Source organism: Microcoleus sp. CAWBG27 (genome assembly GCF_020883145.1).
In the GTDB taxonomy this organism is placed as follows: domain Bacteria; phylum Cyanobacteriota; class Cyanobacteriia; order Cyanobacteriales; family Microcoleaceae; genus Microcoleus.
The window spans coordinates 1-57,671 of sequence record NZ_JAHREU010000008.1; the positions used below are offsets into that span (position 1 = coordinate 1).

The following is a 57,671-nucleotide window of genomic DNA, read 5'->3' on the forward strand; positions in this document are numbered from 1 at the left end:
AACAATCTCGTAAACCCGCCCCCACCTCGTAAACCCGCCCCCACCTAACCATAAATTCAAATGTACCTATTTCTTTAAACCCTTTAAAATCAGTTATAAAGTCACCGTTCGCCAATAGAATATCCCCTAAAAAACATCAATCTTGTAGGGGCGGTTTCACCGAAACAACCGCCAAAAAGAAACAATCTCGTAAACCCGCCCCCACCCAACCATAAATTCAAATGTACTAAAATTGTATCCCCGCATCAACAAACATCAATATTGTAAGGGCGGGTTCACCGAAATAACCGCCCCTAACAAACAATCTCAAAAACCCGCCCACCCAACCATAAATTCAAATGTACCTATTTCCCAATAAAAACAACCGATAAATGTATTAAAAAACACAAATCAAATCTGTATAAAACCTTAAAAATTCCCAACCCTACAAAATGTCACGAATTTTTACATTACATTGTAGTTAATGTCAATTCTAAAAATTGTGCAAACTAATCTCTGTTGAACTGACCAAAGGACACAAACATGGATATCTTATCTAACACCGTGGCCCTATCGCGGATGCAATTTGCGCTAACCGCCATATTCCATATGCTGTGGCCGGTTCTCACTACAGGAATGGGAATTTATCTGGTAATTGTTGAGGGAATGTGGCTGAAAACTCGCAACCCAGATTATTACCGTCACGCTCGTTTTTGGTCGCAACTTTATGTCCTAAACTTCGGGATTGGTGTCGCTTCCGGGATTCCGATGGAGTTTCAATTCGGGACAAACTGGGCGCCGTTTTCCGAAGCAGTTGGCGACTTTTTTGGCAGCATTTTAGGGTTTGAAGCTTCCATGGCATTTATGCTGGAAGCAGGCTTTTTAGGGATTATGCTGTTTGGTTGGGGGCGCGTTCACCCGATCGTCCATTATTTCGCTACCATCATGGTAGCCTTCGGCGCAAACCTATCCACAGTCTGGATTTTAGTCGCTAACTCCTGGCTGCAAACTCCCGCCGGCGGAGAAATGATCGACGGCAAGTTTGTTGTCACCGATTACTTCCAAGCAATTATGAACCCCTTCGCATTAAACAGCATTCTACATATGTTTTTTGCGACGTTAGAAACTTCCCTGTTTGTAATTGGTGGAATTAGCGCTTGGTACATTCTAAATAAGCGCAACGAAGCCTTCTTTTCCAAATCTTTAAAGATTGCCATAGCAACGGCGATCGCAGTTGCACCTTTACAGATATTCATCGGACATTTGAGCGCCGAACAAGTCTATCACTATCAGCCGACCAAATTAGCAGCGATCGAAGCTAAATGGGAAACCTCAGCAGCCGGAGAATCAGCCGATTGGACTTTGCTAGCTTTGCCTAATGAAAAAGCCCAAAAAAATGACTGGGAAATTAAAATTCCCAATGGCTTAGGATACGTTCTAGAATTCAAACAAAAACTTTCCGAACCAGTCCTCGGTTTAAAGGAATGGAAACCAGAAGATCGACCCCGGATGGTAGGTTTAATCTACTATTGTTTCCGCATCATGTCCGGGATTGGATTCTTCTTTGTAGGATTGATGCTGTTCAGTACAATTCAGTGGATGCGAGGCAAACTTTCCGCTGAAAATATTAGCAGTCAACCTTGGTTGATGCGCGCTTGGATCTTAGCAGCACCCCTGGGATATATCGCTGTAGAATCGGGTTGGATTGTGCGCTGTGTAGGCAGACAACCCTGGGTTTTATACGGGCAAATTCGCACGGCTGACGGGGTATCAAATATCCCCGCTAGCAATGTTTTAACTTCTCTGAGTTTCTTTGCTGTTATTTACAGCTTTTTGTTTGTTTGCGCCTTGTATTTTGGCAGCCGCATTATCCGCAAAGGCCCGAATTTGAATCTGTCAGTACCTGGTTTAGACAATCAACCTGCGATCGAAACTGAACCCGCAGAACACATTCCCGATCAACGCCCTGTAGAAGCACAACAATAGGAGATTTTATGCAAGCTTTGGAGCATTTTCTCCCGCAAGTCTGGTTCATCATTTTGGGTTTATTTCTTTTGCTCTATGTCATGCTAGACGGCTTTGACTTAGGGGTGGGAATATTATCTTTGACTGCTTCTGATGACGAGCGCCGAGGCATTTTAATGACCAGTCTGGGCAATGTTTGGGATGCTAACGAAACATGGCTGGTTTTAATGGGAGGCGCTTTATTTGGTGCATTTCCTTTGGCTTACGGCACAATTTTAACTGCCTTGTACATACCGATTTGCATGATGCTTTTCGGTTTAATATTTCGGGCTGTAGCCTTTGAATTTCGCGAGCATTCTAACCGCAAGTTGTTTTGGAATTATGCTTTCGGTGCGGGCAGTTTTTTGGCTGCTTTAGCTCAAGGATTTGCCCTCGGCGCGGTGCTTGAAGGCATTGCGGTGGATGAAGCCGGTCATTTTGTGGGGACTACTTGGGATTGGCTGGATTGGCGATCGATCTTGGTGGCTTTGACGCTGGTTCAAGGCTATGTTTTGATTGGTTCCACCTATCTAATTATGAAGACTGAGGGGGAACTGCAAACACATCACTATCGCACGGCTAAAATTGCGGCGGTGACGACGTTAATCGGAGCGATTTTGATTACCGTCGCCACTCCGGTTTTTTATGAAAGTACCAGAGCAAGATTGTTTGAGAAACCGCTAGTTTATGTGTTTGTAGCGATTCCTTTGCTGGGATTGCTATTAGTTGGACTCTTGCTCAGAAGTCTCAATCGCAAAGAAGAACGGACGCCATTTGTCTGGACGATTATGATTTTCTTGCTCAGTTTCATCGGTTTGGGATTGATTGTTTTTCCCTACATTATTCCCACACAACTCACGATTTACCAAGCGGCGGCGGCACCCAGCGCCCTGGTATTTATGATTGTGTTCATCGGCTTTCTGATCCCGATCATGATTTTCTACAACATCTACAACTACGTAGTATTTCGGGGTAAGGTTGCTGGCGGCCATTACGGCGAATAAAGCAGCATAACACCGCAAATCCAAGTAAAGACACCCAAATCTCCCCAGATTTAAAATTAATCCGATCTGGGGATATTTGGGTGTCTTTGCTGTTGACAAGTATCGATTTCTGAGCGTCAGGGTTCTGATTTATTAATCAAAAAAATATAAAACTTTTTGTTTTCGCCCGCAAAATTAAGTGAATCTACTTATAAGAATGCTGCAAATTTCTGTATAATTAGTAGAGAAAATGATTTCTATGCTCTTTTTGTCTGGCAACAGTTACAAGTTTTGGCTGTGTTTGCCTAACTATTGTCTCAGGTGCGTCGAGGCGAGATTGTCGCTTTTTTTCAGGATTTAAGGGTGTCCCGGTACGAGGAACCTTACTGTTCTGTGAGTTTTGAGAATTAGTAGAAATAGAGTAACTCGTAAGTTGGCTAGTGATATTACGCAAATAATATGTATTATTTTACACCTGATTCAATAATTTATGTCTGAATTTTTAGACGGCGATCGAGAAATCAATCCCCCATCAGCAGCAGACGATCGCACTTTGATTTGTTTCAGAGAGAGGAAATTGCAGACTATTTGGGAAACTGCCCTAGATGCGATCGCGATCGCCGATGACAAAGGGCGATACCTCGATGTCAACCCCGCCGCCTGCGAATTGTTTGGACTAAAAAGAGAACAACTCCTCGGGCGCTGCATCTGGGAGTTTGCAAAACCAAGCTGGAATTTTCAACAAATGTGGGAAGAATGCCAGCAACCGGAAAAAGTGCAGGGTGAATTTGAGTTAGTGCGGGCTGATGCAGAGATTCGCACCGTCGAATATGCAATAACGCTCAACTTTTTGCCTCACCGCTACTTGTTAGTCATGCGAGATGTTACAGGCTGCAAACAAGCCGAAACACAAGTCGAAGAACTTACCCGCCAACTCGCCCAAACCCAAGCTCAACTTCGGGAAGCAGGTATCGCACCGGAGAGCCCAATCAGTCCCACAGATACTGGTATTTTAGAGCAAATTGCCCGCCACATCCCGGGCGTTATTTATCAGTTTCGCATGGATATTGATGGTGGTTTCCATTTTCCCTATGCCAGCGGCAGGCTGGAAGAGATTTATGGCGTTACCCGAGAACAAGTGCAACAAGATGCGAGTTGTATTTTCAATCACCTCCATCCTGAAGATTTCGATCGCGTTTATCAATCGATTCTCGATTCTGCCCAACATCAGACACCTTGGTGTTGCGAATACCGGCTGTGTTTTCCCGACGGGCGGTTGCGGTGGTTGCGCGGCGATTCTACACCGCAGCGACAACCCGATGGCAGCACTATTTGGCATGGCTATGTTCGGGACAATACCGAGAGCAAAGCCGCAGAAATTGCCATCAAAACCAGTGAAAACAGATTCCGCACGATCGTGGAAAATCTCAACGATATGGTTTATATCGTCAATCCCGATACCACCTTCAGCTATGTCAGTCCCCAATTAAAAGAAATCATAGGATATGAAGCAGCAGAAATGTTACATGAGAGTTTTGCTAAGTGGGTTTATACAGAAGATTTACCAATTTGTAAAAATACTCTCGATCGCTCTTTGCAAGGTGAGAAACTGCGGGGATCTGAGTACCGAGTTTTGCATCGAGATGGCAACTATTACTGGCACTCTGCCAATGTATCCGCGATCGTAAATGACGCTGGAGAATTCGTTGCCTGTTTGGGAATAGCGCGTTACATCCACCCTCAAAAACAAGCACAAATCGCTTTAGAAGAAAGTAACAGCCGCTGGCAGTTGGCTATAGAAGGAGCGGGAGATGGCACTTGGGATTGGAACCTCAAAACCAATGAAGTCATCTTTTCCAGGCAGTGGAAAGCGATGCTGGGCTATGCAGAACACGAAATTGTGAATAATTTAGCAGAGTGGGACGGTCGGGTACATCCAGAGGATAAAGCTCAATGCTATATAGATTTTGCCAAACATTTTCGCGGCGAAACTTCTACCTGTCGCAACGAACACCGCCTGCGCTGCAAAGACGGTTCTTACAAGTGGATTTTAGACCGGGGTCAGGTGGTGGAATGGGACGAGGAATGTGAACCGATGCGGTTTATCGGCACTCATTGCGATATCAGCGATCGCAAAACCGCAGAATTAGAGTTAGCTGCCTCTCAAGCAGAATTAATCGCACTATTTAACGCCATGCAGGATGTGATTATGGTGCTCGATGCAGAGGGACGCTATCTCAAAATATCTCCCAGCTCGGCTCCCTTGTTGTACAAACCTACCGCTCAAATTTTAGGCAAAACTCTTCACGAAGTTTTACCCAAAGAATCAGCAGATTTTTTCCTAGAGTCGATTCAAGAAGCGATCGCCAATCAATGCGTGACGCAGTTGGAATACTCGTTACCAATTGGCGATCGTTCAGTCTGGTTTGATGCCAGGATTTCTCCCATGTCTCAAGAGCAAGTGGTGTTTGTCGCCAGAGATATCACCGATCGCAAACGCCAACAGCTAGCTCTCCGCTTAGTAGTCGAAGGTACGGCGGCAAAAACCGGCGCAGCATTCTTCAAAAGCTGCGTTCAATATCTCGCCCAGGCACTAGAAGTTCGATATGCTTTGATTGCTGAATTTGGTGACTCTGAAAAAACGATCGCCACAACTCTAGCATTTTGGGCGGGAGATGAATTTGGGGATAATTTTACTTACCATCTATCCGAGACACCCTGTCAAAATGTCGAGCGGTGTACCGAGATATGTCGGTATCCCAATCTCTTGCAGTGCTGGTTCCCCAAAGATGATAATTTAGCAAGTTTCCCAGCCCAAAGTTATGCGGGTGTACCGATTGTAGATGCCGCTGGAAATTGTTGGGGATTGCTCGTAGTGATGGATACTGAGCCGATGGTGAAATATCTAGAAATGCAGTCAGCTATCTTGAGAATATTTGCCACCCGTGCGGCTGCGGAAATGGAACGGATGCAGGCGGAAGCAGCAGTGCGTAAATCAGAAATTCAACTGCGGCTGCAAACTGAAGAATTAGAAGCAACCCTGAAAAAGTTGCAGGATACCCAAACTCAGTTAATTCAAGCGGAAAAAATGTCTAGTTTGGGTCAATTAGTCGCCGGAATTGCCCATGAAATTAACAATCCAGTCAGTTTTATTTATGGCAATATTCAACCTGCTACCGATTGTGCGAGCGAGTTAATTCAACTAATTCATCTTTACCGAGAGCATTATCCGATTCCGCCCCAGGCGATTGCCGATTTTATCGAAGATATCGAGCTTGAGTATCTAGAAAATGATTTTTATAAGCTGTTGAAATCGATGAAAAATGGAGCCGCGCGCATCAGCGATATTGTTAAGTCGCTGCGGACTTTTTCGCGGTTGGACGAAGCGGATTTAAAAAGCACAGATATTCACGAGAATCTCGAAAGTACCTTAGTGATTTTACAAAATCGCTTGAACGGTAGGGCGGGAAAACCAGAAATTATTGTCGCCAAATATTATGGTGAAGTACCTCTGGTTGAATGTTATGGCGGTTTGTTAAATCAGGTATTTATGAATTTGCTGGTGAATGCGATCGATGCGATCGAACAAAGGCGAGAAAGCCTAGAACCCAGCGCCAAATTAAATTATATTGGTCGGATCGCGATCGCCACTTCGTTCGCTGCTGACAATCGCGTGTCGATCTCGATTCATGATAACGGTTGCGGGATAACTCCCGAAGTTCAAGAAAAAATATTTAATCCCTTTTTTACGACTAAACCGGTGGGTAAAGGTACGGGGATGGGGCTAGCAACTAGCTATCAAATTGTCACGGAAAATCATCGGGGGAAGTTGCGGTGTTTTTCGACACCCGGAGAGGGGACGGAGTTGGCGATCGAGTTGCCAACTTGCAAGTAAAATTATCTATAGCTAGTTTATAATGGAAGCTCGATCGCAAATTCCGTGCCTTCACCCAAAACCGAACGGCAGATCAAGGTGCCGCCGTGTTTTTCCACGACAATTCGGTAACTGATGGCTAACCCCAAACCGGTGCCTTTCCCCATCGGTTTTGTGGTGAAAAACGGGTCAAATAATTGGTGGCGCACGTCTTCTGTCATGCCGATCGCATTATCGGCAATCCGGATGCAAATAATATTTTCGTTAAGGGCTTCTGTGCGAATGCTAATAGTTGGTTTCCAGTCGCTACTACCGGATCGCCTTTTTTGCTTCCAAGCATCTTCCAAGGCGTCAATACTGTTGCTAACCAGATTCATGAATACCTGATTTAGCTGGCCTGGATAACATTCAATTAAGGGTACTTTTCCGTAATCTTTGATGACTTTAATTTCGGGATATTCGGATCTAGCTCGCAGTTTGTTGTGCAAAATTAGCAGTGTGTTGTCTATGCCTTCATGAAGATTGGCAGGCTGTTTTACCGACTCGTCTAAACGCGAGAAGTTTCGCAAACTCAGAACTATTTCGCGAATGCGATCTGCTCCCATTTTCATCGAAGAGAAGATTTTTAGCAAATCTTCTTTCAGGAATTCTAAATCTATGTTTTCAATATATTCTTGAACTTCTATTTGTGGTTGAGGATAGTGTGTTTGGTAAAGTTCCACAAGCTTCAATAAGTCTCTCATATATTCGGTGGCGTAGGAAATATTGCCGTAGATAAAACTGACGGGATTGTTGATTTCGTGGGCGACTCCTGCTACCATTTGACCGAGACTTGACATTTTTTCGGTATGAATTAGGTGAGCTTGAGTTTCTCGAAGTTCTTTGAGAGCTATTTCTAGCTGCTGGGCTCTGTTGTTGGCGATCGCCTCGGAGAGTCGCAAAGCATCCTCCGCTGCTTTGCGCTCTGTCACGTCAAAAATGGCGCCGTTGAGGGATAAAATTTGACCGTCTGGATTGAAAATAGCTTGACCTTTTTCGGAAACCCACCGCAGGTTTCCGTTGCTGTGAATCAGGCGATATTCGATCGCGTAGGGTTGTCTTGTCTTAATTGCCCGATCGACAATTTTATCGATCTGCCCCACGTCATCGCCATGAACTATGCTAGCAAAAGCTTGCACGGGTTTTTGCATAAAGTTATCTGCCGGATAGCCGGAAATAGCTTCTATGCCGCTGCTGATAAAAGTTAAGCTCGATCGCCCCGCAGCACTGCAACGGTAAACTGCGCCGGGAATATTGGAAACTAACGATCTAAATTCTTGTTCCCTTTCCCGCAAAGCTGCCTCAATCCGCTTGCGATCGCTAATGTCGCGAGCAAAGGCGCACTGATATTCTTTGCCGTTAAATTGCCAATGGTCGATCGTAATTTCTACTGGAAAAATGCGACCGTATTTAGTGCTGTGGTGAACTTCTATATTAACGGAACCGCACCTTTTTAAGACTTTCCAGTGCAAATTCCAAGCAGTTTCGGGAAAATCGGGATTGATGTCGTGCACAGTTAGATCGAGCAATTCTGTGGCAGAATATCCCAACGAACTGCAAGCGGCGTCGTTGACGTACAAAAATTTACCGTCCGCTCCGATCCAGAATACCGCATCTGCCGATCGGTCGAGCGCAAATTGAGCCAATTGCAACTTTTCCTCAATCCGGTGGCGATCGGCAATTTCTTTTTGTAATAGTTCGCTTAACGAACTGAGAGTTAAAGTGCGATCGACAATATCGTCTGTCGGTGGTTTTGCCAATTCTGCTGTCTGTGTATCATCTTGCTGCTGATTTTCTGCTAGCTGTTTTAACGGCTGTTGTGGAAGATTTTCTGTGAGATTTAAGTCAGATTCGGTAAATGCTTTCGGCATCAGGGCGATCGCGAATGCGGCTAAGAGCAAAGAAATCACACCACTTGCAGCTTTGAGATCTACCGACAGCCAATCAATGGAATGCCAAAGCGTCCAAACTTGCGTTAATTGAGCAGCGCCGCAGCCCAAAAAACCAACAGCAAATAGCCCTCCAATCTTGTTGTGAGAACTTTGGCGGGTAAAATAAACCAAAGATAGCGCCACAGAGCAATAAGCGAGTGCCGTCAGCGAGTCAAAAACAGCGTACAGTCGCAACTGGGCCAGCCCGTCGCAGCCAAGTGCGGAAGATGCAGGCAGTGTTGCATAAAAAAATGTTAATAATTCTTGCATAAATTTCAAGAAAAAAGTTATTTGCAGCAATCCAAATCCATCAAATATAATTATTTGATTTCGGTGGCTGAAAAATATTTACATAATTATATACTTTTTTCATTTTTTATGAAACAGCTATTTTTGCATGGAATGTCAAAACTGTGTAGCTTCGGCTGACAGTTGACAGTTGACAGTTGCCCTGTGATAGTTGACAGTTGACGGTTTAAACAATACCGATGCAACCGGAAACGATATCAAAGGGTGGTAATGGGGAAAAAGGCAATTGGTAGTTCCTGTAAGCTGACTGAAGTTTCTGGGAGTAAAAATAATCGCGCGCAGTGTTTCCGATCCCTGGTGCTTCTAGGAGAATTTTCGATATAGCGGTTTTCAGAAAGATAAGGTATGTTGTTGGGCTTTAGCCCTGTGAGTTTAGTAGTTATATGAGCTGTCAGTTATACCTCATCTTTTTGAGAAAGGCTATAAATTATGTACCGAAATGCTTCGCCCTTGCCTAAATGAGATGAACGCAAATACGTAGTTGCGAACTTAGCGCTTTTTGTTTAGATCATGAAGAGCGCTGAAGCGCAACTACGTACCTAGGATGATAATCAATAATAGCGCTTTTTGCTGGGATTGTTAAGAGCGCTGAAGCGCAACTACGTACCTAGGATGATAATAAATAATAGCACTTTTTGCTGGGATTGTTAAGAGCGCTGAAGCGCAACTACGTACCTAGGATGATAATCAATAATAGCGCTTTTTGCTGGGATTGTTAAGAGCGCTGAAGCGCAACTACGTACCTAGGATGATAATCAATAATAGCACTTTTTGCTGGGATTGTTAAGAGCGCTGAAGCGCAACTACGTACCTAGGATGATAATAAATAATAGCACTTTTTGCTGGGATTGTTAAGAGCGCTGAAGCGCAACTACGTACCTAAGATGATAATAAATAATAGCGCTTTTTGCTGAGATTATGAAGAGCGCTGAAGCGCAACTACGTACCTAAGACGACAACCAAACGGCCCTGACTTCCTCCCCGAAATTGCGGGGAGGGAGTTACAAATTCACAAATGATTTAGGATTGCTATAGCAGAGATTGCAAGCAGCAAAAATATCTATTTTTGCGCTGGCAAATCCACAGTTAATTAAGCACCACCAAGCACCAAATGCACCAGAGTCCGAACGCCAAAACCAGTTGCTCCAGCGCCGTTATAGCCGTTTTCCTTGTCGCTCCAAACTGGGCCAGCAATATCTAAATGCGCCCAAGGAGTGTCCTTAACAAACTGCTTCAAAAATAGCGCCGCCGTAATCGAACCGCCGTAACGAGGCCCTGTGTTTTTCATGTCAGCGTGCAAAGCCTTCAAGCCATCAAAATACTTTTCTTCCATCGGCATTCGCCAAAACTTTTCGCCTGCCAATTCTGAGGCAGCGACTATTTCGGCGGCGACGCTATCTTGAGGACTCCACAAGCCGGCGATATCTTCGCCCAAAGCAATGACGCAGGCGCCAGTTAGAGTGGCTAAATCGACAATTACGTCAACTCCCAACTTGTCAGCAAATACCAAAGCATCAGCGAGGGTTAAACGACCTTCGGCGTCGGTATTATTGACTTCAATTGTTTTGCCGTTGGAAGCTGTGAGGATGTCTCCAGGGCGCATGGCGTGGCCGCTGATCATGTTTTCGGTGACGGCGCTGATAAAGTGAACTTCGACATCTGGTTTGATGTGTCCGATCGCCTTTGCGGCTCCCAAGGTAGCAGCGGCACCGCCCATATCTATTTTCATCATTTCAATACCGCTGCCGGCTCCTTTGATGTTCAAACCGCCGGAATCAAAGGTTAATCCTTTGCCGACGATCGCAATTTTGCGCCGCGGTGTGCCTGCGGGTTTGTAAGTCAGGTGGATGAATTTCGGCGGCAAGTCGGATGCTTTGGCAACCCCGAGAAAGGCTCCCATGCCTAGTTTTTCGCACTCTTCTTGCTCTAATATTTCTAATTCTAAACCGCATTCTGCTGCTAGACTTTGAGCGGTTTCGGCCATGGTAATCGGGGTGACATAATTGGCCGGCGCTGCGACTAATTCCCGTGCTAAAATAACTCCGGCTGTGATTTGGCGAGCGCGGGCGATCGCACTTTCGGTACCGGCGAAACCGAGTAAATGAATTTGTTCTACTTGCGGGCTTTTGTCGTCGGGTTCCGATTTGAAGCGGTTGTCTTGATTCAGGGAGAGCTCTACACCTTCGGCGATCGCACTTGCTGTCACATCCGGCGCGCTTTGCCACACCGGAAGGCTAATTCCGAGGGTTTTGCATTTCTCCTTTTTGGCTAACTTGGCGCACGCGCCCGCAGCTTGCCGCACGGTTTCTAATTTTAAGTCTGGGGCTTTCCCCAAACCGACGATCGCAATTTTGCGAATCGGACTATTGCCGCCGACACGGGCGATCGCACTCTGGCCCGCTTTGCCCTTAAAATCTACTTCCTGAATCAGCTCTTTCAACGTGCCTGCAAGCTTTTCATCTAATTGCGCCAAGTCGCCGGCGATCGAGAGAGCGTCCTCAAATAGACCAATTGCCAGGGCATCTCCCGTCCAAGCAGAGGGGAGCGTATCGGTGACTAGAAATTCCATGTTTTGATTTACAGTTTAGATTTTAGATTTTTGATTGTACTTTGTCCTTGCTGGTTTGTCGTTTTTCTTCCTTCGATAAATAAATTTATCGCCTAAATTCTCCGCTACAGATCTAAATAAATTCTGGTACGATATCAGCCAAGTCCGCTGGCGATCGATTTTCTATTGTTATTTTATTAAATTTTCCCATGCTAAAGCGACGCAAAACCCGAGTTTCTGTTTTAATGGGCGTTTCAGTTTGCATAATGGCGATCGCCTCTGTGGTTGGTGCGGCGAAATGGATGGGTGTCGGCCCTTTCCAGAAGGCTCAGCGGGGCAGAGATGCAGCCAATTCCGCATCGTCCGTCAAAATGCTGGTATCCCTGTCACCGAATGAGCGATCGGCAAAATTGGTTGAACTCGCCGCAAGTCAGCCTGCAAGTACCAACCCACAGCAGGAAATCTCCCCTCAAAGCCGCGCCCGCTACTTGCTTGCCAGCGATTTGATCCAGCAAGGAAATGCCACCAAAGCATTAAAGTTACTAGAAAATTTAGAGCGAGAATATCCACTTTTAGCCGCTCACATTGCCCTCAAACGCGCGCAAGCTTACGAATCAAGCGGCGACAAAGGCAAAGCACAAAAAGCTTGGGAAGAACTGCTTAAAAACTATCCTAGCGATCCAGTATCTGCCGAAGCTTTGTATATTTTAGGCAAGTCAAAACCAGAATATTGGAAGCAAGCAATTACAGAATTTCCCGCACATCCGCGCAGTGTAGAAATTGCCCGGAAGAAGTTAAAAGAAAATCCCAATCAGCCCGAGTTAATGCTGATAGTAGCAAAGCACGGTCATTATGTCAAAGATTACGGTACATTATTAGAACAACTGGCGCAGCAAAACAGCGCCACTTTGAAACCGGAAGATTGGGAAGAAATTGCCTTTGGCTATTGGGAAAAACAGGATTACGGCAAAGGAGCGATTGCTTACGGAAAAGCTCCCCGCACGGGTCAAAATCTTTACCGCAAAGCTCGCGGTTTGTGGCTAGACGGCAAAATCCCGGAATCGAGAATTGCCTATCAAGAATTAGTGCGAGATTTCCCGGATGCCGAAGATACTGGTATGGGTTTAATCCGGCTAGCACGGCTGAGCGATCCCAAGGATGCGATCGCCTATCTCGATCGCGCGATCGGCAAATTCCCCGATCGTGCCCCCGAAGCTTTGCTAGATAAATCCAAACTTCTCGACAAAGCAGGCAGCGGTGAATCCGCCTCACAAACCCGCAAGTTGCTATTGACAAAATACAACAATTCTGATAAAGCAGCCGAATTGCGTTGGGCGATCGCGCAACAGTATGCCAAAGGCGGAGATTTAAAATCAGCTTGGCAGTGGGCGAGGGAATTAACCACCCACAATCCCGACAGCGAACAAGCACCAGAAGCAGCATTTTGGGTCGGGAAATGGGCAAAGCAACTCGGCCGCGAACAGGATGCCAAGACATCCTTCGAGTACACCATTGTACGCTATCCAGAATCATATTTCGCATGGCGATCGGCAGTATTTCTAGGCTGGCCAGTAGGCGACTTTACCACAGTCCGAGACTTATCTCCCAAGGTAGTGCAACAGCCTCAGCGCCCCGAACCAACCGCCGGATCTCCTGCATTAAAAGAACTGTATCAATTAGGTCAAGATAGAGATGCTTGGACGTTGTGGCAAATAGAATTTACCAACCGCGTCGAACCAAGTATAGCCGAACAGTTTACCGACGGTTTAATGCGAATTGGAGTCGGAGACAATTTAGACGGTTTGTGGATGGTGGGGAGTTTGCGACAGCGCGACAAACCAGATGATAGAACCCAATACCAAGCACTCAGACAGCAGCCAGCTTATTGGCAAGCACTTTATCCTTTTCCGTACTTAGAAACCATTGTCAAATGGTCGCAAGAACGCCAAATAAATCCAGTATTAGTAACAGCCTTGATCCGCCAAGAATCGCGGTTTATGCCCCAAATTAAATCAGCAGTGGGCGCGACAGGTTTAATGCAAGTAATGCCGGAAACTGGATCTTGGGTTGCTGAGAAAATCGGTCTCAAAAAGTATTCCTTGGAGGATGTAGACGACAACGTTAAACTCGGCACGTGGTATTTGGATCACACTCACGACGAGTACAAGAATAATTCGATGTTAGCTGTGGCGAGTTACAATGCAGGGCCGAATGCAGTAGCAGATTGGTTGAAGAGGTTTAGTTTTAGCGATCCGGATGCTTTTGCGGAAAAGATTCCGTTTCCTGAAACAAAAGGATACGTGAAATCGGTGTTTGAGAATTACTGGAATTATCTGCGGATTTACAATCCAGAAGTTAATCAGTTGATGAGCGAGCATTATGAGGCTGCTCAGAAAAAAGTCAAGCCTTAGTAATTCTTAGCTGTCAGAAACAGGCTTTCCGGCCTGTTCCACAATCAAATTAATTAGGTACGTAGTTGGGCTTCAGCCCTCTTTAGGCGTATATCTTAAAGAGGGCTAAAGCCCAACAACGTACCTTCTGTTCCAAAAATAGGTACGTAGTTGGGCTTCAGCCCTCTTTAGGCGTATATCTTAAAGAGGGCTAAAGCCCAACAACGTACCTTCTCTGGCCCAAATTTAAACAATGGGATTAAAACAAATCAGCGGCATCCCAAAGAATCGCGAGTGGAAATCCCAGTTTGAGAATTAATCCCGCTGGCTTTGCTGCACAATTCTTTAACTTGTGCGCCATCCATAATTGCATCAGTAAAATCAGCACCAGTGATATCAGCTTCATCAAAAGTAGAACGCAACAAAATTGTTTCGACTAAAATGGCATCGCTTAAATCAGCCTTAGTAAATTTAATTTGATCGATCATGGCATTAGTTAAATTTGCGCCGTGCAAATTCGCTTCAGTCATCACCGAAGCACTCATAATTGCTCCCCGCAAATCGGCATTAGAAAAATTAGTTAAATCCATATTAGCGTTAGAAAACTCAGCGGCGCGCAGCGTTTGGCCAGAAAAATCGCGTCTGGTTAGTTCGGCATTGCTAAAGGACAGCGGCGGTGGGTAATATTTAGATTGAGCTTGGGCTGCGCGGGGCAGGATGAAGATGGTGAGTGCCAATAGAAATGCTGCTAGTTGCCGGATTTTCATAAATCTGATGTCGTCGCAAGGTGGGTATTTGGTAGTGTATCCCGAACTTTGGTCGATCGCCCAAACAGCTACAATCTTAATTAAGAGTGATGGAGATGAAAAAAACGATATGGTAAGTTTTTTCTTAACTTGGATAGTAGCGGCCGTTTCGCTGGTGATTACCGCTAACATTGTACCGGGTATTGCGGTGACGAGCTTTCCAGCGGCGATGCTGGCTGCTGTGGTTATCGGATTTGTGAATGCGGTTGTCAGGCCGATTATTACATTGCTGACGCTGCCTTTCAGCATTCTGAGTTTAGGTTTGTTTTTGTTTGTGGTGAATGCGATTTCGCTTTCCTTGGCTTCGTGGTTGGCGGGTGCTTTCAGTATCGGCTTTGCGATTAACGGTTTTTGGCCTGCTTTGTTCGGTTCAATTGTGTTGTCGTTGGTTTCTGGGCTAATTGGCCGATTTGTGAATGTCGGTGTCGAGCAGTAAGATATTATCGTAGATAGTCGATCGGGCAAACTGCAACCGCCACTGTAACAGAGCCTAGCATTTTTTCCGATCGCAAGACTTTTTTCGGAACTAAGAGCGGATGTGAACCGCAGATAAACGCAGATAAACGCAGATGATTGATGGATATCTGCGTTTTTTGGTGTTGGTGCACGGTGACAATTTGGGCGATCGCGCAAAGTGCAGCGGCTTCTGCTACGCTGGGCGTTCCCACTGCTGTTGCTGCAATATCTGAAGGATTGGGGACTTCAACGGAACTTAAAACATCAGCCGCAAAGGTTTTTAACGGCCAATTTCGCGATCGACAAAGTTCCAGCAAGCCGATTTCCCCTGCTTTAGTGTCTATCGTAGCAATACCTGCGATCGCACTTTCCGCTAAATGATAACTGCGACAGACATTTTGAATCGCAGTTTCGATTAATTCTCGCGAAGTTCCAGCCTTGCAACCTATCCCTACCCACAACACTCTCGGATGCCACTGAACCTTTGGCAAAACCGATTCCGGCGCAAATCTTCTCTGAGTAAAACTAATCCAAATTCGCCCTTTGATAGGTGATAGATTTTCCCCATCCCAAGACAAACAATGTTTTTCCGGCAGACTGTTTCGCCACAAAGTCGAACCAACTTCTTGAATTACTTCTACAGTTTCCCCTCTCTCCATCGCAGCCGCCACTCCCGTCCAATCGCCTGTCCCGCGATTCCAACTCCTGGGAATGTCTAGCATCTCTAAAGTAAATTCATCGCTCATTATTCATTTATCTATTCCGTAGTTTCACTGAGACTGCAATCTTAAATTTTTTTTAACACTCTTTGTTGATTTTTTTTTGTATAATAACTTTAGCACAAACTGCAAAAAATTAAACATTTAATATGGTAGAACTGAACCAATTACTGTTAGAGTTTGAAAGCAACCTCACATGGGAATCTGTGACGCAAGAATGGAAAGAACGTCGCGACAGTTGGGTGAGTGACGTGCAAGCAGCAGTCGATCCGTCACAGTTAGCAGAATTTCTAGTTGAATTGGAATCAGACATCGAGTGGGAAGCGGTGCAAAATCAATGGAAACGGCGCCGGGAAAGTTGGGTAGAAGAATGTCAAGCAGCATCGACTCTTGAAGAAGTATCAAGTTTATTGCTGGAACTAGAAAGCAATACAACTTGGGAAGCATTTATTGATGAATGGCAGGAAAATCGGGATAATTGGGCACGGCAAATGTACGAGTTTAACGATGAGTAATAATTTACTCAATCAAAATCTATTTTCATAGTCAATGATGTCCCGGCTGTGCGGTTAATTATCTCGCTTCCCTCAATTACTTTAAATCCCGATCGCTCGTACAAATTCAGGGCCTGATTTGAGCTTCTGACACTCAAGGATACCGCTGGATAAGATGCTTTGGCTGCTGGCAACAAATGAGCCAGCAATTGAGTTCCTACACCCTGATTTGTGTATTCTGGAAGAACCGCGATCGCCAATTCCGGGATAGTATCGTCAATCCAGCCAAACCCCCTGTCATCCCCTGCAAACAAACGCAGCCACGCCGCTCCTACTGGCTGGCTGCTGTTCAATTCAATTGCTAGGAAGCCCATATCGCCTGCACGTCCCCAATGCTTGACATATTTCGCAATTAAAGGATGATTCACAACAGCTTCCACCGTTGATTCGCCTTCTTCTGCCATGTGCGCCGCTTCATAGAGCATTTGCCACAGAAAAGGCTCGTCTTCCTGCATTAAGGGCCGAATAGAATAGTCTAAGATTTTGTCCATAAGGTAGAAGAAAGTTCAGCAAAGGATGCGCTCCACGGATTTAACGAATGTGTGGAAGAATAAAGAAGGAAAAAAACGCGAACTATAGCCTTTCTCAAAAAGATGAGGTATGACTGGCATCAGTATAACCGCTTAGACTAAGAGGGCCCAAGCCCAACAACGTCCGCGAATCTTTCTGAGAACCGCTATACTAATGACTAATGATTAATGACGCTCGCGCTAATGACAACTAACAACTAACCACTGACAACTAAACACTGACAACTGACTAATCCTTAACCAAAACTCCATTCAGAAAAATATCTGCCAATCCTTCCGCCATTTCCTGCATTTCCTGCGGGGAAGCATTCGGCTCCATAATTGTATTCTGACTGAAACCGGCGACGGCAAACATTCCCAAAAATACCTGAGCGACAATCTTTGGATTCATCTTCCGATAAACTCCTTTTTCCATCGCCGTTTCAAAAAAAGCCTCAGCCACAATACTCATTTTTCCGATGACTTCCAACTGAATTTTGTCGCGCAAATCCGGGTGAAATTGCGCCTCCAAAAAACACACCCGCATCATATCGCTATTCTCGCGGATATTTAGCATCCGCCTCCGCATCACTTGAGCCACTGCTTTGTAACTTCCCATCTCGCTCAATTCTGTCAGCAAATCTGTCAGTATTTCCACCCATCCTTCCGTCGCCACCTCAACCAAAATCGCTTTTTTATTATCAAAATGCCGAAATAACGTACCCTCCGCCACCCCCGCCGCCGCTGCTAAATCCCGAGTTGTCGTACCGTCGTATCCGCTGCGGGCAAATAACCGCTGAGCTGCTTGTAAAATTCGCTTCTTGGTTTCTGTTTCTGAAGGAGGAGACTGATTAAAAATTCGCATGGCTTTGGAATCGGTAATTGGCGATTTAGAACTGGGGGTTTCGGACGGGCGGGCGAAATAATGTTAAGTTTTAAGTAGTGCGCGACTTTAATTCCAAACTCAAAACTCCTTGCCTGACCCTAGACCCTTTTTGAGATTTGCTGTATCAGCCTAACATCTGCGGCGCAACAGATCGCTTATGCGTCAAAAAATCTTTATCCTTAAACAAGAATCTCTTGTATTCGGCACAAACCTCTGGTTTGACAATCCAAAATCTAAAATCTAAAATCGAATGATCCCGCACTTCCAAAAACCACGCGCGGCGAAGCGATCCCTTAGGGAATCGCCCAAACCCAAAACTCGATTCATTGCCTCCCTACTCGCCGCTGTAGTGCTGTGGTGGGGAATTTCCCCCGAAATCGCCCTCGCTCGCGATAACCCTGCTAGCGGCTCGCAATTACTGTCTGTGCAACCGTCGCTCGATCGCGTAATCAAGCAAGTCACCGAATTTAAGCTCGACAATGGGATGACATTCGTGGTGCTCGAAAGGCCCAGATCCCCGGTAGCATCGTTTCTGATTCACGCCGACGTGGGAGGCGCCAACGAACCAGAGGGCCAAACCGGAGTCGCCCACTACCTGGAACATTTAGCTTTTAAAGGTACGCCAAAAATCGGCACTACCGACTACAAAGCCGAAAAGCCGCTGCTAGAAAAACAAGATAAACTCTTCGAGCAAATGCAAGCAGCGAAGGCGATCGGCAAAACTGAAGATATCGCCAAATTCAAAGCAGAATTTGACAAGGTTGAATCCGAAGCTTTGCAATTTGTCAAGCGCAATGAATTCGGTAAAATTGTCGAACAAGCAGGCGGAGTTGGACTAAATGCCGCTACTTCTATCGACTCGACTATGTATTTTTATAGTCTCCCCGCTAACAAGTTAGAACTGTGGATGTCGTTGGAATCCGAGCGTTTTTTAGAGCCTGTTTTTCGGGAATTTTACAAGGAAAAACAGGTAATTTTAGAAGAACGGAGGCTGCGAACCGAGAATTCGGCGATCGGGCAAATGGTAGAAGTTTTTGCTGACAAAGCTTTCTCTGTTCATCCTTACCGTCGTCCGGTGATTGGCTACACTGAAGACATTAAGAACCTCACGCGCAGCCAGGTGCAGAATTTTTTCGACAGCCACTACATCCCCAGCAAGCTGACTGTGGCGGTGGTAGGAGACGTGAAAGCTGCGGAGGTGAAGCGTCTCGCTCAAATTTATTTCGGCCGCTACAAGGCGAAACCAGCGCCTCCTGAATTGCAAATTGTGGAGCCTCCGCAAACACAAACGAAGGAAGTGACGCTGAAGTTAAAAACTCAACCTTGGTATTTGGAAGGATACCACAGGCCGGCGATGAATCATCCTGACAATGCGGTTTATGAAATCATTGGTTCTTTGCTCAGCAGCGGCCGCACTTCTCGGCTTTACAAATCCTTGGTTGAACAACAGCAATTGGCGCTAGCTGCTCAAGGTTTTAGCGGTTATCCGGGGGAAAAGTACCCGAATTTGATGTTGTTTTACGCTCAAACTGCTCCGGGCAAAACGGTTGATGAGGTGGCGGTGGCTTTGAGTAAGGAAATCGATCGCCTAAAAACTGATCCGGTGTCTGCTTTGGAGTTGGAACGGGTGAAAACTCAGGCGAGGGCGGGTTTGTTGCGATCGCTCAATTCTAATATGGGGATGGCATTTTCGCTGCTGGACTATCAAGTGAAAACTGGTTCGTGGAAAAATCTGTTTAAGCAATTGGATGCGATCGCTGCTGTTGCTCCTGCTGACATTCAGCGAGTAGCTAAGGCAACTTTCCGCCCGGAAAATCGCACGATTGGTAAGCTTTTGTCGCTGTAAGAAGAAGCCTCGATTTGGACTCGGCGGTTGAAACCGCGACTATACAAACTAAGTCTGCCTCCGCAGACTAAGACTCGGCGGTTGAAACCGCAGCTACAAAAACGAAGTCTGCCTCCGCAGACTGGGAAATAGACTCGCATCTAGGGCGGGCACAGAGCACCGCCCCTACGCTATTTCACGATATCAAACTTAGGAGCAAGAATGAAAAGGACTAAATTGAGACTGAAAAAATTAAAGTTATTTCTGCTGTCGCTTTGCTTTTTTACTGTTTCACTTGCCACGTTTAATTTGTTACCTTCCTTAGCGGCTGGGCCGAAGCACTACGATGAATTAAAATTCCCGGGGCTGGCAGAAATTAAACTGCCTAAATACACTCGCTTCGAGCTGAAAAATGGCATCCGAGTCTATCTGATGGAAGATAGAGAACTCCCGTTAGTTGGGGGAACGGCGCTATTTCGCACGGGCGATCGTTTTGAACCTGCTGATAAAATTGGATTGGGAGGTTTGACGGGAGAAGTGATGCGAACTGGTGGCACGAGCCGGCATACGGCTGATGAATTAAATCAGTTGCTAGAACAGCGGGCAGCTTCGGTTGAAACGGGGATTGATGTTGCTTCTGGTAGCGCTAATTTTAGTGCTTTAGCTGAAGATGTGGAACCTGTATTTGACTTGTTTGCGGAAGTGATTCGGGAGCCAATTTTTGCTAAGGAAAAGTTGGATTTAGCTAAGAATCAAGAGCAAGGTGGTATCGCCCGCCGCAACGACGATCCTAACGATATTACGGGCCGCGAGTTTCAAAAGTTGATTTATGGCGATCGCAGTCCCTACGCGCGCACGGCAGAATACAAGACTCTGGCCAATATTTCCCGCGACGATTTGGTGGGTTTCTACCAGAAGTATTTCCACCCGAAGAATATGATTTTGGGTATTTCTGGCGATTTTGATACGGCTAAAATGCGATCGCTCGTCGAGCAAAAATTCGGCAACTGGGTACCGACTCAGAGTGCAGAAGTGCCTGCGCTACCAGCGGTAACGCCGGCGAATCAAGGCGGCGTATTTTTGGTAAATCAACCGCAATTGAGTCAAAGTTACGTGCAGATGGGGCATTTGGGCGGGATGTTGAACAGCCCAGATTACGGTGCTTTGGACGTGATGAATGGGGTTATGAACGGTTTTGGCGGGCGTTTGTTCAATAATGTGCGATCGCGCCAAGGCTTAGCCTACACGGTTTACGCGGCTTGGAGCCCGAGATTTGACTATCCAGGGACGTTTGTGGCTGGAGGCCAAACGCGATCGGACGCGACAGTTCCGTTTATCAACGCAATCCGCGCTGAGATCGATCGCATCCGCACCGAACCAATTACCGCCGAAGAATTAGCTTTTGCGAAAGATTCCACCCTCAATTCTTTCATCTTCAAATTTGAAAATCCGAGTCAAACTTTGTCGCGACTAATGCGCTACGAATACTACGGTTATCCCGAAGATTTCATTTTTCGGTACCGCCGCAGCGTCGAAGCAGCCACAATTGCTGACGTGCAGCGCGTGGCTAAGACTTACTTGAAACCGGATAATTTGGTAACGTTAGTAGTGGGAAATACTGCGGCAATTCAACCGCCGTTATCGAGTTTGGGAACTGCTGTGAAAGTCCAATCTGTTGATATCACAATTCCCTCGGCAACTTAATCTATAGCGGTTATCAGAAAGATGAGGTACGTTGTTGGGCTTGGGCCCTCTTAGTATGAGGTACGTTGTTGGGCTTCAGCCCTCTTAGTATTGTGTAAGGTGCGTCGCTGCCAAAACTTCGCTCTTTCTTTAGGGATTTTTTGAGAGCGACGCACCCTACAATAGTCAGGTGCGTCGCTATAAAATTTTCAGTTATATTTGTAAATTTGCGATCGCGACGCACCCTACAGCTTAAGGAAAAAGCTAACTATGTTCGTCCGAGAAATTCGGTTGTTGGTGGAAGCTTGTTTTGTAGCTCCAGCCTTCATTCCTCTTCTGCTGCCTTTTGATGCTGATAGAGACAAGGCAATCGTAGGCTTGGCTACTTTCCTTAACCGAATAGCCAACCGAACTCAGGAAGGTTCGGTAATTGCGATGATTTTATATTGTTGATTTTTTAGACAAGGTGCTACTTTGTATAAAGTTCTTCATTCTAATATCTGTCCATGATTAACCTAAATAGTTTGGCATCGCAATTACTTTTCACGACAATACGTATTGTCACAAAAAATAATGATGGTACTCAGTCATCCGGAACAGCTTTTTGTGTTGACTTCAGAGTGAGTGAAAAAAGAGTACCTGTTCTTATTACTAATAATCACGTTGTTGAGAATTCACGGTTAGGAACATTTTTTGTTCATTTAGGAGTCCAAGACGAGAATGGTCAATTGGTACCCAAATTTGCTTCACAGCCAATAACAGTCTCAAACTTTCAAAACCGTTGGATTCCTCATCCTAATAATGATGTAGACCTTTGTGCTATGCCATTTGAACCACTGCTACAGGAAGCGTTGGCTCAAGGAGAAGAAATTTTTTATAAACCAATTACTGAAGATGATTTCCCTACTACAGAAATACTTAGCAATCTTTCTGCATTAGAAGATATTCTTATGGTGGGATATCCTATTGATCTTTGGGATGATGTCAATAATTTCCCTGTTTTGCGTCGAGGAATTACAGCATCACATCCGATTGTTGATTTTCAAGGAAAATCAATTGGTTTAGCTGATATAGCTACATTCCCCGGTTCTTCTGGTTCTCCAATTTTGGTTCTTAACGAAGGATCATTCACATCACAAGGTGGAATTTCTCTAGGTAGAAGATTAATTTTTTTAGGAGTTTTGTATGCTTACCCGCAATTTACAGCTAATGGGGACATAAAAATTGTAGAAATTCCGACAGCACAAACCCCTATTTCAAGCACTAAAATACCCACACACTTAGGGTATTATGTTAAAGCCAAAGAACTTATAACCCTGAAAGAGCATATACTTTCTATGTTGCCAGCACCGAAGGAGCTGGAGCCGACAGCCTAACAATTCACGCATAAGCCAAACGGCGATCCCTGCTTACTGTGCGGGGATTGCCGCACTATTGCCAGCCTATCCACTTTACTTAGCGAGTGGTTGGAAAGTTGCCCATTTGGAATAACTGTGTTTTGGGGCAGTTTTTTCTCATCCATGTTTTCAGCCGATCGCTATTGAAATTGCCTGTACTATTTCTGTGAATTCGATCTAATTTGTAAATTTTTGATGGCGACGCACCTGACTATTGTGTGGTGCGGATCTGTGAGATTTTCGCTTTTCTTTGTAAATTTGCGATCGCGACGCACCCTACGGCTAACTAACGAACATCCCGCCCTTTCATGCCAGCCGATCGATATCAACACCCAACTCCCGCAACTTAGCCGCCAATAAATCCGCCCGCTGGCATTCCTGTTCTGCCCGCTGGCGTTCCTGTTCGGCCCGCTGGCGTTCCTGTTGGGCCTGTTCCGAACTCCAAAGCAGCAAATTTCCCTGCGAATCCCACCAGCGCAGCCAATTCATAGTTTGCCCCAAACGTTCCCCCCGCCAAATCCCCAGCCACAAATCCAACTCGGGAATCCGCACCCGTCCCTGTGCATCAGCAGTCTGGGTTACATAGCTCCCATTTTGCAGATACCGCACTTCCAAGTTGGGATTGTAGGGGTCGTAAGTAACATAGGTAGGAACTTGCAAAATCTGCTCGTAGAAGTAGAGCTTACCGTAGGGAGGAGTCGATCGCACCGACAGTTCCCCATAATCTTCGTCAGACAAAAACTCCATCACCACCGATATCGGCGCACCCTCCAGATTCGGCGTGTAACTGCGGCGAATCGTCCCCTCAGCAACTGGATGCACTTGCGGCACGTAAAACCAATCGGGTGCTTTAACTACAGTTTTCTGATTGATAGTCGCTACCAGTCCAAAATTGGAACCGATAAGGGCGAGTCCAATGCGTCCAGCGGCCCCCAGAGCATCGGTGAGAGCAGCAGCAAGGGGCGGTTGTTGAATATTTTCCACGGGATCGTCCGGTAATACAAAGTCGGCTGGTAGGGCTTCCCAGGTGACAGTTGGTGCCTTGGAACTCGACGAAATTTGAAGTACCATTAGCCTATACCATTTGAGATTTTAGATTTGAGATGGGAAAAGAAGACTGGGCGGTTAGAAACCGCGTCTATACAGACCAAACCCGCCTCCGCGGGTTAAAGAACGCGCTGTGAAGATTATGTTATTGTCTTCAGTCCGCGGAGGCGGACTTTGTTTTTGTAGGCGCGGTTTCAACCGCCGTCTGCTTTGTTTTTGTAGGCGCGGTTTCAACCGCCGTCTGCATCTAAAAATCAATAGTCAAAGGCGCTCTCGGAAACGGAATCACATCGCGAATATTCCCCATTCCAGTCATAAACTGCACCAGCCGTTCAAACCCCAAACCAAAGCCAGCGTGAGGCACAGTACCGTAGCGGCGCAAATCCAAATACCACCACAACTCCTCCTTATTCATACCCTGGGCTTCCATGCGCCGCTCCAACACATCCAGCCGTTCTTCCCGCTGCGAACCGCCGATAATTTCCCCAATATTCGGAGCCAAAACATCCATTGCTCGGACGGTTTTCTCGTCCTCGTTCAAACGCATATAAAATGCTTTAATCCCGACGGGATAATCGCTGACAATGGTCGGTTTTTTAAACAAGTCCTCAGCCAAATAGCGCTCGTGTTCCGACTGCAAATCCAAACCCCAACTTACCGGAAAATCAAACTTTTTGTCTGCTTTTTCCAAAAGTGCGATCGCCTCGGTGTAAGTAATCCGCTCAAACTGATTGTTAATAATATTTTCAGCCGTAGCCAAAACGGTCTTATCAATCCGTTCGTTGAAAAACTCCATATCTTCCGGGCAATGCTCCAAAACAAAGTTAAAAATGTACTTTAAAAACGCCTCAGCCAAATCCATATTACCCTGCAAATCGCAGAAAGCCATCTCCGGTTCAATCATCCAAAACTCCGCCAAATGCCGCGAAGTATTGGAATTTTCGGCTCGAAAAGTCGGGCCAAAAGTGTAAACATTCCCGAAAGCCATCGCCATGATTTCTGCTTCCAACTGACCGCTAACTGTTAAATAGGCGCGCTTTCCAAAAAAGTCTTTCGCATAATCAACCTCTTGCGAATCAGTGCGCGGCACATTCTTTAAGTCAAAGTTAGTAACGGCGAACATTTCCCCCGCACCTTCGCAATCGCTAGCAGCCAGAATCGGAGTGTGAACCCACAAAAAACCGCGCTCTTGAAAAAATTGGTGTACCGCCGCCGAACAAGCATTCCGCACTCTAAAAACAGCACCGTGGGTGTTAGTGCGCGGCCGCAAATGGGCGATTGTTCGCAAAAATTCCAAGGAATGCCGCTTTTTCTGGAGCGGATAAGTTTGCGGGTCTGCTTCGCCATAAACTTGTACTTGTGAAGCTTTCAACTCAATTCGCTGTCCCTTGGCTGGAGACGCTACCAACACTCCCGAAACTTCTAGAGATGCACCTGTATTTAATTGTTTAAGTACATTTTCAAAATCTGGCAAATCGGCATTGATAACTACTTGTAAATTAGCCATCGCCGAACCGTCGTTGACTTCGACAAAGGCAAATTCTTTCAATTCCCGCTTAGTACGAACCCAGCCTTGAACAGTTACGGTTTCGTCCGGTTCACCAGCCCGCAAAATTGCTGCAATTCGTTGATTAGTCATATTCACTCCCGTTTATTTAATATTTTGTACCACAATCCTCTCTTTTCTCTTCCTCTGCGCCCTCTGCGCCCTCTGCGGTTAAAAAAATCCAAAACTATCCCGTATAGGATTTCAAAATCCAACCAAGCAAAATGCCGAGTCCCCCAAAGCGAACCGCTTGCCAAAAAGGTTGTTTTATGCTTCCCCAAGAAAACAGACTGCTTTCTAAATTTAACTCGATCGTTTCCAATTCTTGCTCAATTTCCCGCAATTCTTTCTTGAGTTGCGGTAATGGATTTTGGCGCAGAGACTGGCGGACATCTTCTCGCCGGTTGCCGAGTTCGGCTTGGCGCTGGCGATCGCACTGAATCTGAGTGTAACGCTCTTTGACGGCTGCGAGCGATCGCTCCACTGCTGCGATCGCCTCCACAAACTCATTTTCTGAATCTTCCCGATTTAACTCTGACGGCTGTTGAGGCATTTCGATCTGCAAACCCGACAATACTTAAAAAAACAATTCCCAATTAACTTGTTATTATATGCAGTATATTTTTTCAATTCAGAAACCGCAGCCAAATAGCTATAATTGCCATCTATGCTTGAAACTACACAAACAACCCAAACTGTCAACCTCAACGAGCTGAGCACAGTAGAACTGGCTCAAGCCCTCGCAGCCCGCCTCGCCATTTCCGAAAGAGATTGGCACCGCCTCAAAGCCAACCGTTCCGCCCGGGCCGGAGAGCAAGCCGCAGCCGCTTTGGTCTTTTTGTTGAAAAATCAGCCCGAAGAAGCCCTCCCGCGCCTCAACCAAGCAGCAGGATGGCTGGATCGATCGATCTCTGCCCCTCCCTGTCCCACTCACGGCAAATAATTTTGAGTCTTGAGTTAAATATTTGACAAGAGCCCAAAACTCAAACAATCGCGCTACTCGATCGAGCAGCGCGATTGCGAGCTAAAAAAGATTTATACTTTTCTCACTCAAAACTCACATTTTGCATTATCATCTACTATCAATAGCTTGATACTCAAAATTTTCCATCCTCGGTTCAGCGAGGAAACGAAAAAAATTGCAGGTCGAGCTGAGCTGAAAAATGCTGCCAAATATCAGTTCTAGCGCAAGCGAGGCAGCCGGTAGCGACTGGGAAGTTCTTTGCACAGCCGTAACTCTGTGCCTTGAGAATTCCACTCAACCCGATCGAATATTTGGTAAAGGATAAACAGCCCCCTACCACATTCTTGTTCAACATGGGGGAATGCAGAATTATCTGCAACATCCTCTGCTATGAGACTGTCGCAAGTATCGGTATAAAGGTCGCAACCGCAAGGTGCTTTAAAGCCACAACCTTCGTCTGATATCACCCACCAATATTCGTTTTGGACGATCGAAAAACGGACTCCAACAGTTTTACTGGGGTCTAACTTATTTCCATGCTTGGCAGCATTTACCAAAGCTTCTTGAAGCCCCAACCGTAATTCCGCTTGCCAGTGAGGCGGAATCTCTGCTAGGAGCAGATCCAAAATAGGACAAAGGTATAGGGTAGAAGCGAAGCTAATCGTAATCCAATTGCGTCCGACGACCGGACGGGCTGAGATAGCAATCACTCAGAAAACTCCCTAACTTTCAGGTGGATAAACTTCACACCCTGCATAGTTGGCTCCCTAGTATTCAAAATACTCATTAATTGAGCGGCGCAGCTCTATTTCTATCTTAGAGTATCAAAGCCGTTAAGAAAAGCAAAGAACATCACAAAATATTCTGCGATTCTCAGAAACTTTTGCCAAGAACTACCAGTAATTTTACTTATAACTTCTACCCGCAGCCTGATTTTTGAGATCGGCTTTTGCCGGGGCACGGTCGCTGAACCCGCTGCATCCCAAGCCGTCAACAGCTCGCTTACCAAACGATCCCCACCTTGAAAAGATCGGAAACCCGTCCAAAAAAGTCGATCCCTTGACTCCTAGCCAATGGGGATCGACTCCCACCACCACAGCTTGGGCCCGATCGCCTAGATCTCCTACTTGTGCCAAAAATCGCAAGGATCCTACCTAGGTGTGTTGCAGTCGAAACCAGATATATTTCCCAAATGCCGATCGAATACTGAAAATCCGACTGCTGCGACCTTTACCAAATCAATATTTGTTACAAAACTTATTTATTATGAGTGCGATCGCCCACACTAGCCCAACTCGACCAACTTGACGTATCCCTCTACTGGCAAAACCCCAGCGCGTTGGCAAAACTTTATAAATCTGAACCTCACGATACAATAGTTAAAGTAAATACTTATTTCTTTACATTATGCAAACAATCCCAGCCATCACCGCAGCCCCCATTCCAGGCACATACTGGCAATGGCGGGGCCATTCAGTATACTATGTTCGATCCGGCGATCGACATCCAGAACGCCCTCCCCTGCTGTTAATTCACGGTTTTGGAGCATCCACAGACCACTGGCGCAAAAATATCAGCGGGCTGAGCAAAGACTTTGAAGTGTGGGCGATCGACTTAATCGGATTCGGGCGATCGGCAAAACCCGAAATCCAGTACAGCGGCGAGCTCTGGCGCGACCAACTCCACGACTTCATCACCACCATCATCGGCCGGCCCGCCGTACTAGCCGGCAACTCCCTCGGAGGCTACGCCGCCTTGTGCGTAGCAGCCCAGCGTCCCGAATCAGCCACCGGACTCATCTTAATCAACAGCGCCGGCCCCTTCAGCGAACCTCAGCCCGCACCAGAAGCCCCGCCCTTGCAAAAAGCCGTATCTACCGTAGCTAAAACCTTATTTCAGCAAGATTGGGCAAGTTTTCTGCTGTTTCAGTACGTGCGCCAGCGATCGACAATTCGGAAAACCCTACAAAAAGTTTATCTCGACCAAAGCGCCGTCACAGACCAATTAGTAGAAGAAATTTACCAACCCTCCTGCGATCCGGGTGCACCCAAAGTATTCGCCTCCGTCTTCCGAACACCCCAAGGTGAAAAAAACGACGTATTGTTGAGTCAATTAAATTGCCCACTGCTAATGCTGTGGGGAGAGGGCGATCCGTGGATGAATTCTACCAACAGAAGCGCCAAATTCCGCGAACATTATCCGCAGTTGACAGAACACTTTATCAAAGCTGGTCACTGTCCGCACGACGAAGTACCAGAACAGGTAAACGAACTGATTCGCGCGTGGATAATTGACTAGGGCATGGGGCATGGGGCATTGGGCATGAGTTACTGGTTATTGGTTGTTAGAACGAACAACTAACAAGAAACATAGGACAAATAAGCTCCGAGGCATTTAAATTGCACGTCCGAATAAAGTTAAACTTTTGTGGGGCGGGCAAGATGCCCGCCCTAAAGATACAATTTAAATGCACAACCAATAACCAATAACCAATAACCAATAACCAATAACCAATAACCAATAACCAATAACCAATAACCAATAACCAATAACCAATAACCAACAACCAATGACTTCAAGTGTGTTGATTGTGGCGCGGGTGTCCCGCCCGTGAATCCTACTAAATCAAATAGGTTTGTAGTGAGGACTTCAGTCCGCATCAATTTTTGCGGACTAAAGTCCTCACTACAAACCTCTAAAGACCATCCAAGTATGTCGCCTTATTTATTAGCATGACAAATGCAATTTGTCAACAGCAAATAGCGACTATTTTTTACGTTTGGCGTTATCTAACCGCCTCCGATCGCGCCATTCAACTGCTGTCAAATAAGCGACCCCGCCAGTCACTGTCAGCAACAGCACAAAGGCTACCAAAACCAGCAAATTAGCAATCGAAAATTCCACAACCCCTCCTGCTTGCCTTATACTTGAGATTTAGACTTGAGATTATGTGCGATCGCACAAACGACATAAAATTAGTTTGTAGCGAGGAATGGCAATCCTCATAAAACTCTGCGGACTAAAGTCCTCACTACAAACCTGCGGACTAAAGTCCTCACTACAAACCTGCGGACTAAAGTCCTCACTACAAACCTGCGGACTAAAGTCCTCACTACAAACCTGCGGACTAAAGTCCTCACTACAAACCTGCGGACTAAAGTCCTCACTACAAACCTGATAACGGTTATTGTACCGGACGTGTTTTGAATTGGGCGAGAGGGGGAGATGAGAAAAATCCTCCCTCTGTCAACTGTCAACTGTCAACTGTCAACTGTCAACTCTTCCTTAAAACAACTCTTCCAAAATTGTAAACCGGACATGATTAATGGCCAGACTTCCCACGGAAACATCCTCCTTCTTCAAAGGCAGACCCCCGCTGGTGAGACTTTGGAAGCGAATTCCCTTGCCAATTTCCACGTGATACCAAGCTAAACCCATAAAAAACCGCAAAGGATAAGGGCCTCTGTCTTGAATGTCATCAGGATTAGATTCCATCGGCACCCAGCCAAAACCTGGAATGTAAAACTCCAGCCAAACGTGATTGAAATCGGGTTCCAGCGGCAAACCTTTTCTGTCAGCAAAAGCCGGACACTTATAGCGCCCAATTGTGCGACAAGCAATCCCGTTCAACCTTGCCAAAGCCAACAACAACCCCACATACTCGCCACAAGAACCGACGCCGCGACGCAGTACAATATCGGGAGTGTCAATGTGAGGTCTAATCCCGTAGGAAAGTTGGTCGTAAACAAAATTGCGAATGCTCAGTAACTTCCTCAGAATATTAGTTTCTGTGCCAATGGAAGCCACCGCAGCCGATCGCACAATCTCCGTATCCATCGCCAAATTATCATTGTCCACCAAATACTTCGCTGCAAACTCCGGCGACAGTGGCGGTATCTTTTCTACATTCCGAGGTGACAACTGATACTTGATCGATCGCACTTCCAACAAAGCCTTCCAGCCAAAAATTCGCCGTTCCCCCTTCAAGAGGCGATCGAACTTAAACACCGCCACCCGTTCCCCTTCCTGAATTTCCTCAGTAAAAGGCATCCCTATCGGCGTAATTTTCCTCACTTTTTGCCGGTGAGTGTCCGAAGGTAAAGCAATCCGCCACTCCAATTTATCGATTTCTACCTCATCCAGAGGAGACAGTTCCTCGACATAGGACATTTCCATCAAAAAACCGTTTGACAGAGCGTAGCGTTCGGCTTCATTGTAGTGAAAAGATAAAGGGTGAACAAAAGTGCGATCGCGCTTCGTCAACTGAAAAGGATCTTCCGAATTCGGATCGTCCCGGATATAAAGTTCATCCCCGGCATAAGCCACGTACAGAACCTCTTCGCCCGTCTGGGCATCTTTGTGAAAAGCCAAACCCGAAGGCCACTCAAAGGGAGTCAAAACGCTAAATTTAATCTCCCCAGTTGCCCGTTCCAAACAGTAAACAGTTTGCTCAGTCTTGTCGCAAACCCAGAGTTCCTCATCCCGGACAGTGATATTTTCTATGCCAATACCGGGAGCGTAAAACCGAGTAATTTCCCGACCAGTTTTTACATCAAAAACCAGAATATAGCCCAATCTCTGGCAAGTCACATACAGCGTAGATTTCCAAACCGCAATCCCGTCAGCGGGATAAGAAAGGGAAACAAAATGTTCCGGTTTGATTTGTGCGATTGCCCCATCCCGAATTGCGCCCGGACAGCAACAAATATCCTCATCTCGCGAAAACCAGAGAGTATCTTCCCAAATCGCCAGCCCGGTTGCGCCTGCAAACTTACCCGTTTGATGAGGATTCAAAACAGTAGTGTTGTCAGTTTCTCGATCGATCTCCAATAGTAGCCCTTCGGTGCGATCGACCGCGAATAACCTATTTCCTAAAAAAGTAATGCCGTGCAGCGCGTAGACCCCGATCGGTCTTACCATCCGCAGCCCCGAAGGCTGTTTGTCCGAGAGAACAGGTGAATCGAGATTCATGCTAAATTTTTTTGCCGCTATTGTATTGTACAGAAAACTTAATTTGCTCACTTGTAGCCGATCGCTTTAGGCTCATCAGCAAAATTGCCGAGGTTCCTGATATCCTGAACTGACGCATCAACCGGTTTTTTTACGAAAAGACGCTTTTTAGCCTGCGACCAGAGTAAAAAAAACGGAATATTAGTCTTTCTGAACATTGGCTTTGACAAGCTCAACCCAACCTGCTGTCGTGCAGGCAAGTAAGTATAACTACTAAGCTACCACTGAAAAACGCGACACAGAATTCCATCTTGCTCAGAAGGGCCAAACTAATCGTATCTGTTGGAAGATATAAATTAAGTACAACAGATTACTAGATCCGTCAAAACCTTGGGTAGAATAAAATCGTGTGTTTAAGTTCCTAGGTTCATTAGAAGGCAGGTTCGTCATGGCTTGGAAGTCTGCTCTAAACATCGGTGCTCTTTCCTTAATTCTGTCTCTAGAGGGAGTTGCCGTTGGTAGTTTAATACCAGCAGAGGCTCTCAACAGCCCCGGTAACAATGTCCGCCGCCCCTCACAACCGCAGCTACCACTCAACTGGCAAACAGTTCAACCCCCGGAACTAACTGGAAGCAGACCGAACAACCAGCAATTGGGAGGCACGTGGAATAACTTTCAACCGCCGGAGCAGGGAGTACCCGGAAGGCGGGAAGGGGGAGGAACCCGCGGCTTAGAATGCACTGCCACAAATGCCTTAACTGCCTTGATTCCCCAATCAACTATGGGGCAAACAATATCAGCAAAGCCGACATTTTTCTACTACCTTCCCGTAGCCATCGACAAAACAGTTCAGTTTGAGTTAGCAGACGAAAGCGACAAAACGGTATACAAAAAAAGTTTTCGGATGGTAACGAGCCGTCCTGGTATCGTTAGCATCAACCTCGCCTCCGACGGCAACTCGCCAGCCCTGGAAGTTGGCAAAAACTATCAATGGTACTTTACTATCAAATGCAACCCAAAAAACTATAGAGATGAGGTTCTCGTTTCAGGGTGGATAAACCGCATCGCAGTTGCCCCAACCTTGAAAACAGAGTTGGATCGATCGCCCGAGGGTCGCGCCAAGCTGAGCATCTTCGGCAAACAAGGTCTCTGGTACGAGTATTTGGCAGCTCTAGCTCAATTGCGCGTGGAGTCTCCCAGCGATGCCAATTTAGCGATCGAGTGGTCAGAAGTGTTGAGTGCAGTCGAACTCGGCAAAATTGCCCGAGAACCATTAATCCCCAGTGAGTTAACACCCATCGCCAAAAAATAATTCCATACCAGATACATTTAACCTGGCAAATCCAGGAGCATTAAGATTCGCTAGGAAAAGCTCGGATGTTGCAACTGGGCATTTGTTATTGAAGCGATCGCTCTTCAAATCGTCCTAGAGTCCAGATCCTCGTGACTCAATCCCCCAATCGCCCAAATCTAAACTCTAAAATCTAAAAGATCGATCGACTTCGATAGCAAAATTGAGATGCTCCCGATCTCCTTGTCTCTGGAAAGCCGGACTATTGAAAATTTTATCGTCAAATTGCGCCGAATACTAAATGGTAAACTTGCATAGTGCAAGCAGCAGGCAAACTTATTTTACAAAAAATATTAATTATGCGCCCGAGAGCAAATATTGCAATATTTCGGTTGGGGATTTCACTTCTAACTGCGCTCCCCATTGCTTGCTTTGATGCCCATCAAGCTATATCCCAAACGGAGGATAGTTCTCAGTTGCCCGCCGCCGCTCACAACTTAGCCGATCCGGCCAACCGAGTATTAGCACTGCAAAAACTCGAAATCAAGCAGGATGAAACTGCAACTAACTCCAATCAACTGCCGGATTTTGCCGAAAACAATCCTCTTGACAACCAAGCCGATCGCTGTTCCACAATTAATGAAACTGGTTGTGATGCGCATCCGGAACCCGAAAGACTAAATTTAGTTAACACTGAGCCAAAATGTGAGAACCCCGCAGATTGCGATCTTTTAGCCCAAAACCCACAAAATACCCCTCCAAACCTGCCCCCGCCACCGACTCAGCCAGATCCCAATCGCGATCGATTTTTGCAACCGGCCCCGCAGCCTTCCCCAGAACCTCCTCAAATACCGCCACCAGTTGCACCGGAGCGCCCGTCCCCAGTTCCCCTGCCACTGCCGAATCAGGTAATTCAGGTGCAGAAAATTCAAGTAGTTGGCAGCACAATTTTAAGCCAAGACGAAATTAATGCCTTAGTCAAGCCGTTAGAGGGTCGTTCTGCCACGCTAGAACAGCTCAAACAAATCGCCGACAAAATTACCGAAATTTACCTCAATCGCGGCTACATCACTTCGAGAGCCGTCTTGCCGCCCCAAACTATCACCGCAGGAGTAGTCAAAATTCAAGTTATCGAAGGCAAGCTGACCCGAATTGAGGTAGAAGGAGCTAAAAGATTGCATCCAAGTTACATCCGCAGCCGGATTCGACTCGGTGCCCGAATGCCTTTAAGTACAGCTTCATTAGAAAACCAACTCCGGCTGCTGCGAGTCGATCCTTTATTTGACAATGTAGAAGCCAGCCTGCGGGCTGGGGATAATGAAGGAGAGAGCATTCTGATTGTCAGAGTTACGGAAGCTAATCCATTTCAATCTAGTTTCAGCATTGACAATTATTCGCCTCCCAGCGTCGGTTCTGAAAGATTGGGTGTTAGTTTGCGGCACCGCAATCTCACAGGAAATGGCGATGAACTTGCGGGTGCTTATTATCGATCGCTCGGCGATTCAGATGTCTTCGATTTCAGCTATCGCTTGCCGCTAAATGCGATGAACGGCACGTTGCAATTGAGGGCAGCGCCGAACCGCAACAGTATAGTACAAGAACCTTTTGATTCTGCTGACATTTCGGGAAAATCACATTTATTTGAAGTTAGTTACCGCCAACCGCTGCGGAGAACGCCGATCGAAGAATTTGCCTTATCTGCCGGTATTACTTATCAGAAAGGCAGAACTTTTGTCGCCGGTGTACCAACTCCATTTGGCTCGGGCCCTGACTCCAATGGTGTCACGACTACGACTGCGATTAAGCTGGGACAGGACTACATTCGGCGCGACCCCCAGGGTGCTTGGGCTTTGCGATCGCAATTTACGATCGGCACAAGCTTGTTTGATGCTACTCAAAATGAAGGTTCTGTCCCTGACGGACAATTTTTGAGTTGGCTGGGTCAAGTGCAGCGAGTACAGCGATTAAATGATAAACATTTATTAATTTTGCAGTCAGACTTGCAACTTTCTGCTAATAGTTTGTTACCTTCGCAGCAATTTGTAATTGGCGGCGGGCAATCTCTGCGCGGCTACCGCCAAAATGTGCGTTCTGGCGATAACGGCTTCCGACTGTCGATCGAGGATCGGATTACTTTGCAGCGGGATGCTTCGGGAAATCCCAAACTTCAATTAGCTCCTTTTTTGGATGCAGGTACGGTGTGGAATGCTGCCAACAATCCTAATAAAATAAGCTATCAGACATTTTTAGCAGGTATGGGTTTGGGGGTAATCTGGGAACCGATACGGCGGGTGAACTTGCGTGTAGATTATGCTTTTCCTTTGATAAGAATTACCGATAAAGGCGACAACCTGCAAGATAACGGCATTTACTTCAACCTTATTTACACGCCTTAGGATCGCAAATTAAATAGTTTACACTCAAGAAAGTGGGATGGGCGTCCCGCCCGTCATGAAAGAACGGGCTCTTTGGGCCCATCCCACAAGAACCATCAATTTGTAAGTTATCTAATTCTTATTCCTTAACAAGAGTGGGGGATAGAGAAAGCATCCGATCGCAAAAAGCATTTTTTTTACAGTGTTGTCTCGCTCGCCTATTTTATCAATCGCGAGCGGGACAGCACTGTAAAACCTGGCACAGATGCTCCCTGGCGAACTTTATCGCGGATATTAATCGCCGACTTCGCCGACAACCTCGGCAGCAGCCTGAGTTTCGAGCCAGAGTCCGAGCAACAACCGCTCCGCCCGATCGCTCAAAACAGTCGCAAACACCCCCTGGGCGCCCTCAGACGCCTCTCCAATCCACGTACCCCGCAGAGTCACCTCGACAAAATCAGCATCAGCAACACAAAGGTCGATCGAATCGGTATCATCTCGGCGGGCCTCAGATTCCAACAGAGACAGCGCCGGCAAATTCGCGGGCAGCAAAAATGCCGCAGTGCTCGGTTCAACGCTGATGCTTTGACCAACTCGCATAGCCAGCACAACTCGCAGCGCCACTAACTGTTCGGGAGATTGAGCCAAACGCTCCAGGTTAAAGCCCGTTTCAGTGTAAGTCAACTTCAGCATATTGACAGCCCTAAATTTGGAATTGAAAATTTGTCAGTAGTCAGTAGTCAGTAGTCAGTAGTCAGTTGACTGTTGTCAGTTTGCTTAGAAAAGGCTCGAAGGGTAATCAGCAGTCATCAGTCCTTAATGATTAGGATTTTCCGACGCTCCTAAACACACAGACGAAGGATAGGGCATTTGGTTCAGAGAAGCCCTGGCAGGGGAAATAAAATTTTTTCGATCTCGATCGATATCGAGAATCTTTTCCACTTTCCAATTACCAATTCCCAATTCCCAATTACCAGTTACCAATGACAACTGAGAACTGTCAACTGTCAACTGTCAACTGTCAACTGACTAATGCCCTATTCCCCAATTTGGTATTCGTGCCAAAACATTTCGGCAAAAGCAACAGTGGGGTGAATGGGAGCCTTTGGCTTGGTTCGCAGAGGCATTTGAGCTTCTATGGGAGTTCTGTCGCCCTTACGAGAGTTACACCGTTCGCAAGCAGTCACCACGTTGTCCCAAGTATGCAGCCCGCCCTTCGATCGAGGCATCACGTGATCCAGCGTCAAATGCCGGTTGCTGCCGCAGTATTGGCAAGCATGAGAGTCTCGGCGCAGAACTTCCCGGCGATTGACCGGCGGAACTTTCCACAGCCGTTCCCTGTTACCAAAAGTCAAGCGGATTTGTTCGGGTACGTGGATGCTGGTGCTGGGCGATCGCACTACATAGCCATTGCCGGTGCTAAAATCCAGAGGTTCAGCCTTGCCTGTTACCAAAAGTACGATCGCCCGTTTGATGTTGACACGGCTCATTGGTAGGTAATTTTGAGAAAATACCACAACAGATTGCCTCAATACATCAGTTACTACGGTCACGGCTTGCTCCTCCTCGTTTGGATTTTAGATTTTAGATTTTAGATTTTAGATTTTAGATTTGGAATACTTCCCAGCATTGGCTACATCTAGTTTTCGCTAGTTCCCCAAGCCTTGCCAAATTGCTCCAATCTCCAATCAAATGCCCCCGCTTCTCCTACGAGTGAAGCGGGGGCCAGAAAAACTGCTTTCATGCAAATTTTCATCTTGTGTTGGTACAGTCGTTTAGCTGTACCTCCCGCTTCGCGTATCTTTATGATGTGGCCGTGCCACTTCCAGACCGTCCCGGTCTACCTCGTTGTCATTAATTTCTGCAATTAGTCCTAATCCACTATAACCGGGTTTAATTGGGCTTGTCCCAGCCCACGAGGTCGCTGTGAGGCTCGCCAAACCCGTCCCAAAGACTTGCCGTGAGGACTCAGCGCCACCCCTGGGGCGATCGCACTTGAGTTGATAAGTAGAATAGGTGGGGAAAAATTTCACAGTAGGCAGAATAGTGATCTGAGACCTTTAAATCTAGCTTTAAACATACTACACTGATATTACAGATATGTCCACCCGTCACGGAGAAAAATTATGCATACCCTACCTAGAACCTCAACCACCGAAATGGAAGTCACCAGCATTCGATTGGAAAGAGAGCTCAAGGAGAGATTGAAAGAGCTTGCTGGGAATCAAGGCTATCAAGCTTTGATTCGAGATTTGCTCTGGAATTACGTCCAGCAGAAGTCTGGAGAGTATCGTCAGATGTTTTGTCGATCGGATATTCGAGCCAGCATTAACGCCACAGCACAGCAGGAAGAACGCTGCGCGCTTACAGGAGAGTTGATTCGAGTTAATGAGCCGATGTTATTAGGCCTGACGATGCACGGCGAAATGGTACCCCTGAGTATGGGGAGTATGGGCAGTATAGCTGGATAAACCAGTTTTCCCTTGAATTTGCGATTGCGATCGGCCTGGGGTGAGAACCCCAGGCGCTGAAGATAAAACCCGAAGCATTTCCAAGATATCTATATTTAACGAACCGCGAAGACGCGTTAGGCGAAGCCGCGCATAAGCGCTAGCGCGCGAAGGAAGAGCGCAGAAGGAAGAGGCGCGAGCTAATGCTAAACTTTCCATCGGGTATGCCGAAAGACGATCGTAAATTTGATGGAAAAAATGAAGGTAATGCTGAAAAACCGCTACTTGACTGCTGTAAGCTCGATCGGCCTTCTCGCAATTATCACCGGATGCGCCGCTACCGAATCACCCCAAGTTACAACTCCCTCTCCTTCTCCTGTAGCCGAATCTTCCCCGCCGCCAGTTAAACCAAATCAGCCGTTAACAGTCTCTGTCAACAATCCCGAAACCGCCACAAATACCAAAATCCAGCAATATCTCAACGGATTGACGGCCCAAGGTTCTGCCAAAGAAGACCAAGGAATCTGGATGCAATCGGGCAATACATTACTCGCCAATCATCAAGGTACAGTTCCTCTGTCAGCCGCTTCCATTACCAAAGTAGCAACATCTCTGGTAGCCCTCCAACAATTCGGGCCGGAACATCAATTTATCACCGAAATTAGTACCAACGGCACCATCAAAGACGGTGTATTAAAAGGCGATTTAGTGATTGAGGGCAGTGAAGATCCGTTGTTTGTGTGGGAAGAGGCGATCGGCCTCGGTAACATCTTAAATAAAAAAGGCATCAAACGAGTCACCGGCACTTTAATTATTGTCGGTAAATTTTACATGAACTTTGAATTAAATCCCCTCAAATCAGGAGAATTGCTCAAACAAGCATTGAACAGTGAAATCTGGCCCAGCGAAGCCGCCGCCCAGTATCAAACACTTCCTCCCAATACACCGAAGCCCCAAATATTAATTGATGGTAATGTCAAAGTTTTGCCAGCACGTCCCAGCGCCGTACCGTTAGCCAAACATTATTCTTTACCCCTCGCCGAACTGATCAAAAAAATGAATCAGTACAGCAACAATCTCATGGCAGATATGCTAGCTGATACTGTCGGTGGCGCCAAAACAGTCGCGCAAAAAGCAGCAGCAGCAACCGGAGTTCCTTCCGCCGAAATTCAACTCGTCAACGGTTCCGGATTGAGCGACGACAATCGCATTTCTCCTAGGGCTGCCTGCGGGTTATTTATCGCTTTAGAACGCTACCTGCAACCTTACAACATGACAGTTGCTGATGTCTTAACTGTAGTTGGCAAAGATAAAGGAATCTTGTCAGAACGGGCGCTGCCAAAGCTAGCAGTAGTCAAATCTGGCACGTTGGATAATGTTAGCGCTTTGGGCGGAGCGCTACCCACTCAAAAACAAGAAACCGTGTGGTTTGTGATTATGAATCGAGGGGCAAATGTCGAGGCATTTCGCACTCAGCAAGAGGTTTTGCTGAAAAGCTTTTTGACTGAATGGGGAAGCGTTCAAGTTGCACCGCCCGAATTAACACCAAATCCTGCTAGAAGCAGTAAGGTATCTCGCAGCGAACTTGTTCTATAACACCAGATTTGATGAATAATATTATGTTCGATTCTTGGCGAACAGCCAATAGTTGCCACGGTGCGTCAGCACAGAGATTTTCAATGGTATCTAAAATCGTGCCAACTGACGCACCTTACTACTAATACTTAAAATGGCATCACCTTTTAATCGCGCGCATCGCTTTTTCAACTATCGAGTTGCTCTTTTATTGACTATCATCCCTATTTTGATTGTCGGTTTAAGCAGCGAATTCTATTCGGGGCCGGGGCGAGAGTTTTTTAACGATTATTTTGGTGATTTTCTCTACCAAATTTTCTTAATTCTGCTAATTGTTTTCATGTTTCCCCAAATTTCTCCGACTAAAATTGCCTGGGGAGTTTTTATTTTTAACTGTCTCATTGAATTTAGCCAACTGTGGAAACCTCCTTTTTTGGAAGCTATTCGCGCTACATTATTTGGGCGTTTATTTCTGGGTAGTGGCTTTTCGGGGGAGGATTTTATTGGCTATATTTTGGGATGTACTTTGGGGTGGATTTTGGTGGTAGGGCTGAAGGGAAAATTGAGATGATCTGCTTTTTTGTCAAACCTCGATCTGGTTTGTAGTGAGGACTTTAGTCCGCATTCATCAATGACTGAACTCATCACTACAATCTGGTTTGTAGTGAGGACTTTAGTCCGCATAAAGAAGGACTGAACTCATCACTACAATCTGGTTTGTAGTGAGGACTTTAGTCCGCATTCATCAATGACTGAACTCATCACTACAATCTGGTTTGTAGTGAGGACTTTAGTCCGCATAAAGAAGGACTGAACTCATCACTACAATCTGGTTTGTAGTGAGGACTTTAGTCCGCATAAAGAAGGACTGAACTCATCACTACAATCTGGTTTGTAGTGAGGACTTTAGTCCGCATAAAGAAGGACTGAAGTCCTCACTACGAACGAATTGGATTAGGTGTTTTTGCTCTAGCAACTACAATACCGATCGCACTTTCGACTCTGCTAATATATCTGTGCAAGTCGTAAGCAACTGTCACAGCCCCAGCCGGCGAAGCGTGAATTAAGCCGAGATTCCCGTCTGCATTCCTGTACACAAAACCCGTGTGGGTGACATCCAATCCTTTAACATCCGTGGCTACTGCCACAATATCCCCAGGCTTTAACTGGGAATAAATACTTTTGATCCGATTTGTCGGGATGTAATTAACCGTAGTTTTGGCTAATTCTGCTTCTTGGCTGACTATGCACTGATAAGTTGCTTCATCTTTTGCCATTTGCGGGTAACTGCTGCGGTGCTGGCTCATGAAATTTAGTGTTTTATTCATCGGCACTCCGCCCAACTGAGCGGTAATGTTTTCTACGGTTTGCCGTTTTTGATTGTCTTTAATCCATTCTGAAAAATAGTGCAGGCGGCTGCAATAACCGTTCATTTTACCGTTTAAATACCGCTGTTCTTCTATGCGATTTACAAAATTTTGATATTCGTAATCTTTGACTGCTACGCCTCTGGAAATAGCCAAAACAGTCTCTACAAACAAAACGCAATCAAATTTATTCAACGTTACGATCAACTTTTCTTCGCCGGATTTGTCCAGCAAACCCTCGACGTAGGGCTTTCCTAGGAAGTTATCGCCGATCGCCTGGATGATTTGTCCGATCGGGCGATCGGGCAAATTTTCCTGTTTGGCATACTGTACAATCTTTTCAAAACGTGCTATGTCTTCGGGTAGTATAGCGGTTTCTCTGGCCGTATTTTCTGAGTCTGGTCGTCTCGCCAAGACTTCCAGCAATTGGGAATAGGGAATTTCAGGTATGTTGTTCAAGTCCTGAAACAGCCTGAGGAAACTAGAAACACTTTGCTTGTTTTTGGGTTCCCGATTTTCGCTGTCTCCGATCGACTCAGCCGCTACATCCGGGCCGCGTGCTTCTGTTTGTCGATCGACAACAGCAACAGCAGGTTGAGACTGCAATGCCCAAAAATCAGGTATCAAATAATTATTCACCCAGGCGATCGCAAATCCCAAAACAGCCAGACTCCAAAAATTTCTCATGTTTTTCTAGGGATTTTGCTTCAACTGAGTGCTATCCTGAAACCTTTATAATTATTAGAACTCTCAATCAGCCTAACCGCTAGATGAAATTTACGAGAGCGGACTAGATCGACAGCCTTGTCATTTGGACGCCCCCCTATTATAAACTGATCGTGCGAGTTTGATACCACAACACTGTAATGCAAGTAGACCGCCGACGCCGCCCAATCGAACCCCAACGTCCGATCCAACCCAGACGCCACAGCAGCGAGCGTCCAGTCCAATCCCGACGCGCAAGCAGCGATCGCCCAGTCAAACCCCAACGTCCTATCCAATCCCGACGCCCAATCGGCGATCGTCCAATCTGGCTCCAACGCCTCATCTCGCTCCAACGACTCATCTGGCTCCAAAGCTCAATCTGGCTCCAACGCCTCATCTTGCTCCAACGCCCAATCTGGCTCCAAATCTCAATCTGGTTCCAACGTCTCATCACCGATCGTCCAGTCGCGCCCCGACGCCAAACTAGCGATCGTCCAGTGGAGCCTCGACGCCAAATTACCGATCGTCCAGTCCAACCCCGACGCGTCATCACCGATCGTCCAGTTGAGCCCCGACGCCAAACTAGCGATCGTCCAACGCCATCTCGTCGGCAAATCAGCGATCGTCCAGTTGAACCCCGACGCCTGATTACCGATCGCCCAACGCCATCTCGCCGGCGACTGAGGGCAAAATTGTCTCGGCTCAAATACCGCAACATTTTGTGTTTAATTGCGGGGGCGATCGCATTTTTTTGGCTCCTGACAATGCCCTTCAGAACTCGCCGCGCCCCAGAGCCACCCGTCATATTGTCTCAAGAGGCTATCTCGCCACCGACAATTCCAACATCCCAAAATGTAGTCGATAGTCAAAGCGATCCTACCTTCACCTACAACATCAAAACACCTCCCAATCCAGTTTATTCTCAAGAATTGCAAGGGATTGTTGATGAAGCTGTGAACATTGCCACCAGCAAAGGATTGCCAGCAGACAAGCTATCAATTAGCTTATTTGATGTTAGCAATCCCCAAAATCATACCTTCGCCGGATATCAAAATCAAACTCTCAGATTTCCTGCTAGCGTTGCCAAGTTATTTTGGATGGCAGCCTTTTACTCAGCCATAGAAAAAGGCATAATTACGGAAAGAGAATCTGCATTTAAAAACGACCTAGAACAAATGATTCGCATCTCCAACAACGATTCTGCCAGCAGGATTTTAGACAAACTCACCGATACAAAATCCGGCGGACGGCTCGGAGGAGAAGAGTTGCAAACATGGCTGCAAAAGCGCAGGCAAATTAACACTTTTTTCCAGTCAGCAGGCTACAATGATATTCGTATAAGCACCAAAAATTATCCCATATACTATTTAAGGCAAGAAGGCCCAGTCGGTCGCGATTTGCAATTGCGGGGCGATGATTCTCAGCCGATTCGCAATCAAGTAACTACTGACCAAGCCGGCAGATTAATATATGAAATCTATACTAGGCAGGCGGTTTCTAGCCTCGCCAGCCGCAAAATGGCTTACTTGCTGACGAGAGATTTAGACCCTAAGGCATGGAAAAATGACCCTAGCAACTCAATACAAGGATTTCTCGGCGAATCTTTGCCAACTAATATTTATTTTGGTTCCAAAGTTGGCTATACCTCTCGTTCCCGCAGCGAAGCGGCATTTGTCAGAACTTTGGACGATCGCGCGATTTATATCTTAGTCGTTTTCGCAGACGATGTGGCTTATGCCAAGGACGAAACAGCATTTCCGGCAATTTCTCGACAGGTATTCGATCGATTAAATGCTCGCGAACCCAGCAATTAGCAGCGATCGGATGTGCGAACAACTACAATCAAAGATAAGATCGGACGGCGGTTGAAACCGCGTCTATACAAACGATGTCCGCCTCTGCGGACTAAGAGAGAATAAGTTCAACAGTTGACAGTTGACAGTTGACAGTTGACAGTTTGAAAGCGACCTCTACCTAGAAGGAAGAGGATTGGAGTAATGAATAGTCTGATTTTAATTTCTCCCTCAAAGGGAGAGGCTTTCAACCAATTCTTTCTGGTAATTTTAACTACCCACTCTTCAACCCGCTTGGAGTGGGTTTTGCCTGTGTAGACGCGGTTTCAACCGCCCTTTCATCAAAAATATTAAAAACTATTTAACTGGGGCGAAAGGATTCGAACCTCTGAATGGCTGGACCAAAACCAGCTGCCTTACCACTTGGCGACGCCCCAACGTCTTAACCTTTATCATATTAACACTCAAACACCAGAATCTGTCAAGCACTTTGACAAGAAAGTTTAAAAAATGTTTGCCAAACCGATCGCCCGCCAGTTTATTCTTTGACAACAGCCCGTTGAGACAGCGGGATTTCAATCCAAAACTCCGCTCCCTGTCCGGGTTCTGAGATACACTTCAAACTGCCGCCGTGTTTTTCCACCACAATCTGGTAGCTAATGGACAAGCCGAGTCCCGTGCCTTTGCCCACTGGTTTAGTGGTAAAGAAAGGGTCAAACAAGCACAATTTAGCTTTTTGGGTCAATCCCGGCCCGCTGTCGCGAATCCGAATCACCACAAGTTTACCGAGAGACTTTCGTGACTCACCTCGATCCGAGTCTTGGGACACCACCGCCGTCGAGATTTCGATCGTCTTGGGTGCGGGCTGATTTTCCAAGGAGTCGATCGCATTTCCCAAAATATTCATAAATACTTGGTTGAGCTGACCGGCATAGCATTCTACCTTGGGCAAGTCGCCGTAGTCTTTAATTACCTGAATTCCCGGTATCGGCCCGTTTGACTTCAAGCGGCTGTGCAAAATCAGCAGCGTGCTGTCAATCCCTTCGTGAATGTCCACCGGCTTCTTCTCGGCTTCGTCGTGCCGCGCGAAGTTCCGCAGGGATAGGACGATTTGCCGGATGCGTTCGGCTCCCATCTCCATCGAAGACAGAATTTTCAGCAAATCTGGCACTACGAAATCCACATCAATTTCTTCGCTTTTGTCGAGAATTTCCTCGCAAGGTTCGGGGTAGTGCTTTTGATACAAGCGCAGCAAATCCAGCAGATCTTTCATGTACTGCTCGCAATAAGTCAAGTTGCCGTAAATAAAATTAACCGGATTGTTAATTTCGTGGGCGACGCCGGCAACCATTTGACCGAGAGAGGACATTTTTTCGTTTTGAATGAGCTGAGCTTCTTTTTGCTGCAAACTCTGCAAAGTTTCAGTCAGTTGTCGGGCTTGAGTTTCTGCTGCTAAGGCTGCCGCCCGAGTTTGGGCGTAAAGTTCGGCTTGGTCGATCGCGATCGCCAGTTGATCCACCACCGCTTGCAGCAATTCCACTTCGCTGGCCGCCCAGGAACGGCTGCTGTAATGATTGCAAACTATCGCCCCCATTTGACCGGAGTGAGTCTTGAGCGGTAGCAGCAGCTTAGAAACAATCCCGACACTCCTTAAAAAAGCTCGCGTGGCGGAGTCTATGCAGGCTGCTGTGGCAGTGTCGCCGATGCGAAGCGTTTGGCGATCGCGAATTTTCTCGGCTAGTAGCGTTACTTGTGCGATCGGGTAATCGGCGAGTCGCTCTTGCTGTTCGGGATTTGCCGCCTCGTGGGTAATCGCAAAACTCGGCTGCCCCTGCCGCGATACTGAATACCACAAAAAGTAGCACTGGTCAACCTGCAACAAGCTGTGAATTTCATTAACAGCCGTATCTAAAATTTTGTCGAGGTCTAAAGAATTCCGCATCTGACTGGCGAGGCCAAACAGCAGACTTTCCCGGCGGCTCAACAATTCTTCTCGGGCCTTGACACGATCGATCGCCACGCCAATGGCATTAGCCATCCACCCCAGAACTTCTAGCGCCCCCTCCGTGGCAGCGGCGCTGCTGCATACAGCCATCACTCCCACCAGTCGTTCCTCCACAATCAGGGGATAGGCAATGACCCAGAGGGACTGATTCGACAGCAAGCACAGAGGAGCCGTTTCGAGTTTTCCCGTTTCTTCTCGCAGCCAATCTTCTATTAGCCGTTCCCAATCTTGGCTGCTGACTCCTGAATCGGCCTGCAATTCTAACCGCTCTATCTGCGGGTTGAACGTCCAGATGCTGGCTGCTGTGGCGTCGAGATGGTCTACCATTGCGTCGGTGCAGCGGTTGAGGGTGGCCGGTATTGTCCCGCCTTGTCCGAGAGCTGCACCAACTTTAGCTTGCAGCATTGCCAAGCGCGATCGCTCGTGTAGCAAGTCTGCCATTGATTGCCGCTCGGTCGCTATTTCAGGAATTTGTTTGGGATCGCGATCGCGCCTCATGCCCGCTGAAGTTTCCCGCAACTCCTGAGATTTGCCTGTTTCGAGCACCGACAGCTTTTTTGTTGGGAATATTCTTGTGTCCTTCTCTGAAGTCTGTACTGCCCAGAAAAACTCCTGGTTCGATCGGGCTAACTCCGAGATTTGCTGGCCCTGTGAAGCGATATCTTCTACCTCTGCCACCTCTTTCTGGGCTTTGACTAATTGCCACCGCAGCTCCACCAAACTCGCAACTTGCCGAGTTAAAATCTCTATACCATCAATCGTATTTTTTGTCAAGTCTTTAGATACGGAATCCATGACACAGATCGCGCCCAGCATCTGCCCATCTGAGGTGACGACTGGGATGCTAGCGTAAAATTTGATGAAGGGGTAGGAAACAACTAGCGGGTGCTGAGCAAATCGCACGTCTGTGGAAGCATCTCGGACAACGATGGCAGGCGGTTTATTGCAGGAATTTGTCAAGGGTGCGATCGCTTCTGCCGCAGCAACCGCAGGTTTTTGTAGGGGAATGTCCCGGTCAAATTCCGAGTTAGAGTTGGAACTCGCGCCCAACTGTGCGGGAATTTGACCGGTATAGCAGCGATCGCAAAAATTCAGGTAACGGTGTGCCAAACTTCGATCGATACCCAACTGCGACTTCAACCAGTGGCCCGAGGCATCAATCAAACTCAAAAAAGCAATAGGAGTTCCGCTCATCCTGGCGGCCAAGCCTACCAAATCGTCAAAGCAAGCCTCTGGATCGGAACCCAGAAGTTGATACAAGTCGGTGCGATCGAGATCGAACACTGTTTTACCAAGAGGCAAGGGTGCTTTCATCATGTATAAGTGCCCATCTAGTTGCTGGCAACCGCCCTAATCAATACTGACCGAGGAGAAAAACGAGCTATGAATTTTGTCCCGGGAGACTGCGATCGCAAGTCGAGCGCAGGCTGCTGGCGCCAAACTCAGACCAACCTCTTGACTGACATGGAAACTTTTGAGTTATGGGAGTTAGAGTACCGCAGCTCTAATACTGTAGAAATTATACTTCGAGTTGACTATGCTTTTGATGTGCCAGAGGCTGGGTGAATCTAAGAGCCTCCGTGGGGACGAAGCACCCTTCAAAAATCTATGGCGGATAGCTTACAGAGAATTTCTTAATAAGTTTAATAGTATTTTAACAGACAGATCTAATCGTGGGTAGCAGGCTTGCTGGTAGATTAAAATAATTGGTTTGTGTCACAATACCAGTACGGTTTACCGGGCTGTTGCACAGGCAACTCAACAAAAGTTAGGAGAGCGACTACACAAACACCGAAAATGTTAAACTTTGTAACAATAGTTGTTCAAACTCCACCATCAAGGGTTTGACGGTTGAGATGCAGATTTTGCAACTGTTGTCATCGCCGATCGACCCCTCGGGCAATCTGTTTTTTCGAGTTTGAGGTCAAAAAAACAGGGGTGAAGTTTCTGCTAATGCTCCAACGGAGTTGGGCACTATTTATCCGAAGGCACTCTCGAAAAATGACCCACCCAAAAACCGATACTTGCTTGCCGACAATTTTGAGGGTCGAGATCGCAATTTTAGACTCAAGTTCAAGCTCCCAGATTCATCTGGAACAGTCAATCTAAAATCTAAAATCTACAATCGACTGACGGCGGGAATTATGTTTTCTATTTTCAAGAACTATAAATAAACCGGGAGAAGAATATGTCTGCAACTAGCAGTCAAGTACCAACTATTTTGGCAGTTGATGATAGCGTCGTCATGCAAGGACTGGTCAAACAAGCCTTAAGCAAAGAGTTTCGAGTTCTCGTGACAGACAATGCAGTTGATGCTTTGTCAACAATTTATCACGAACAAATTTCGGTTTTGTTGCTCGATGTTTCGATGCCTGGGATTGACGGATTGGAGCTCTGCCGCACGGTGCGAAGCTTACCTCAGTTTCAGAATTTGCCGATCGTGATGCTGACAGCCAGAGATGGAGCATTTGATAAAGTACAGGGGCGTTTGGCAGGAGCAACCGAGTATTTAACTAAGCCCTTTGATGCTGACAAGTTGCGCGAAGTAATTGGTAAGTTTATCAATATCAAATCATAAAAGAAGACTCGGCGGTTGAAACCGCGTCTATACAAGCAAAACCCGCCTCCGCGGGTTGAAGATCAGACCGTTTAAATTACGTTTTATGTTATTCTATTCAGTCGGCGTCCGGCGGACATCGTTTGTATAGAAGGGGTTTGAACCGCCGTCTGCATCTAGATTCTCCCTAACTCCTAAACTTTTAATTTTGCCAACAGCAGAGGAGCGATCGCACTGACGGGTAAAACGTGCTGGACTGCACCCAGGGCGATCGCCTCTTTCGGCATTCCAAACACAACACAACTAGCCTCATTTTGAGCAATAGTCAAACCGCCGGCTCGGGCGATCGCCAACATACCCTCAGCACCATCTCGCCCCATTCCTGTTAGCAACACTCCCGCAGCCCCGCGACCATAAAAACTAGCAACTGACTTAAATGTTACCGTTACAGAGGGGCAATGTCCCGCTTCACTAGCAGCTTCAGAATAAATAAAACGCCCTTGAGCATCCAATTCTAAATGACGTTTTTCTGGCGGGAAATAAACAATTCCAGCTTGCGGCCATTCCCCAAAACCCGCTATTTTCACCGGCAGTTTAGATTCAAAACCCAACCAGTCAACCAATCCTTGCAAAAATCCTTCACTGATATGCTGGATGCAAATCACCGGTACTGGCAAATTAGCCGGAAACTTGGAAATAATCGAGTGTAGCGCTTGCGGCCCGCCTGTAGACGCGCCAACAGCCAATAACTTAATAGTATGAGAATTGAGATTTTTGCTAGATAATTGGTAATTATGAATTGGTAATTGATAATTTTTTTTGCTTGGGCGATGCTCGGCTGTTTCGATTCCTCCAAGCCTTTGATGTCGCGTAAATACTTTAACTCCCGACAACACTTTAACTTTAGCGATTAATTCATTCCCCAAGCGATCGTAATCAGACGCCAACCCGCCAATGGGTTTCGGAAAAATATCTAATGCACCTGCTTTCATTAATTCAAATACATTTTGAGTATCCTTTGCTTGTACAGAAGCACTAATTATTAAAATTGGTCGCGGGTATTTTTTCATCACTTCCCGCGTGAACTCTAACCCGTTCATTTGTGCCATATTCAAATCCGTACAGATGACTTCCGGTTGAAGTTTCGGGATTAATTCTAGGGCTTCTAACCCGTTAGAAGCCGTTCCGACAACCTGGATTTCTGGCGAAGCATCCAAAATGCGCTTGAGAACGATCGTAGCTACTGGGGAATCTTCTACTAACAATACTTTAATGGGCGACAACATCAGTTATTTTAGGTAATTGGCAATTGGGAATGGGGCATGGGGCATAGGGAATGGGGCATGGGGCAAACAGGGCATGGGGCATGGGGCATGGGGCATGGGGCATGGGGCAAACAGGGCATTGGCAATTGCTAATTGGTAGTAAATAACAAATAACAAATAACCAATAACCAATAACCAATAACCAATAACTAATAACTAATTACCAACAACCAATAACTAACAATTAAACTAACCTTTTTAAAGTCTCGATTAATACATCTTGATTGAAAGTACCTTTAGGAATATAAGCATTAGCGCCAGCATCAGCCCCTCTTTTTCTATCTTCATCAGACGCCAAAGATGTCACCAAAATAATCGGCAACTCACTGTATTCTTTTTGCTGACGAATTTTAGCAGTCAGTCCCAAACCGTCCAAATTAGGCATTTGTACGTCAGAAATCAGAGCATCAAAATAGCGAGTTTTTAATTTATTGAAAGCATCCAACCCGTCCACTGCTGTCACCACTTCATAACCTGCACCTTCCAGAATGCGCTTTTCTTGAGTGCGGGTAGCGATCGAATCTTCTGCTAAAAGTATAACTTGTTTTCGGCTGACTGTCTCAATTGGCGATCGGGCACCCCCAACCCCACCCAACAAAACTTGCTTGCGTACAGATTTTATCAAATCGTGGGGATTGAGCACCATACAAACTTCCCCCGTCCCCAGAATCGTTGCACCAGAAACGTTTCGCACCCGTTTCAGCAATTGACTTTGAGGTTTAATCACCACATCCTGTTCGTCAATCAAAGCATCTATAAATAATCCCAATCTTTCCTCCCCAACTTTCAAAACAATACAAGGCATTTTCCGAGAATTATGATTCACCGATTCTACCTCTGTATTTCTCTTGAATTCTCTCCAAGTTTCCTGTCTCCACTCCCGATTATTGTGCAACCAATCTGTATCATTTAATTCTAGTAAATCTGCCAAATAAGCAACTGACAAAGGCTGAGAGTCTAAAATCACCGTCGCCTTGCTTTCGAGAGAAAAAACATCCGAAGAGCGGACTAATATTGCAGTTTCAATAAACTCGACTGGCAGCGCATAAGCAATGCCATTAACCGCTAATATTAATACATTAGCAGTAGCTAAAGACGTACTTAGTTGCAGGCGAAAAGTGCATCCTTTTCCGAGATCTGATTCAACTTGAATGCGACCTTTTAATGCTTCAACATTAGTCCTAACTACATCCAAACCTACCCCTCTTCCAGAGATTTCAGTAACAAATGTTCTGGTTGAAAAACCCGCAGCAAAAATCAGCGATTGAATTTGGCTTTCTGTCATCACCGCCAGTTCTTCCGGCGTGCAGATGTTGCGTTTGACAGCAGTTTGTTTGATGCGATCGAGATTCAGCCCCCGACCATCATCAGCAACTTCAATAATAATATTGCTAGCAGTATGGTAGCCTTTAATTCGGAGAGTAGCTGCGGGATGCTTGCCGAGCTTTTCGCGTTCGGCTGGCGTCTCAATTCCGTGATCTATCGCATTCCGAATCAGGTGCATTAAAGGGTCTTTCATTTCTTCTAGAATGCGTTTGTCAGCTCGAGTTTCCCCACCTTCAATGACTAATTTAACCTCTTTCCCTTCCCGCTTAGCCAAGTCTCTAACTGCTCGTGGAAATAGATTAAAAATAGTAGACAAAGGCAGCAGTCTGAGAGTGCGAATTCCTGATTCCAACTCTTCCGCAATTAATTCGAGTCTTGCAGTATCTTCATCAACTCGATTTTTCAATCTATTTACTAGAGTTCCCAGACGTTCTAAACGTTCTTCTGTACGCTGGTAATAATTCTGTAACTGCATGATGAGGGCATTTTGTTGAAAAGCATTTTTGTCGGATTCTATCTGATGAAAAGCCAACCGATTCATAAAAGCTTCTCTGCTCCAACTTTCCCACAAATTTGTCAGTTTTTCGATATCAGCAAGTCGGTGTACTAACCGAGTTTTTGTAACAGTAAGTTCACCAGCTTGAGTCATTAAATCGTCTAAATTTTGGGTGGCAACGCGAATTGTTTCGATGCGGTAAGACGAAATTGAAGAACTGCTAACAGCGGGTTGGGAAGCCGATGCAGCAGCGGGGGCAGAAGCCCCAGGCAAGTTGTGAGATTGCAGCAACAATTCTTGCTCGGATTGTAGAGTCGAAAAAGAATAATTTTTATCTAAATTAGCGGCGGAATAAGTTTCACTATTTGTTTCGGGTTCCGCAGCAGACGAATCAATAAGTTGCGTTTGTATAAATTCTTCTTCTGGTACGTTTGAAGATTCTGGATCTGCTATGGGGAGGGCGGGCAGGGGCTTGTTAGAAGCACCCATCATGCTGGCGAGCACGTAAAAGGTATTGACACCGGAATCTTGACCAGTCACGGCTTCGTCAACGAGTTTGCGGATGGCGTCTAAACCTTGCGAAAGTCGATCGCTAATTTCTGAAGTTAGTTGAGTCTCTCCCCGCTTGACACCTCCCAAAATATGCTCTATTTGATGAGCTAAAGATGCTACATTTTTTACCGCCAACATCCCAGCATCGCCTTTAAGAGAATGAGTTTCCCGCAGCAATTCTTCTAACTTAGCTGAGTCCCCCGGATGTTGTTCCAAGTACAGCAATCCATCGTCTAGTTTCTGCAAGTGTTCTTCACTAGCAATTTTAAATACATCTCGAAGTTCTTCATCTTCAATTATCATAGGTGTTTTTGGGGAATTGGTCATTGGTCATTGGGCATTGGGCATTGGCCAAACAGGGCATTGGGAAGAAGGCCAAACAGGGCATTGGGCATTGGTAATTGGTCATTGGGAAGAAGGCCAAACAGGGCATTGGGCATTGGTAATTGGTCATTGGTAATTGGTAATTAGTAATTGGTAATTCTATCCTTGACATCCGTGATACAATCCGTTTTTGAGCTTCACTCTTAAACTATAGACTTAAGATTTAAAGCAGCTTCATTAAGTTTTTGAGTACCTACTTTGACTTGAGTAATGCCGCTAATAGTTTGAGATGCAGTGCGGTTGAGAGAATTCATTTCATCACCTACTTGCCCGATCGCGATCGCCTGCTGTTTAATATTGAAAGAAATTTGTTGATTGCTAGCAAACACCAGATTGCAAGCTTCCCGAACCCCCGTAAAAGCCTCTGCTGTATCCTGCGCTGTTTTCACCCCTGCCGCGACTGTTTTGCGGCTTTCTTCCGTTGCTTTCACCGTCGAGTCGATCGCTCCCTTAATTTCTGGAATAATACCATTAATCTTTTGCGCCGCTTGTTGGCTTTCATCTGCTAATTTACGGATCTCGCTGGCTACCACCGCAAAACCTTTACCATACTCACCAGCCCTGACAGCTTCCACAGCCGCGTTAAGAGCCAGCATATTTGTCTGAGTGGCTAAATCGCTAACTAAATTTGCCAAAGTCGAGATATTGCCAATCTGACTTGTGCTATCCCCCAGGCGCTGATTTTGCTGAGAAATTGCCGCCACAGCTTGTCTAAGACTCAGCATTTGATTGAGAGTTTCTTCAACTTTTTGAGTTCCTTCTTGCGCGAGGATTAAAGCTTGGCGAGCAGCGACGGCAACAGCCTCAGCTTGCTCGGCTGTCTCCCGAGAAGATATGCCCAATTGTTCTAAGGTTGCAGTTGTTTCATTGACTGAGAGAAATTGCTGACCGACGACTTGCTCCTGCTCATTCATATTAGATAATATTTGCATAGAGAATGACGATATTTGATAGATTAATCCTCGAATCAGCTTAATTAGTTGTCGCAGCACCAAAAATCCTAATCCCAGAACAGTACCCAGGGACAATACAGCAATAATAGTAGCTATTTTTTTTAAAACAAAAATAGAAGCAAACAGCGAATATTTAGGTGCTTGATTCACAATCACTATAAATTTGTTATTGTTTTCTTTACTAAGAAAGACTGTATCATAGCTAATCACTCGATCGCCGAGGTCAATATTGCCTTTGCCACCAGAAAGTATTTGTGTCACCACCTCTGCCACATAATCTTTTTGGACATTTTCATTCGTTTTTTTTTCATAACCCCATTCTTTTTTAGAAGTGGGATGGTAGATGTAGCTACCATCTTGATTTAACATAAAACCTTTCTCTGAATTATCATGATTCATGTTTTTAACTATATCAATCAGATTCTTGCCCAAAGAATTGGCAATCAAAATGCCTTTTCTTTCTCCTTTGGTATTAAAAACAGGAGTGGCATGACGAATGGTTGGCTTGTAAGGAATTTCTATTTTACCGCGCTCCTGATTGAGATTGAATTGAGACACATAAATTTCGCCCGGTTTTAGCTTCATAGTTAAGTAAAAGTAATCCCTATGAGCCTGATTTTGTAGTTCTGAAGTTGGAACTATTTTGAGCGTTTGGCCGTCAGAATTTACGCGCACGAGTTCGTTGCCATTCTCATCTATATAACGCAATTGCATATAAGATTGCTTAATTGCCATCATTGATGCAAATGTGATTTGCATTCGATCGACCCAATTTTGATAAGTTGAATTAGTTTCTTTGTCTGCTCCATTTCCATCTCTAGCTCTAATTATTCCTTGAAGAGCAGGAGATTTGCTGAAGAATAAAACATCGTAACTGATATTTTCTAGTTTGTTGACAATTTGCTCTCCGCTGGAGGTGACACTTTCAGTAAGATTAGTTAAGGCTAAGGTTTGGAGTGCTGCTTCGGAAGAGGAAATTCCATACCAGCCAACAAGAGATACTGGAATCAAGGTACTTAAAATTAAAAGCAGTAGCAGTCGGTTTTGAATTTTTTGGAAAAATTTATTAATCATGGGTAATTGGTAATTGGTAATCGATAATCGATAATCGATAATCAGTAATAAATAAATCTTACTTCCTTCAACTACACTGCTGATTTGAGATTTTGGGCTGCTTGGTTTAGTTGAGCAATGCCGAGTTTGACTTGAGAAATACCGGAGGCAGTTTCCTGAGTAGCGAGGTGAAGAGAGTTGACGGATTCAACTACATCCTGAATGGCGATTGCCTGGTTTTTCGATGTAACGGAAATTTGTTTGCTGTTTGCTGCAATGCGCTCGATCGCCCGGGCTACCCCAGCAAATGCGTCTGCGGTTTTTCGGGCAATTTTTACTCCATTTTCTACAGTTTTTGTGCCGTCATCCGTCGCTGTTGCTGTCGAAGTAATGGCTTTCTGGATCTCTGCAACTAAAGCATTGATATTGCTAGCAGATTCCTTGCTGCGATCGGCTAATTTGCGAATCTCGCTAGCAACAACAGCAAATCCTTTACCGCTTTCACCGGCTCTTACTGCTTCGACAGCAGCGTTAAGGGCGAGCATATTTGTTTGGTTGGCTAAATCGCTGACTAAACTGGATATATTGCCAATGCGATCGGTTTGCTCGCTCAAACGTAAAATTTGTTTTTGAATTTCTCCGACATTTTCTGTCAAAGTTGCCATTTCTTTCAAGGTATTGTCTACTGCTTGACTGCCTCCTGCTGCAAGTTTCAGGGCTTGGGCTGCCCCGAAAGCAGCAGCTTCGGCTTCCGAGGCACAAGCTTTGCTTGATTCGCTCAATTCGTTCATTGTAGTCGCAGTGCGATCGACAGCAGATAGTTGTTGGCTGGCGATGCGCTTCTGCTGTTCGATGGTGACAGCAATTTGGGAGGAAGAAGAGGCGATCGCCCGTACAATGTGATTAACCGAGCGAGTAGTTCGACTCGCTAAAAAAATTGCGATCGCGCTAACAACAGCAGCAGTGAACCCAACTCCTGCGATCAAAGTATACAGTAACTCGTGTTGGGGAGCAAATACATTTTTGGTATCGTTAGCAATAATCACGCTCCAACCTAATTCTGGCAGTTCTTTTGATGTTTCAATAGGAGCATAAGTAAGCAATTGCTCAGCTCCATCAATGCGATCAAAATCTATGGCACTGTCAATCTTTCTGTTGGCTTGCATTTTGGCAAAAACACTAAAGTCTGAGCCTGCATCTCTGCTTACCTGTTCACTTTCTGTTGCTGAAAAAAACTTGCCCGTGCCATCAATTAAATGGTATTCCTCTTTTTTTAATGTCTCCGAGTCTCGGGTTAATTGCTCTTGGTTTTGCTGATAATTACGATCTAAATAAGTTGTAGGTGTGCGACTTATGATGACGGCGATAGTTTTTTCTGTATTGAGTTCTATAATCGGCGCCGCAGCAAAAATGGCGTATTTACCATTAACAAATGACTTTTGGGGCTGGGCAACTATAGGACGATTGGTTTTAATTACTTGCTGAAAATAGTCGTATTTGCCGATACCTGTAACTTCTTCTCCGCTCGATTGCAAAATAGTATTACCCTGGAGATCTGCGACTGCAATACTGTCGTAGCCATCTCCTGGTGTTAGATATTTATCTAACACAGCTTGTTTTTGACTGGTTGATGTGGTTTGGCTGACTCGCGGGTCGTTCAGTATACTTAGATTAGCCATATCCTCAACTTCATGATAGCGTTCTAATATCAAGTTTTTGACGTGATTTGCAGTAGCGATCGCCCGTGATTCTTGGTACTTAATTATGTACTCAGTCAGGTGTTCGCTGGCAAATACATACGTCATCGTCCCTGTCAATATAACTGGGATGGTACTGAGGGCGATCGCAAAAATAATAGCTTTAATTCTTAAAGACCATTTTTTCATTTTTTTGCTCGTAAGGGATAAGTTATATAAATTTCCGCTGTAATGGGAATCATGTTGACTGTGGACTATTAACTGTTAACTGTTGAGAGCTTAAACAATACTGATGCAACCGGAAACAATATTATGCCATTTTAGATTTTAGATCTTAGATTTGGGATTTGGGATTTTAAAATAGGGAATGACCGATCGTTATCGGGGCTTGGTTTTTGCCTAGAATTGCATTTTTTAGCTAAAGTATCAGAACTTATAACTATGCTAAACAACTGCTTTTAAATCTAAAGCCGCTTCGTTCAATTTTTGAGTGCCAACTTTAGTTTGAGTGATACCGCAAGCTGTTTGTGCTGCTGCTTGATTTAGAGAGTTCATCGCTTCCACCACTTGTTCGATCGCGATTGCTTGCTGTTTGGCATTCAGGGAAATTTGCTGAGAGCTCAAGACTACGTTGTTAATGGCATCAGCTACTCCGGCAAAGGCTGCGGCCGTTTCCTCTGCAATATTGACGCCAGATTCCACCGTTTTAGTTCCTTCGTCTGTCACCATGACTGTTGAGTTAATGGCGCGCTGAATGTCGGCGACTAAGAGATTTATTTGTGCGGCAGATTTTTTACTGCGATCGGCAAGTTTGCGAATTTCTGACGCGACAACGCCGAACCCCTTGCCGTGTTCGCCGGCTCGGACTGCTTCCACCGCAGCATTTAGTGCTAACATATTAGTCTGATTTGCTAAGTCGCTGACTACGGTTGAGATATTGCCAATGCGATCGGTTTGCTCGCTCAACTGCATAATTTGTCCTTGCATATCCTGCACTTTTGTTTTCAGTATTGCCATTGCTTCTAAGGTTTGTTCCACAGCTTTTGTACCGCCACCAGCTAAAGTTAAAGCTTGCATTGCTTGACTTGCGGCAGTTTCTATCTGCTGTGAAGTCGCCCTAGAAGATGCACCCAATTCGTCCATTGTGGTAGTAGTTTCATTGACTGAAACTGCTTGCTGGCTTGCCATTCGTTCCTGTTCTTCAACTGTGGCGGCAATCTGGGCGGAGGAACTGGCGATCGAACTAATTGCGCGATCGATAGTTCCAGCAATTCCTGACGAAATCAGCCAAGCAACAGTGGCGCCAAGCAGCACTAACAGTATCGAACCAAACACCAGCGTCGATACCAAAAAGCTTAAAGCTGTCTTTGTGATTTGCGTTTCTTTCTTAATCATTTTTAATTCGCTTTCCCGAAATTCCCGGTTCAATTGCACAAATTCATTCACAAATTTGGTATACTTGCCTGTATTAAATATAGCAAGACCTTCGGCTGTCTGATTTTGCTGAACTAAGCGAACTATTTCGTTAGAACCATCATAATATCCATTGACCAGATCCAGCATTCTCTGCAAGCGAGCTTTCTGTTCGGGATTTTTAACGATCGGTTCTACATTAATCGCTGACTGGCGAGCCAACTCTGCACCTGTTTTAAAATCGCTTAAAAACTGCTGATTTTTATTAACTAAATAGCCGCGCAGCCCCCGTACCATTTGCTCCGTACCTACGGACATATTACTTGTTTCTCCAATCACATTTTCTACTCTTTCCACTTCTTTGAAAGTCTCAAAAACCTGACTTGTAGTAACGAGGACTAAGACTGGCAACCCTAAATAAATAGCTGCTGGCGCTAGATATCCGACGAGCATCTTGTTTCTAATGTTTAATTTTTTAATTGATAAAAACATATTTTTGGGTTAATTTAAGATAGTATTTGCGTTACTAAGGTTGCGATCCTGCGATAGTGGTTGGGAGTCCGGCGTTGGCAACGGAAATGGGCCAGCCACTTCTGGGAGCGATGCTGCCGAGTGACAGTAGAAAATAGTATCATAGCAAATTCTGTTCTCTTGCTCTATTTTCTTTAGTTTCGGGTGGCGCTGACATGGTTTTTGCAGGTGGGACTCCGATTTAGCTGTAAAATCTTTCTTCAAACCTCCTCATCAACAGCAACTCCTCCTTTTGTTAAGAGTTTCTGCAAGTTCAGAACAGCGATAAGTTTTTCCTCGTAAAAAGCGGTGCCTCGAAGATATTCGCGGTTTGCCGAATTTAGTGCAGCAGGAATAGTCGCAATCTCTGCCACATTTAAATGTATAATATCTAAGATTTCGTCAACGACTATACCGGCGACCAAATCTTCAATTTCAACAACGA

General features: G+C 45.8%; 44 protein-coding genes and 1 tRNA gene (1 of these 45 running past the window's edge). 20 read left to right on the forward strand and 25 right to left on the reverse strand.

Features of this window, described 5'->3' with window-relative positions:
* Nucleotides 1-522 precede the first annotated feature (522 nt).
* The 3 genes from QZ938_RS06795 (at nt 523) to QZ938_RS06805 (ending at nt 6,861) form a co-directional block, all read left to right on the forward strand.
* Nucleotides 523-1,965 (forward strand): cytochrome ubiquinol oxidase subunit I, encoded by a 1,443-nt coding sequence (locus tag QZ938_RS06795; protein ID WP_293147504.1) that lies wholly within the window; start codon nt 523-525, stop codon nt 1,963-1,965.
* Between the two features lie 8 nt (nt 1,966-1,973).
* Nucleotides 1,974-2,987, forward strand: coding sequence for a cytochrome d ubiquinol oxidase subunit II (cydB, locus tag QZ938_RS06800; protein ID WP_293147506.1), 1,014 nt, complete (start codon nt 1,974-1,976; stop codon nt 2,985-2,987).
* A gap of 469 nt (nt 2,988-3,456) precedes the next feature.
* Nucleotides 3,457-6,861: a PAS domain S-box protein gene (locus tag QZ938_RS06805; protein WP_293348308.1), complete on the forward strand. Its 3,405-nt coding sequence runs from the start codon at nt 3,457-3,459 to the stop codon at nt 6,859-6,861.
* Nucleotides 6,862-6,878: 17 nt separating this feature from the next.
* On the opposite strand, the gene QZ938_RS06810 is transcribed toward QZ938_RS06805, so the two are convergent.
* On the reverse strand, nt 6,879-9,080 hold the full coding sequence (locus QZ938_RS06810) for a PAS domain S-box protein (RefSeq protein WP_293348305.1): 2,202 nt from the start codon (nt 9,078-9,080) through the stop codon (nt 6,879-6,881).
* 1,129 nt (nt 9,081-10,209) lie between these two features.
* Nucleotides 10,210-11,688, reverse strand: a complete 1,479-nt coding sequence (locus QZ938_RS06815; protein ID WP_293348302.1) for a leucyl aminopeptidase — start codon at nt 11,686-11,688, stop codon at nt 10,210-10,212.
* Between the two features lie 188 nt (nt 11,689-11,876).
* On the opposite strand from QZ938_RS06815, the gene QZ938_RS06820 reads away from it, so the two are divergent.
* Nucleotides 11,877-14,078 carry a transglycosylase SLT domain-containing protein gene (locus QZ938_RS06820; protein WP_293348299.1) on the forward strand — a complete coding sequence of 734 codons (2,202 nt, stop codon included), beginning with the start codon at nt 11,877-11,879 and terminating at the stop codon, nt 14,076-14,078.
* Between the two features lie 248 nt (nt 14,079-14,326).
* On the opposite strand, the gene QZ938_RS06825 is transcribed toward QZ938_RS06820, so the two are convergent.
* Nucleotides 14,327-14,824, reverse strand: a complete 498-nt coding sequence (locus QZ938_RS06825; RefSeq protein ID WP_293335099.1) for a pentapeptide repeat-containing protein — start codon at nt 14,822-14,824, stop codon at nt 14,327-14,329.
* 109 nt (nt 14,825-14,933) lie between these two features.
* Here QZ938_RS06825 and QZ938_RS06830 point away from each other — a divergent pair, with 109 nt between their 5' ends.
* The gene (locus QZ938_RS06830) at nt 14,934-15,299 is read left to right on the forward strand and encodes a phage holin family protein (protein ID WP_293348383.1); all 366 of its coding nucleotides are present in this window, start codon (nt 14,934-14,936) and stop codon (nt 15,297-15,299) included.
* 4 nt (nt 15,300-15,303) lie between these two features.
* On the opposite strand, the gene QZ938_RS06835 is transcribed toward QZ938_RS06830, so the two are convergent.
* Entirely contained in the window at nt 15,304-16,065 is a 762-nt protein-coding gene (locus QZ938_RS06835; RefSeq protein ID WP_293348296.1) for a cobalamin biosynthesis protein, read from the reverse strand.
* Between the two features lie 122 nt (nt 16,066-16,187).
* Here QZ938_RS06835 and QZ938_RS06840 point away from each other — a divergent pair, with 122 nt between their 5' ends.
* The gene (locus tag QZ938_RS06840) at nt 16,188-16,553 is read left to right on the forward strand and encodes a hypothetical protein (protein ID WP_293335105.1); all 366 of its coding nucleotides are present in this window, start codon (nt 16,188-16,190) and stop codon (nt 16,551-16,553) included.
* A gap of 8 nt (nt 16,554-16,561) precedes the next feature.
* On the opposite strand, the gene QZ938_RS06845 is transcribed toward QZ938_RS06840, so the two are convergent.
* Together QZ938_RS06845 and QZ938_RS06850 are read right to left on the reverse strand one after the other, a co-directional pair.
* The gene (locus tag QZ938_RS06845; protein WP_293147515.1) at nt 16,562-17,083 is read right to left on the reverse strand and encodes a GNAT family N-acetyltransferase; all 522 of its coding nucleotides are present in this window, start codon (nt 17,081-17,083) and stop codon (nt 16,562-16,564) included.
* Between the two features lie 268 nt (nt 17,084-17,351).
* Entirely contained in the window at nt 17,352-17,966 is a 615-nt protein-coding gene (locus tag QZ938_RS06850; RefSeq protein ID WP_293147517.1) for a TetR/AcrR family transcriptional regulator, read from the reverse strand.
* 271 nt (nt 17,967-18,237) lie between these two features.
* Here QZ938_RS06850 and QZ938_RS06855 point away from each other — a divergent pair, with 271 nt between their 5' ends.
* The 4 genes from QZ938_RS06855 to QZ938_RS06870 all read left to right on the forward strand — a co-directional run bounded on the left by QZ938_RS06855 (nt 18,238) and on the right by QZ938_RS06870 (nt 22,871).
* Nucleotides 18,238-19,833, forward strand: a complete 1,596-nt coding sequence (locus QZ938_RS06855) for a pitrilysin family protein (protein ID WP_293348293.1) — start codon at nt 18,238-18,240, stop codon at nt 19,831-19,833.
* A gap of 201 nt (nt 19,834-20,034) precedes the next feature.
* Nucleotides 20,035-21,516, forward strand: coding sequence for a pitrilysin family protein (locus QZ938_RS06860; protein ID WP_293348290.1), 1,482 nt, complete (start codon nt 20,035-20,037; stop codon nt 21,514-21,516).
* A gap of 249 nt (nt 21,517-21,765) precedes the next feature.
* Nucleotides 21,766-21,948, forward strand: coding sequence for a hypothetical protein (locus QZ938_RS06865; protein WP_293147523.1), 183 nt, complete (start codon nt 21,766-21,768; stop codon nt 21,946-21,948).
* A gap of 53 nt (nt 21,949-22,001) precedes the next feature.
* Nucleotides 22,002-22,871 carry a trypsin-like peptidase domain-containing protein gene (locus tag QZ938_RS06870; protein ID WP_293348287.1) on the forward strand — a complete coding sequence of 290 codons (870 nt, stop codon included), beginning with the start codon at nt 22,002-22,004 and terminating at the stop codon, nt 22,869-22,871.
* Nucleotides 22,872-23,198: 327 nt separating this feature from the next.
* Here the strand turns inward: QZ938_RS06870 and QZ938_RS06875 are convergent, their stop codons facing one another.
* From QZ938_RS06875 to QZ938_RS06885, 3 genes are all read right to left on the reverse strand, one after another.
* Nucleotides 23,199-23,963, reverse strand: a complete 765-nt coding sequence (locus tag QZ938_RS06875; RefSeq protein ID WP_293348284.1) for a Uma2 family endonuclease — start codon at nt 23,961-23,963, stop codon at nt 23,199-23,201.
* 223 nt (nt 23,964-24,186) lie between these two features.
* Complete coding sequence (asnS, locus tag QZ938_RS06880) at nt 24,187-25,578, reverse strand: asparagine--tRNA ligase (protein WP_293348281.1); 1,392 nt, start codon at nt 25,576-25,578, stop codon at nt 24,187-24,189.
* Between the two features lie 94 nt (nt 25,579-25,672).
* The gene (locus QZ938_RS06885) at nt 25,673-26,038 is read right to left on the reverse strand and encodes a DUF2203 domain-containing protein (protein WP_293348278.1); all 366 of its coding nucleotides are present in this window, start codon (nt 26,036-26,038) and stop codon (nt 25,673-25,675) included.
* A gap of 114 nt (nt 26,039-26,152) precedes the next feature.
* On the opposite strand from QZ938_RS06885, the gene QZ938_RS06890 reads away from it, so the two are divergent.
* The gene (locus QZ938_RS06890) at nt 26,153-26,428 is read left to right on the forward strand and encodes a DUF6439 family protein (protein WP_293342070.1); all 276 of its coding nucleotides are present in this window, start codon (nt 26,153-26,155) and stop codon (nt 26,426-26,428) included.
* Between the two features lie 239 nt (nt 26,429-26,667).
* Here QZ938_RS06890 and QZ938_RS06895 read toward each other — a convergent pair whose 3' ends face one another.
* Complete coding sequence (locus QZ938_RS06895; RefSeq protein ID WP_293147533.1) at nt 26,668-27,159, reverse strand: anti-sigma regulatory factor; 492 nt, start codon at nt 27,157-27,159, stop codon at nt 26,668-26,670.
* Between the two features lie 195 nt (nt 27,160-27,354).
* Entirely contained in the window at nt 27,355-27,585 is a 231-nt protein-coding gene (locus QZ938_RS06900; protein WP_293348275.1) for a hypothetical protein, read from the reverse strand.
* A gap of 271 nt (nt 27,586-27,856) precedes the next feature.
* On the opposite strand from QZ938_RS06900, the gene QZ938_RS06905 reads away from it, so the two are divergent.
* The gene (locus QZ938_RS06905; RefSeq protein WP_293348272.1) at nt 27,857-28,747 is read left to right on the forward strand and encodes an alpha/beta fold hydrolase; all 891 of its coding nucleotides are present in this window, start codon (nt 27,857-27,859) and stop codon (nt 28,745-28,747) included.
* Between the two features lie 468 nt (nt 28,748-29,215).
* On the opposite strand, the gene QZ938_RS06910 is transcribed toward QZ938_RS06905, so the two are convergent.
* The gene (locus QZ938_RS06910; RefSeq protein ID WP_293147539.1) at nt 29,216-29,353 is read right to left on the reverse strand and encodes a hypothetical protein; all 138 of its coding nucleotides are present in this window, start codon (nt 29,351-29,353) and stop codon (nt 29,216-29,218) included.
* A gap of 381 nt (nt 29,354-29,734) precedes the next feature.
* Nucleotides 29,735-31,420: a transglutaminase domain-containing protein gene (locus QZ938_RS06915; RefSeq protein WP_293147541.1), complete on the reverse strand. Its 1,686-nt coding sequence runs from the start codon at nt 31,418-31,420 to the stop codon at nt 29,735-29,737.
* 427 nt (nt 31,421-31,847) lie between these two features.
* Between QZ938_RS06915 and QZ938_RS06920 the strand changes: the two genes are divergently transcribed.
* Entirely contained in the window at nt 31,848-32,711 is an 864-nt protein-coding gene (locus QZ938_RS06920) for a DUF928 domain-containing protein (RefSeq protein WP_293147543.1), read from the forward strand.
* A 338-nt stretch (nt 32,712-33,049) separates the two neighbouring features.
* Nucleotides 33,050-35,086: a ShlB/FhaC/HecB family hemolysin secretion/activation protein gene (locus tag QZ938_RS06925; RefSeq protein ID WP_293147545.1), complete on the forward strand. Its 2,037-nt coding sequence runs from the start codon at nt 33,050-33,052 to the stop codon at nt 35,084-35,086.
* A gap of 273 nt (nt 35,087-35,359) precedes the next feature.
* On the opposite strand, the gene QZ938_RS06930 is transcribed toward QZ938_RS06925, so the two are convergent.
* Together QZ938_RS06930 and QZ938_RS06935 are read right to left on the reverse strand one after the other, a co-directional pair.
* The gene (locus QZ938_RS06930; RefSeq protein ID WP_293147547.1) at nt 35,360-35,758 is read right to left on the reverse strand and encodes an alr0857 family protein; all 399 of its coding nucleotides are present in this window, start codon (nt 35,756-35,758) and stop codon (nt 35,360-35,362) included.
* 344 nt (nt 35,759-36,102) lie between these two features.
* Nucleotides 36,103-36,618 (reverse strand): HNH endonuclease, encoded by a 516-nt coding sequence (locus QZ938_RS06935; RefSeq protein ID WP_293124219.1) that lies wholly within the window; start codon nt 36,616-36,618, stop codon nt 36,103-36,105.
* 573 nt (nt 36,619-37,191) lie between these two features.
* Between QZ938_RS06935 and QZ938_RS06940 the strand changes: the two genes are divergently transcribed.
* The 3 genes from QZ938_RS06940 (at nt 37,192) to QZ938_RS06950 (ending at nt 39,661) form a co-directional block, all read left to right on the forward strand.
* Nucleotides 37,192-37,536 (forward strand): hypothetical protein, encoded by a 345-nt coding sequence (locus QZ938_RS06940; RefSeq protein ID WP_293147551.1) that lies wholly within the window; start codon nt 37,192-37,194, stop codon nt 37,534-37,536.
* Nucleotides 37,537-37,764: 228 nt separating this feature from the next.
* Entirely contained in the window at nt 37,765-39,111 is a 1,347-nt protein-coding gene (locus QZ938_RS06945) for a D-alanyl-D-alanine carboxypeptidase (RefSeq protein WP_293348267.1), read from the forward strand.
* Nucleotides 39,112-39,244: 133 nt separating this feature from the next.
* Nucleotides 39,245-39,661 carry a DUF2809 domain-containing protein gene (locus tag QZ938_RS06950; protein WP_293147555.1) on the forward strand — a complete coding sequence of 139 codons (417 nt, stop codon included), beginning with the start codon at nt 39,245-39,247 and terminating at the stop codon, nt 39,659-39,661.
* Nucleotides 39,662-40,028: 367 nt separating this feature from the next.
* On the opposite strand, the gene QZ938_RS06955 is transcribed toward QZ938_RS06950, so the two are convergent.
* Nucleotides 40,029-41,144 carry an N-acetylmuramoyl-L-alanine amidase-like domain-containing protein gene (locus QZ938_RS06955; protein WP_293348264.1) on the reverse strand — a complete coding sequence of 372 codons (1,116 nt, stop codon included), beginning with the start codon at nt 41,142-41,144 and terminating at the stop codon, nt 40,029-40,031.
* A gap of 139 nt (nt 41,145-41,283) precedes the next feature.
* On the reverse strand, nt 41,284-41,967 hold the full coding sequence (locus QZ938_RS06960; RefSeq protein WP_293348261.1) for a hypothetical protein: 684 nt from the start codon (nt 41,965-41,967) through the stop codon (nt 41,284-41,286).
* Between QZ938_RS06960 and QZ938_RS06965 the strand changes: the two genes are divergently transcribed.
* On the forward strand, nt 41,927-42,976 hold the full coding sequence (locus QZ938_RS06965) for a serine hydrolase (protein ID WP_293348258.1): 1,050 nt from the start codon (nt 41,927-41,929) through the stop codon (nt 42,974-42,976). The genes QZ938_RS06960 and QZ938_RS06965 overlap by 41 nt on opposite strands.
* Nucleotides 42,977-43,320: 344 nt before the next feature.
* Here QZ938_RS06965 and QZ938_RS06970 read toward each other — a convergent pair.
* Together QZ938_RS06970 and QZ938_RS06975 are read right to left on the reverse strand one after the other, a co-directional pair.
* Nucleotides 43,321-43,392 (reverse strand) — tRNA-Gln (locus QZ938_RS06970).
* A gap of 101 nt (nt 43,393-43,493) precedes the next feature.
* Complete coding sequence (locus tag QZ938_RS06975) at nt 43,494-46,277, reverse strand: GAF domain-containing protein (protein WP_293348255.1); 2,784 nt, start codon at nt 46,275-46,277, stop codon at nt 43,494-43,496.
* A 66-nt stretch (nt 46,278-46,343) separates the two neighbouring features.
* On the opposite strand from QZ938_RS06975, the gene QZ938_RS06980 reads away from it, so the two are divergent.
* Both QZ938_RS06980 and QZ938_RS06985 read left to right on the forward strand, forming a co-directional pair.
* Entirely contained in the window at nt 46,344-46,526 is a 183-nt protein-coding gene (locus QZ938_RS06980; RefSeq protein WP_293157806.1) for a hypothetical protein, read from the forward strand.
* 622 nt (nt 46,527-47,148) lie between these two features.
* The gene (locus QZ938_RS06985) at nt 47,149-47,538 is read left to right on the forward strand and encodes a response regulator (protein ID WP_293157809.1); all 390 of its coding nucleotides are present in this window, start codon (nt 47,149-47,151) and stop codon (nt 47,536-47,538) included.
* Nucleotides 47,539-47,711: 173 nt separating this feature from the next.
* On the opposite strand, the gene cheB is transcribed toward QZ938_RS06985, so the two are convergent.
* The 6 genes from cheB to QZ938_RS07015 form a co-directional block, all read right to left on the reverse strand.
* Nucleotides 47,712-48,803: a chemotaxis-specific protein-glutamate methyltransferase CheB gene (cheB, locus tag QZ938_RS06990; protein WP_293348252.1), complete on the reverse strand. Its 1,092-nt coding sequence runs from the start codon at nt 48,801-48,803 to the stop codon at nt 47,712-47,714.
* A 223-nt stretch (nt 48,804-49,026) separates the two neighbouring features.
* Nucleotides 49,027-51,519, reverse strand: coding sequence for a hybrid sensor histidine kinase/response regulator (locus tag QZ938_RS06995; protein WP_293348249.1), 2,493 nt, complete (start codon nt 51,517-51,519; stop codon nt 49,027-49,029).
* A 224-nt stretch (nt 51,520-51,743) separates the two neighbouring features.
* On the reverse strand, nt 51,744-53,627 hold the full coding sequence (locus QZ938_RS07000) for a methyl-accepting chemotaxis protein (protein ID WP_293348246.1): 1,884 nt from the start codon (nt 53,625-53,627) through the stop codon (nt 51,744-51,746).
* A gap of 71 nt (nt 53,628-53,698) precedes the next feature.
* On the reverse strand, nt 53,699-55,492 hold the full coding sequence (locus QZ938_RS07005) for a methyl-accepting chemotaxis protein (RefSeq protein ID WP_293348243.1): 1,794 nt from the start codon (nt 55,490-55,492) through the stop codon (nt 53,699-53,701).
* Between the two features lie 255 nt (nt 55,493-55,747).
* Nucleotides 55,748-57,208, reverse strand: coding sequence for a methyl-accepting chemotaxis protein (locus tag QZ938_RS07010; protein ID WP_293365400.1), 1,461 nt, complete (start codon nt 57,206-57,208; stop codon nt 55,748-55,750).
* A gap of 239 nt (nt 57,209-57,447) precedes the next feature.
* Nucleotides 57,448-57,671, reverse strand: partial view of a chemotaxis protein CheW gene (locus QZ938_RS07015; RefSeq protein WP_293348237.1) — the 3' end only. The gene runs 895 nt beyond the window's last position; only the last 224 of its 1,119 coding nucleotides appear in the window; its start codon lies off the right edge, out of view; it ends in the stop codon at nt 57,448-57,450.

Excerpts from the sequence above, each read along its gene's own strand:
- QZ938_RS06950 (WP_293147555.1), top strand. The coding sequence starts at position 39,245 with ATGGCATCACCTTTTAATCGCGCGCATCGCTTTTTCAACTATCGAGTT.
- QZ938_RS06810 (WP_293348305.1), bottom strand. The coding sequence starts at position 9,080 with ATGCAAGAATTATTAACATTTTTTTATGCAACACTGCCTGCATCTTCC.
- QZ938_RS06920 (WP_293147543.1), top strand. The coding sequence starts at position 31,848 with ATGGCTTGGAAGTCTGCTCTAAACATCGGTGCTCTTTCCTTAATTCTG.
- QZ938_RS06980 (WP_293157806.1), top strand. The coding sequence starts at position 46,344 with ATGAATTTTGTCCCGGGAGACTGCGATCGCAAGTCGAGCGCAGGCTGC.
- QZ938_RS06985 (WP_293157809.1), top strand. The coding sequence starts at position 47,149 with ATGTCTGCAACTAGCAGTCAAGTACCAACTATTTTGGCAGTTGATGAT.
- QZ938_RS07010 (WP_293365400.1), bottom strand. The coding sequence starts at position 57,208 with ATGTTTTTATCAATTAAAAAATTAAACATTAGAAACAAGATGCTCGTC.
- QZ938_RS06860 (WP_293348290.1), top strand. The coding sequence starts at position 20,035 with ATGAAAAGGACTAAATTGAGACTGAAAAAATTAAAGTTATTTCTGCTG.
- QZ938_RS06820 (WP_293348299.1), top strand. The coding sequence starts at position 11,877 with ATGCTAAAGCGACGCAAAACCCGAGTTTCTGTTTTAATGGGCGTTTCA.
- QZ938_RS06945 (WP_293348267.1), top strand. The coding sequence starts at position 37,765 with ATGGAAAAAATGAAGGTAATGCTGAAAAACCGCTACTTGACTGCTGTA.
- QZ938_RS06825 (WP_293335099.1), bottom strand. The coding sequence starts at position 14,824 with ATGAAAATCCGGCAACTAGCAGCATTTCTATTGGCACTCACCATCTTC.
- QZ938_RS06795 (WP_293147504.1), top strand. The coding sequence starts at position 523 with ATGGATATCTTATCTAACACCGTGGCCCTATCGCGGATGCAATTTGCG.
- QZ938_RS07000 (WP_293348246.1), bottom strand. The coding sequence starts at position 53,627 with ATGATTAATAAATTTTTCCAAAAAATTCAAAACCGACTGCTACTGCTT.
- cheB (WP_293348252.1), bottom strand. The coding sequence starts at position 48,803 with ATGTTGTCGCCCATTAAAGTATTGTTAGTAGAAGATTCCCCAGTAGCT.
- QZ938_RS06870 (WP_293348287.1), top strand. The coding sequence starts at position 22,002 with ATGATTAACCTAAATAGTTTGGCATCGCAATTACTTTTCACGACAATA.
- QZ938_RS06905 (WP_293348272.1), top strand. The coding sequence starts at position 27,857 with ATGCAAACAATCCCAGCCATCACCGCAGCCCCCATTCCAGGCACATAC.
- asnS (WP_293348281.1), bottom strand. The coding sequence starts at position 25,578 with ATGACTAATCAACGAATTGCAGCAATTTTGCGGGCTGGTGAACCGGAC.
- QZ938_RS06885 (WP_293348278.1), bottom strand. The coding sequence starts at position 26,038 with ATGCCTCAACAGCCGTCAGAGTTAAATCGGGAAGATTCAGAAAATGAG.
- QZ938_RS06815 (WP_293348302.1), bottom strand. The coding sequence starts at position 11,688 with ATGGAATTTCTAGTCACCGATACGCTCCCCTCTGCTTGGACGGGAGAT.
- QZ938_RS06975 (WP_293348255.1), bottom strand. The coding sequence starts at position 46,277 with ATGATGAAAGCACCCTTGCCTCTTGGTAAAACAGTGTTCGATCTCGAT.
- QZ938_RS06855 (WP_293348293.1), top strand. The coding sequence starts at position 18,238 with ATGATCCCGCACTTCCAAAAACCACGCGCGGCGAAGCGATCCCTTAGG.
- QZ938_RS07005 (WP_293348243.1), bottom strand. The coding sequence starts at position 55,492 with ATGAAAAAATGGTCTTTAAGAATTAAAGCTATTATTTTTGCGATCGCC.
- cydB (WP_293147506.1), top strand. The coding sequence starts at position 1,974 with ATGCAAGCTTTGGAGCATTTTCTCCCGCAAGTCTGGTTCATCATTTTG.
- QZ938_RS06915 (WP_293147541.1), bottom strand. The coding sequence starts at position 31,420 with ATGAATCTCGATTCACCTGTTCTCTCGGACAAACAGCCTTCGGGGCTG.
- QZ938_RS06840 (WP_293335105.1), top strand. The coding sequence starts at position 16,188 with ATGGTAGAACTGAACCAATTACTGTTAGAGTTTGAAAGCAACCTCACA.
- QZ938_RS06865 (WP_293147523.1), top strand. The coding sequence starts at position 21,766 with ATGTTCGTCCGAGAAATTCGGTTGTTGGTGGAAGCTTGTTTTGTAGCT.
- QZ938_RS06805 (WP_293348308.1), top strand. The coding sequence starts at position 3,457 with ATGTCTGAATTTTTAGACGGCGATCGAGAAATCAATCCCCCATCAGCA.
- QZ938_RS06960 (WP_293348261.1), bottom strand. The coding sequence starts at position 41,967 with ATGACGGGTGGCTCTGGGGCGCGGCGAGTTCTGAAGGGCATTGTCAGG.
- QZ938_RS06875 (WP_293348284.1), bottom strand. The coding sequence starts at position 23,963 with ATGGTACTTCAAATTTCGTCGAGTTCCAAGGCACCAACTGTCACCTGG.
- QZ938_RS06965 (WP_293348258.1), top strand. The coding sequence starts at position 41,927 with ATGCCCTTCAGAACTCGCCGCGCCCCAGAGCCACCCGTCATATTGTCT.
- QZ938_RS06835 (WP_293348296.1), bottom strand. The coding sequence starts at position 16,065 with ATGAGCGATGAATTTACTTTAGAGATGCTAGACATTCCCAGGAGTTGG.
- QZ938_RS06850 (WP_293147517.1), bottom strand. The coding sequence starts at position 17,966 with ATGCGAATTTTTAATCAGTCTCCTCCTTCAGAAACAGAAACCAAGAAG.
- QZ938_RS06890 (WP_293342070.1), top strand. The coding sequence starts at position 26,153 with ATGCTTGAAACTACACAAACAACCCAAACTGTCAACCTCAACGAGCTG.
- QZ938_RS06955 (WP_293348264.1), bottom strand. The coding sequence starts at position 41,144 with ATGAGAAATTTTTGGAGTCTGGCTGTTTTGGGATTTGCGATCGCCTGG.
- QZ938_RS06995 (WP_293348249.1), bottom strand. The coding sequence starts at position 51,519 with ATGATAATTGAAGATGAAGAACTTCGAGATGTATTTAAAATTGCTAGT.
- QZ938_RS06830 (WP_293348383.1), top strand. The coding sequence starts at position 14,934 with ATGGTAAGTTTTTTCTTAACTTGGATAGTAGCGGCCGTTTCGCTGGTG.
- QZ938_RS06940 (WP_293147551.1), top strand. The coding sequence starts at position 37,192 with ATGCATACCCTACCTAGAACCTCAACCACCGAAATGGAAGTCACCAGC.
- QZ938_RS06845 (WP_293147515.1), bottom strand. The coding sequence starts at position 17,083 with ATGGACAAAATCTTAGACTATTCTATTCGGCCCTTAATGCAGGAAGAC.
- QZ938_RS06930 (WP_293147547.1), bottom strand. The coding sequence starts at position 35,758 with ATGCTGAAGTTGACTTACACTGAAACGGGCTTTAACCTGGAGCGTTTG.
- QZ938_RS06925 (WP_293147545.1), top strand. The coding sequence starts at position 33,050 with ATGCGCCCGAGAGCAAATATTGCAATATTTCGGTTGGGGATTTCACTT.